Below are 57,671 nucleotides of genomic sequence, written 5' to 3'. Positions count from 1 at the left end.
GGATATTGTTCGTGATTTTGACATTAAATATGGTTTTAACATTAGGGTTTTACATTGGTGGGGACGTGGAGCTTATTTGCTAATTTATTTAGGATCAGATCACCCAAGGCTTCAGGACACAGATCAAGTGCTACAATGGATAAAAAAGAGAGCCTTTGACTTAAGCAAAACAAACCTGTGGAATTATAAGGAAATTATAGATGAACAAGAAATTGTAAATAGTAAAAATATTGAGCCAAAGCAGCTAATTGATCACTTGAAAAGCGGCATTCCTTTTCAAATAATCAAAGCAATTCCAATTAGGGACAGGTCATCTCTGGTAAACCTATTAGTGAAAGAAATTGGTGATTGCTTAACATGGATGGATTTAAAGAACAATTAGTTGTTTGGTAAATCCATTAGACAAGAACATTAATTAGAAAAACTATTAAACTTTTCCCTAACTAAATATAATTTTTTAACTATATAATGTAAATTGGAACCAAGATTGTGTGCATTCCGTATGACTTTATAAAATTGATAAAATACTCATGAAATATACATTTTCCTGGCTTTTGATGATTTTTTATGTGTCTTCTTCTTTTGGACAAGGCCAAGTGGTGAACCTCTACAACAATGATTCCACCCTGATGGGCAATGGGGTAATGCTCAAAAACAAAATGGATGGGTTATGGAAGTTTATTAACCCTAAAACCAATAGTTTGATCCAGCAGGGCAATTTTAAGAACGGATTGAAAGATGGTCAATGGGTCATTTATTTCTCTAACAAACAAAAGCATATTGTCGCTAATTATAAAGAAAACAAAAGAAATGGTTCCTTCTTGGAATACGATCTAGGTGGAGCCTTAATCAAAAATGCTGTTTACCAAGACAGTGTTCTAGTGGGGCCATATAAGGAATACTACGGAAATCAAAGTAATTCAGGATTTGCCAATCCTAAACAAGTCAAAACAGAAGGAGATTATATGAATGGTAAAAAATCCGGTAAATGGATTTTTTACTTTGAAAATGGAGAGACTGCTGTAGAAATAAATTACAAAGAGGGCCTAAAAGAAGGCTCCTATAAAGAGTATGATCCATTTGGGGAACTGATAGTAGCAGCCAATTATAAGGAAAATCAGCCTGATGGAGAATTTAATAGATTCTCTCCGTCAGGACGTATTCAGGAAACCGGAGAATATAATTCTGGTAGAAGAGTCGGTAAATGGACGAGTTATTTTCCGGATACTAATATTATGGAATCAGAAAAATTCTATGATGAATCAGGCCATAAAACTGGCACTTGGCATTATTATTATGAAAATAAAAGGATCGCAAGGATAGAACGTTACGAAAACGATATCCCCGTCGGAAAGTGGGAAGAGTTTTTTCCAGATAAATCTGTTTCCAAACAAGTAATTTATGATTTAGGTGTGCCTGTAGGAGAATACATCGAAAACCATATCAATGGAAAACCTTCTGTGAGAGGGCAATACGAAAATGGCTTTAGGTCTGGCATCTGGAAAAGTTATTACCCAGAAGGCAACCTTTATTCAATAGGTAAATATAAAAATGACCTGAAATCAGGCCTGTGGAAGTATTTCAATAAAATCGGGATATTAATAGCCGAGGGAAGTTATCAACTTGGCAATGAGCAAGGGCAATGGTTTTATTATTATGATGGGGGTCAGTTGAAATCAGTAGGGAGTTATTTGCTTGGCCAAGAAGATGGTATGTGGGGGCTTTTTTACGACAACAAACAACTTACTCAAGAAGAAACCTGGGATTTTGGTAGACTTTTGAATGTTAGTACCTACAATAATTTTGACGGTACCAAAACATTGAATCCAGGGACGCTTAAGGATGGAAATGGCACCAGAATCACCTATTATGTAAATGGAGTGAAGGAATCAGAAGGTAATTATCAGTCAGGGAAACCTGAAGGTATATGGAAATATTACCATGACAATGGAAGGCTGGCATCTGAAGGTAAGATGGAAGATGGAAAAAAAGAAGGCTCTTGGAAATATTACACCCGATCAGGGAACCTGGAGGATATCTTGAAATTTGAAGAAGATGATGTTTTGGCAGATGACCCGCCTGAAGAAAGTGATTTATTTCAAGATTTCAATTGAATAATAAAACAAATCAGCATTAAAGAGGTTAGATAAATAAAAAATTATGTTTGACCTATTTAAAAAGAAATCACCGCTCGAGAAACTCCAGCAACAATATAAATCCTGTCTGGAAAAAGCTCATAAAGCTTCCCATCACAACCGGAAACTTTCAGATAGTTTAATGGTTGAAGCTGAAGCCATAGCAAAAAAAATAGATGCGTTAAAAAACATTTAAACATGAGGTCGCAATAGATTATTCCTGATAGTTGGCAATGCCCAATATTTATTCGCCATGATATTTTTACCCCATAGTAGAATTCCCTCCTTCGACTACCTGAATTAAAAATTGGAACACTTATTGCCATTATAACAGTATCACCAATAATGATGTGCCATGAAAAATTCAAAAAGTAACCGGACACCATTTTCAGCTTCGTTGAAATTCTTAACATTAGGTTTATTATTGTTCTTTATAGGCAGTAAGCAAAAAGTTAATGCAATACCTATATCTGTTTCATTTCAGGTTTTTTATGATGAATTAAGCCCTTATGGAGATTGGATAGATGACCCCAATTATGGATTTATTTGGGCGCCCTATGTAGATCAATCTTTTCAACCTTATAGAACTAACGGACATTGGGTAATGTCAACTTATGGCAATACCTGGGTATCTCAATATGATTGGGGATGGGCCCCTTTTCATTACGGAAGATGGTTTTTCAGTGATTTTTACGGTTGGGCATGGATTCCAGGATATGATTGGGGACCTGCCTGGGTGAATTGGAGATCAGGTAGAGGTTACTATGGTTGGATGCCTCTTGGTCCTCAAACTTATTTCTATAGCTCTTCCGGCTATTATAACCACTCCCATTGGGTATTTGTACCAAGGCGTAGGTTATTGAGTAGAAGGATCAACAGATATTACATGCATGGAAGAAATGTGAACGTAATTTATAATCAGACCACAATCATTAACAATACCTATGTTCACAACAACCACCGGTACATTTCTGGTCCAAGTCGTTCAGAATTGCAACAGGTTACAAGACGCAATGTGCCAGTTTTTGAGGTGAGACAAGGCAGAAGGCCAGGAAGAACATCTGTAAGTAACAATAGCATTAATCTTTACAGGCCTCAGGTTTCTACAAGGTCTTCCTCAAGAAATGCGGTAAGTTCTAGACCTAACAAATATTTGAGTGCTAAAGAATATGGCAATGCCCGATCTACAGTGACTAGACCTGCTAATAGTAGGTCCTCCACTGGGACTAGCTCCCGAAGTTCTGATGTGCGATCTGAAACTCTCAGAAATAGCAATACACCAGCAACACGGTCAGCTAGAAGTAATGTGAACTCAAACACAGATAGGAGCAATGCGCAACAGAAAACGGTATCTCCTTCAACGAACACAAGGTCAAATAGCAACGCCGGCAATACCAATTCCAGAAGTAGAAATAGCAATACTTCTCCGAACAATAACGTTAATCAGAGAAGACCTACTACGGTACCATCAAGTAATAATTCACGTAACGTTACGCCGAATTATCAACAAAACAGAAGGTCTACTTCCACCCCATCTCAGAGAAATAGTGGGGTAAGTACGCCGCAAAGGGATACTAGACAAATTACTCCTGCCCAAAGGCAGGTTAGAAAAAGTACTCCTACGCGAAGTAATTCGAACACACGGAAAGTAGCTCCTGCAACAAGGAGTACAAATAGGGTTCAAAGTACGCCACAGAGATCCAATTCAAGGGTCAATACAAATAGTAACAGTCGTACTCAAACCAGAAGTACGCCTAAAAGTACCCAAAGAAGTTCTGGAAGTACTAGCACTACCAAATCCAGAAGATCTACTAGGGGTAATTAATATTTATAAAATGTGTTTGAATCACATTTATCAGTAAATGAAAAAAGGCAGCTTATTTCTTAAGCTGCCTTTTTGCATTATCATTCACTTCAACATTTAGGATGCTGCTTTAACGATGGCTTTCATTTTAGCCAGACCGGTTTTGGCTACATGAAGTGGATCTTCCTTCCAATATTCCCGGTTAAAAAGCTCTAGTGAGAGCACTTTATCTCCCCCCATGTCCCGAAGGTCTTTAACCACCTGAACCAATGGCCCAATACCATCACCTGGGTAAACCCTGTCTTTGTCTTCCTGTTCTTCCCTTGGAATATTTCCTTGGAAATCATTCATATGAAAAATCTCTATGGCATTTCCATTAATTAATTTTAACCCGTTAAATCCAGAACCTCCTCTGAAAAGGTGATATATATCTGGCAGCAGACGTGCGTCAGGATCATTGGCTATAGCTGCCACCATTAGTATTTGCCCTAAATGATAGAAAGGCTTAAACGCACCCCAAAATTCCAACTGAGGCATCACTCCTGTTTTACGACCCAAATCCAGCAAATCCTTAAACCGATTCCCTGCTAAAACCAAATCTACAGGAGCCTCTGCTCCAATACCTGGTGCAGCCACTCTATGGCAGCCGATGGCCGCTAGCAAATTCATTTCTTCTTCCATTTGCTGAAACCCTTGCCTACTTTTCTCTTGATCTGCTGCCATCCATGGAGCAAAACCAATGGCATTCTCCACCTTTAATCCACTATCCTTGATCATGGAGGACAAGGTGCTGGTGCTATTCCCATCGGCAAGAAACTTTTTTAAATCTTGAATCCAGATTTCAATTCCGTCATATCCAGCTTCTGCGGCTATTTCTATATATTTGGCCAATCCAGGATCCTGCCCTCTAATCGTGCTTGTATTTAAACAAAAAGTAAATTTACCTTTCTTTTTAGGTGCCGCGTAGCTTGAAACAGGATGGATTGCAGCCAAAGAACCCAATCCCAATGTTTTGAGTACATTTCTTCTATTATTCTCCATTATTTTTTCTCTTAATTGATGGGCATTTTGTGTTACAATATAGAAAAGAGTCGATGACCTGAAAAGGCCTCCTAAAACTACAAAAATATATGGCAAATAGTAGGAAAAAATAAGAACAGCCCCAATATGTAGGTAGCAATACGGCGAAAAACACATTAAAAATTGATTTGAAAATTAAAAAACAACCAATCGAAACCTCTGTTCAAATCATCAAAGCTCTCTGTTGTTGACTTCAAGTTAGGTAATGCAAAAAAATCCTTAACCGCCTATCTTGATCCTATTTTAAGATATTGCATTGTAGCAATTGAATTTAAAATCTTTATTTTTTTTATCCGCCTAATTAATATTTCTAACTTTAGGATGAAACCCTCATTGGAATTTCAATCGTGTATTTAAACAACTAAAAATCGGGCAAACATTTTGATTTTATTCCACATCATCGCAGGGACATGGCTTAAAAAAAATAGCAGTTCCTAGCATAATTCCACAAAACCTCATTTTGTCAATAAGTTAATCATGTGTGAAATCGATCCGAATACACAAACAAAACAACTATCCAAAAGCACTCTCTATCCGTTGGCTATACTTTTTTCAGCTATCCTCATCGGCGCTATTCTTGACTTTTGGAAATATGGCCCTTATATAACACCAGATACCATTGGATACTTTAATATGATCCAAGGGAAAGATTCTGGTTTGACAACCTTGTCACCGTTTTATGCTTTTATCCTTTCGGCATTTCCATTTTCACTCATGTCAATTTATGACAGAATAATGGTATCCGGAATCTTAATGTTTTTACTGGCATTTTACCTTACCATCAAAATATCTGGTAAATTCCATCAAAAAAAGGTAAGTTATTTGCTTGCTTTCGGAATCAGCATCTTTTCCTGGTGGTCATTTAGGATTTTGGGAAGAGCGCATGCTGACAGCCATTTTTATGTTTTATTTTTGCTTTGGGTATATCTTTTTATTTGGGAGAAAAAGAAGGACAAAAGGTATTTTATTTTAATGTGTTGCCTTTCCGCTTTAATGGTTTGGGTTAAACTGAACACATTATTTTTAATTCCACTGTTGATTCTATGGGTATTTTTAAGCAAAGAAAAGCAATGGATTTATGTCATTTTGGCGACAATTTTTTCCTGGCTGAGCTACAGATGGATGCTCCCGGAAAACATATTAGACCTACACTTGTCAAATCAGGTAATTCTTCGACCCAATCAAGTATCCCCAGCATTTCATTTTTATGAAAACCTATCTTCCTGGTTTCAAGTGAGCTTAGGAATGATTTTCTCAGATCTGGTAACCCAGAAAATCCCCTTGTCGGTAGCATTTTTACTTGGGAGCTTTAGCCTTGTTTTACTATTATATTACCTTATCATGTTTCATGATAGCTATGAAAAACCAATTTACAAACTCCTATTTATCAGTCTTATTTATAGTGTATTTTTCTTAAGTTTTCAGCAATGGATTGGCTACAAAGAAATTAACTTTAGGACCTTATTCCCTCAGCTTCTTGCACTTTCATTCGCACTGTGGATTTACCTGATACAAAACCACAATAGGAATGTAATTTTGATCATTGCCATTCTTATTACTGCTCAAACATTAACCGGTCATTATTTGATTTGGCAGCGAAAGGATGTTTCTTCGCTATTTAGAGCCAAAGATTTTGATAATAGTAGAGAAAAGGAATCCATTGAAGCAATTTTAGAATTACCCCAACAAAAAATTCTCACCGATGCTCCTGAAAAAATCATGCTTTCTTTTTCAACCAGGGACGTCTGGCAAATAGCACCAAAAAATCGATTTATTGAGGGGAAGAATTATCCATTAAACGAAACTGATATAGAAATAGAGCGTCAAAAAAGTATTGCTTCACTTTTAAATGGTTCAGCAATAATCGTTCTTTTTCACCCAAGTAAGCTCAGCATAGAACTTAACAACACCCCCCAAATCAGCTCAATCAAGGAAAATGACATGACAATCTATTATTTAGATAAATCAGCGGAGTAAATACATTTTACCATAGCCTTTCTTAAAAGCTTTATCTGCAGATGTATTCCTATGTTCCATAAATTGACCATTTTTCCTGACCAATACCCTATAAATATAAACGCCATTGGCCAATTGATCACCAAATTCATCTTTGCCATTCCAGGCATAATCCGTTATGTTATTACCAATAGTAATTGGGCCAAGTTCATCCTGAAAAATTTCTTTTACCACTTTGCCCGTTATGGTCATAATCTGGATTTTAATTTCATCCGGAATCTCTGCTCCAGTAAGGGTAAACACAAATCTAACGCTACTACTAAATGGATTTGGATAAGGGTAAAAATTAGTAATCTGACTCTCATTGATCACTTCAAAACTAACCTCATACGGCACTGAACCTGCACTATTACCAGCTGCATCACTGGCATTAATTTTTAAAGTATAAATACCATCCTCTAATGGTCCAGGCTGAAACTCTATGGTAAAGTCTGAGTTTTCTGTTGCTTCAAACCATTGAACCCTGGAATTGCTAAAACTTACCCTCTCAAAATCACAGCCTTCACAAGGTTTTCGAAGCATTAACTCCATCCCCAGGGTATCCTGTTTCAAGGCTATTTTGTTTTCGTCTTTTACTTTCGTTGAAATAATTACTGTAGGGGAAACAATATCACCATTCATTATATATCTCCCATCAAAATTCACGTCCAAAACAGGATTTAAATCGTCCCCTTTTACCTTAAAATATTTAGGCAAATCCATTACATTATTTGTGTAAATTTGCTCTGTTAATATTCTGGGGTTGACAAATACGTTTAAAGAATTATCACCAGACTTGCCTTTAGAATCAAAATCTATCGTGAAAACGGAAGATTCCCCAGCTTTCACTGCAGGTATTTTAATCGTCTCTCGAGTTATCTTTCGCTGATCAATATTGTGAAAGGAGTAATCTACCTGTATGGAATCAAAGAAATCATGTTTAGAAATATTGATAAACTCAAACGCTAACTGATCCTCCTCCCCTTCATTTAGAACCACCTCTTTGCGTTGGTCTTTTAGGATCAACACCCCTTCTGCTACACCTGTATAGGCTACCTGCCATTTGGACAACTGAGGTAAATCGTTCTCTGGTAGATCTTCTAAGGAATAGCGTAACCTAAGAAAAGGATAGCTAGTGGCATCAAAGCTTGAAAGATCTACTGTTTCCACCTCTATATCTTGCAGTAATGACACTTCCCCTCCATCAGGTGTCACCCCAACTACATCCATAGAACTTTGTGAAGGCTCAAACAAGTCTTTACTTTTCACCTCATTAAAGAAGCTTACCCAATCGGATGCTGGCCCCACTTTTGGTGACAAAATACTACCTGAAGGAAAATAACCTTCAATATCTGTTTCAAATGAGATGACTTGAGAATCACGTGAAACGTCTCCATCAATAGTCGGAACAACCTCAATCGCTTCTCCCGCCTTCATCCCTTTTCTACCAAAAAGTATGTACGGATCACCTGTTTCTAAATTTCTCAAGGTAGCTTCATTTGCGCCTAACTCTTTAAGCTTTAAATAAGCTTCATCTGGCCAATCTGAAAAAGTCACTTTTCCAACAGAAAAAATAACAACGTAATCGTCCTTATTCACCCCATCTACAAAATCAAGAAGCATCGTCCTTCCCTCTCCCGTAATGTTCAAATTGGAAATACTTTGAATAACTTGTGGTACTCTTCCACAAGATCGATAATCTAAAACATCTACGGTAACCAATGGAACGGGTAAGTATGGCTCCAATGTTTGGTGATCAAAAGCCATCAATCCTAGTGTACCATTTGGACAAAAACGATTAAACGTATCCAAAATATAGGCTACACCATCCAGCATTATTTGCGTGTTTTCTACCCTGTACCCCTCATTTTCTGATCCAAAAGTAAAAATATCGATATTCAAGGCTGTATCTTGAAATTTCCAATTCTGATCCGAGAGAGAAATACTTACATTTGAAAGTTGATTTTCCAAAAACTGCGGTAACTTCCTTTGTGTCCAGCCTTCCGGACCTTCTTCAATGTAGGAAAAACTACTTCCTTTCCATGAAGCATCTTCTCCTTCTCGAGGCGCTGAAAACTTGGTTCGCCAATAATAAGTAAGGGAATCTACTTTAGGTATACCTTCGAAAAGATTTACCTTCCATCTGGCCAGGTTATTTGTGGTCACTCTCACTTCTTGTCTTTTAGGGCTTGAAAAATCCGAAGCAGTATCTAGTTGAATGATTAGGTTTCTTTGTTCAGTAGCAAGCCCAGGTATTTGAGCAATTAATTCTAAATTCGTTTCATTGACAATGCCAAAATCCAAAGGAAATAAGTTTAAGGTTCCGCTTAAAGGCACAAAGAACGATACAGAAACAACGTTATTGGCGTAGGTCATCTCATCAATCTGGCGACTTTTATTTACCGTAATGGTAAACACATTATCACCAAATGAATTTATCCCAGTATTGGGAATAGCAAGGACCAAAGTATCCAGCCGAAATATCGGCTCCAAAGGACTTACAGGTAGGGTTATCACCGTTCCATCTGGCAATTGACGCCTAATATCAATATCCACTTCACCAAGATCAACCATCCCTAGGTTTTTGATAGGAATGGTTAATTCCAAAGTATCAGAGAGCGAATTCAATACTTGATCGTTGACCCCATTCAATTCTATTTCGTCAGCATAAATGGCATAGTCTGCTTTATTTGCTGGGAAAATTCTAGCCGCCGGATCTCCCAACATAATGATCTGGTTGGCATGGGATTGGTTGACTTCTGACGAGCCATACCTTGAATAAAATAATTTTTCTGCTTGAAGCTTAACCTTACCTAAATTCTGATAAATCATGCTTGAATCTGCAAATGCAGTACTATAAAATGATTCGCTATACCTTCTCAAATAAACATCTATACCGATATCTGCATGCGCCAAGAAGTTAGATGCTCCACGTTCAGGCGTAATGATCCAATCCTCACCAAAGGTATAGGCATCGCCAAAAGCATTGCCTGCATCGCAACCATTTAGAAGCAAAACCGGATATTTACCTTTATTTCTATAGCCCATCTCATTGACACTTACAAAACCAATGTCGATATCAGTGGTAGATGGAGCTGCATGACCGAAGAAAGTAACGAGACTGACCCCCTCATTGATTTGATCTGAAATATTAATCAATTCTACGGTGGCATTTGACCTTTTTCTAACGGTCTCCACATTTCCTCCTAAATAAACATCCTCCGCAGTAACTTTGAAACCATTAAGGAAATTATAAAACCTCTCCAACTCAAAAGCGGACCTTCCACCACTAAGGTGCATCAGGTTTTTTTGCCAGGGTTCAGAAACGCCCAGTGCATCTTTTTCCTTTATTTTATCCAAATAGGCAGCCACATCATTGGGCGTCCTGGCAGGTATACGGCCAACACTTATTTTTCTATCCAAAGGTTCTGAGGGATCCAAGCCTATCACAAATCGATTGTCAGAGTAAGGATATCCAAAGGTGGGAACCAGCTCTTGAAAACTAAAAACAGCTGGGTTATTTCTATAAAAATACGTGATTCCAGAGGACCTACGTGTGTTAAACATCCCATAAGCCCTCCCAATTAAAAGGACATTTTCAGGCAGGTATTGTTTTTGATAAAGCTCCAAAAAGCGCCTGATTCCGAGCGGAGATTTTTCCCCAAAGGAGAATTGGTCATACAAGTCCTGGACATTGACAGTAAGCGTATCAAAACCTCCCCCTTGGGGAGTAGCCCTATAGGAAGCATATGCGCCTACTGGATCACCATAGTTGTCCGCCGGTTCCCTTAATAATTCATGAGAAATAATAATAAAGTTCGCTTGTTGATTGAGCAGATTTCTAAACCTTACCTTCTCTAAAACATTTAACTCGATTACATTTTTCTGGTTTTGCACAAATACTTCACTTGGTCCTACAGCAGTTGGAACATGTATTTCATTGCCTGACTTTTTAATTGCTAACCTTACGGGATTATTAATGTCTGCGATATTGTATGCATTGTATTCCTCATTTACCCCTCCTATTACTAGCTCTTTATTACTTTCGTCGAATTCAAATGTTTTAGCATCAAAATCCCCAGATATACCTGTTGAACTATAATTTATTTGAGCATAATTGATGGAAAGGTTATCCAGACCATTGTCTACCCCCATAGCCGTTATTCTAAGAAAAAAATCACCCTCGGATGAAAAATCGGTTACCTGAAGTGGTTCATTCAACACCAGGTTTTCATAATCCTCGAAAGTAAATTGTCCCAGATCTCTTAAGCTATTGGCTGTAGGACCTACAGATACTGAGACCATATGAGAGCTCTCTGAGCGTCCTACCAAGCTGAGTGCTAGCTGCGGTGCCACATTTCCATTCACTACTTGTCCAAGTCCATCGAATATTAAAGTTCTACTTCGACCTCTGGAAATTATTGTTGAAGTCCAACCTTGCCCCTGATCATATTTAGACAATCGAACACCTGGGAAATATTCTCTTCCCATAGTATATTGCTCTGAAAAATGCTGTAGTGCCTCTAACTGATAATTGTTCACCTGATCCAATCCTTCTCCTATTGATGGTGAAGTCATGCGTTTCCCCAATGTTCCTGGGGAAATGGTAAGAAAATAAGCGGTGGTATCATTGTGTGTGTTATAATGAGGATTTGTCATCCACGATTCATCCTCATACAATAATTTATCTAAGGTTCCGTCATTCCTTTTGCCAAAAAATTCTAAATAGTCATTCTGATCAAATGTACCATCCTGCTGGCCACTAACGTACACCGCTACTTCCTCTCCCCTATGAAAAACCATGATTTCTCGAGGGTCCAAATCATCCATAGAAACCCCTGATGCTGAAAGAGTCGTATAACTCAACCTGTAAACGCCATCAGCGTAAGTGGGGATTTTATAATAGTCACGATCAAAATTCAACCATTGATTAGACTGCCCATTTACAAAAAAATGTACAAATATACCTGCCACCAATAAGGCAGTGCGCAACGCCTTGGTTTTGTTTTTTCTACAATCCATCATACAACCTAAAACCAGACTTTAACGGATTAAGAGAAACTTTTACACTGAAAACATGAGAATAGGGCGTTTCTGAAATACTACCAATATCGGTAAGTGCGTAGTCTACCAAAACTGCTTCGCTAACCCTGAACCCTAAACCGAATCCAGGTTGGACTGATGTATATTTAGAGCCATCAAAATCCTTTAGGGACTGTATATTCCCAACCCCCACTCTGAAAAAAGCAGATTGTCGGTAGCCCAGCTCCATGCCAAATTTAGGAGACAAATTAAACAGTTCACTACCATATAAGGTATTTCTTTGACCATCAAAAGTAAGATCCAAATCCAATACAGCCAATAAATCAACCTCGCTAGTAAGCTCAAAATTCCGAGACAGGCTTAAAGTAGCTCTTGGCAGGGTTAGCTCAATACTATTGATAGGTATTTCATTCTGAGTTTGGGCGTATATGTCTCTCACTAATTCAGCATTGTGAGACCATGCATTAAAGGTGGTGGTGATGTCTCTGGCCATCAATCCAATTCGCCAACCATTCTCCATATAAATGGCACCAAAATCTAAGCCAAATCCCCAAGCCTTGGCAAATTTCCCCACGTTACGGTGAATTACCTTGGCATTTACCCCCATCTTGAAATAATCGCTTATATCTCTGGCAAAAGAAAGCACCAAAGCATAATCAGCCGCATTAAAAAACTGTATATTATCATAATTCAATGCTCCATTGGCATCGTATAAAAATCTGGTATCTGGAATATCGTCTACACCAAACCTTATCAAGGATATTGCTATCTGATTGTCTTCCTGAATAGGTGTGGAGTAACCGGCAAAATCAAATTTTGCAATTCCTGCGAAATATTCTGCATGCATCAATGAAAATTCGTGTTCATGCTTGATACCCAACAAGCCGGCAGGATTCCAATATGCTGCAGTGACATCGTTCACTGCAGACACCTGGGCACCGGCCATTCCCAGGGCCCTAGCTCCGATTCCTATGTTCATGAATTCGTTGGAATATTTGGGAGCAATTCCCTGGGCTCCGACAGCTCCAGACAGCAAAATCCCCACCAACACACAAAAATTTGCCCTACTAAACATGAGTTTAAATAATAATTCTTTCGCAAAGTAAAAAGAAAATACCATTGTAAATATTTTGAAATTGAAAAATTATTGAAGGTTTTGTTTGGAATTGTTCAATTGTGAACAATAAACTGTACGAAGTCATCACAAACAAGATGGCATTTAAGAAGGTACTTTTGAAATTGAAAAAAATGGAAATTATTTCCCGCTTAATTAATTCTACTGTAATCTGCTTTTAAAACAAAAAATAACGCATTTTGACACATTTACAAGCAATTGAAAGACCTTTGTATACCATAGAATTCGGTATAACCTACTAGTCGGTAAAAAGTTGGTATTGTTTTTCTAACATGATTTAACAATCGCCAAAAAAAGTGACTATAATTAAAATATTTCTCTTAAAAAATAAACATGAAAGCTTCAAACACCCAAACCCAGATGCGGAAAGGGATATTGGAATTCTGCATTTTACATATCATCTCTCGTGGAGAAGTCTATGCTACTGATTTGATAGAGGAGTTGCAAGCTGCTCAAATGATAATTGTAGAAGGTACATTATACCCACTTTTAAACCGGCTTAAAAACACCAATCTGGCCTCATACAAGTGGGTAGAATCTGATTTAGGGCCACCTCGGAAATATTATTCCATTACCCCACAGGGGCTGGATTTCTTAAATGATCTCCAAAAAACTTGGGAAGATCTGGATACCTCCGTCAATCAAATTATATCGAAAGCTAAAAACGATTAGCTTCAACCAAGCTATTATAATTAATTTTCTTGACCTTAGTCATTTAAATCATGAAAAAGACAATCAGCATAAATATCAGTGGCATTCTTTTCCATATTGAAGAGGATGGATATACATCATTAAAGAATTATCTGGATGCAATCAACCAACATTTTTCTCACTATGAGGGCAATCAGGAAATAATTACTGATATTGAAAATAGGATCGCGGAAATTTTCCTCAGTAATCTAAAAAACAACAAACAGGTTATTACAGCAGATAACGTTACGAATCTTATTCAAAAAATGGGTACAATAGCAGATTTCAAAGCTATTGAACGGGACATGGATGAAGAGGAACAACCATCTGAAGAATCAGAAAATGATTTTTATAAATATGTAACCCCACCTGATCAAAATTCAGGCAAGGGCTATAAGAAACTTACCAGGCTGGTCAATGGTAAGATTCTAGGTGGGGTATGTGCTGGATTCGCTAACTACTTCTCAATAGATCCATTATGGACAAGACTCATCACCATCCTATTGTTGTTTAGCGGAGGTTTGCATTTTAATAGCATTCGACTACCATTTTTTTCGGAAGGATTTGAAATAGATACTGCTATTGGTTGGTGGACAGTAATCGCCTATATCTTATTATGGATCATACTTCCTGTCTCCTATGATAAACCAGAAGATAAAAATATAAAAAAACTGTACAGAAACCCTGATGACAGGGTACTGGGAGGCGTAGGTAGCGGCCTATCTGCCTATTTTGACATTGAGGTTATATGGGTGCGTCTTGCCTTTTTCGGTTTAATATTTGCAGGTGGATCAGGATTCGTTCTATACTTTATTCTTTGGATTATCACACCAATGGCCAAGTCCATCACTGAAAGAATTGAGATGAAAGGTGGAGCAATAACATTGAGTAATATTGAAACCACCATTCAGCAAAATTTATCCACTGAAAAAGTAAAAGAAGAATCCACTTCAAAAAAACTACTACTCGCTCCTTTTCGGTTTTTAGGTAAGATATTGAATCTCTTAGGAAAAGCCCTTGGGCCATTTGGTTCCTTTCTACTGGCCATTATAAGGGTGATTTTTGGTCTTATCATTTTCACTTTAGGAATGGTAATCCTTATTGTCCCACTTGCGTTTTTAGGTCTTTATACTGAGCTGCTTTCAAACAACGATTGGTCAAGTATGTTTGAGGGTTTCCCTATCAATACTATTGCCGAACTACTCCCCGTATGGTTGGCCATTGCTTTATCCGTAATTGTGTTTATTCCTAGTATAGTATTGGTACTTCTGGGAATAAGTGTTTTGATCAAAAGAAACCTGATTGACGGAAGATTTGGCCTGGTGATTTTTGGAATTTGGATAATGTGTATCCTTGCTGGCGCTTTTCAAGCACCAAAAATAATTGGCCAGTTTAAATCTGAAGGAAGCTTCACTGTGGATCAAACCATGGATGCGCCAGAGGGTATTCTAGTATTAACTGCGGAAAGAAATGGAATGGATGAAGGCGAACTTGGACTTGTAAAACTTCAATTGAAAGGGCATGAAAAGGATGAGATGATTGTCAGTCAGAAATTTATTTCCAAAGGTTCAAACAGAAAAGACGCCATTCAAAATGCTTCCCAAGTGACTTATGACTTACAGCTTACTGATAGTGTACTTGTATTTGATAAAACACTTACTTTTCCTGATTCTGCTATATTTAGGATGCAGCAATTGGATCAAACCTTGTTTATTCCTCAAAACAAGGTTTTTGTCATAGATCGGAATTTACTACCAATATTAAAGTATACGTTTGGTCAAGATGGTTATAAAAGCAGGGACATAAACAGCCGAAACTATTGGGTTTTTAATGAAAACGGACTACTTTGCTTGAACTGTATCAATGACCATAAGCAATCGCCGGTGGATAGTCTATCTCGGGCCATATATAAAGATAGCTTTTTCATGGAAAAATAGAATCCCACAGATCTGAAATAGTGAATTTATCCTGATAGGACGAGTATTGAAGGATAAATCCCCTGTAATACTAAACCTCTATTTAACAGGTCTATGGCTAGCGTTATAATTAATAGTGATGATTTTGGGGTAAACGAAGAAGAAAACCATTCGATACTAACTTCATTTCATCAAAAAATAATATCTTCTTCTACAGCACTTGTCAATTACCCTGAAGGACTGAAAGATGCTGTTGAATTGGTTAAGTCTAATCAGATCCCTAAAAATGGAATAGGTATACATTTGAGTCTAACATCTGGAGCTCCCTTACTTGAAGAAACCAAGGCATGTCGTTTACTATGTGAAAACGGATTATTTCATGAAAGAATTAGAGACAAACCTCAATTTTACTTCAATTCGGAAGACAAGAATCTTATTCACAATGAATTAGAAGCTCAGGTAAATAAATTCATTGCTGAATTTGGGTTTTTACCAAGTCATATTGATGGCCATCATCATATCCATACAGAGTGGGCAATTATGCGTTGTATTGCTAAAATCGCAAAAAAGAACGGCATTTTCAAAATTAGAATATCAAGAAATTTAGGGGACAATATTAGTCCCCTTAAAAGATTGTATAAAGCATATTTCAATTGGAATTTAAAACAATTGGGGTTTATTACGACCGATTTTTTTGGGGATTTTTCTGATATTCACAATAGTCAAATCAACTTGAAAAACAGAACGATTGAGATCATGGTGCATACAAAACCATCAGAATCAGAAGATATCATAAATGACTATGACAATACATCATTAAATGAAAAAGTTGAAAAGTACAGAAGCAACAATAGTAATGAAATGATTAATTATACTCAGTTATAATTTCAATCCTACATTGGGGAAATGAAACTTGTAATTATTTTACCCCTATTTTCATTTAACCTGCTTAAAACGTACTTATCACCCTATTTTTAGAAAACTTCGTATATGCTCCAATTACACAGAGCCTCTGGTAACTTTCCTCTTAAAATATAGGTTTGAAAGTAATAAAGCCATATTTTACAATATAAATACCGCCTAGTATAAGTCGGACACAGGTTCAAAACATTAAAGCAATGGATGTAAAAGTAAAATTTCTTGGAGCTGCCGGGACAGTAACAGGCTCCAGATTTTTCCTGGAAATAGGTACACTAAGGGTTCTCGTGGATTGTGGTTTGTTTCAAGGCATAAAAGAGAACAGACTCAGAAATAGGGAAACTTTCCCCATAGCTCCTGATTCCATAGACGTTGTGCTTTTGACCCATGCCCATATTGATCATTCCGGATATTTACCCAAACTTATAAAGGAAGGCTTTAATGGTCCAATTTACCTCACTGAGGCCTCCCTTGAATTGGTGAAAATCTTGTTATTGGATGCTGGAAAATTACAGGAGGAAGAAGCCAGGTTTGCCAGAAAAAAGGGTTATTCCAAGCATGAAAATCCCCAGCCTTTATTCACTCGAGAAGATGCAGAAAAAGTTTTCCCAAATTTGCGCCCTATTTCATTCAACCAAGAAGTTAAAATAGATGAGCGGTTGAGCCTGATCGCCTATAACGCGGGACATATTCTAGGTGCAGCCATATTAAAATTGCAAATCAAAGGAGACAATCAGGATAAGAGCATTGTATTTTCAGGTGATTTAGGAAGGACCAAAGATCCGATTTTAAATCCTCCTGCAGAAATTCCTTTTGCCGATGTGCTTTTTATGGAGTCCACTTATGGTGATAGAAACAACGATTCAATTGAAATAGACAGGAAGTTAGGTAAGGTTATTCGCGATACTTGTAATAATGGCGGCGTTTCTCTTATTCCTTCGTTTGCAGTAGGCAGAACTCAAATGGTTCTATTTTACCTCCACCGTCTGCAACAAAAAGGCCTCATACCTCAGATCCCTATTTATGTAGACAGCCCAATGGCCATAGACGTTACAGGGCTTTACAAGAAATTCCCTGAATACCATCATTTGGCCCCGTCTTTGGAAAATTTTGACGCCAATCCTTTTCATCACAAAAATCTACATTATTATAGAGATCAGGAATCTTCCATAAGTTTAAACAATATCAAAAGCCACGCTATAATCATTTCTGCTAGTGGAATGGCCACTGGAGGCAGGATTTTACACCACCTCTATCACAGGCTGCCCAACAAACAGGACAGCGTTGTTTTTGTAGGCTTTCAGGCAGAAGGAACCAGAGGTAGAAAAATCCTGGATGGAGATGATACATGCTGGATTTATGGAATAGCCGTTCCTGTCAAAGCGAAAACTTATTTTATAGATGGATTATCTGCGCATGCAGACCAAAGTGAGCTGGTAGATTGGTGTGACAATTTCATTTCAAAACCGAAATTCACCTTTTTAATACATGGAGAACCTAAAGCACGTGAAGAATTGGCCAGGATTTTGAAAGAGAAGTTTGATTGGGACCCCATATGTCCAGAATACCTGGAATCTTTTGTTTTGTTTTCAGGAATTTAGCGATAGGGTTTCCATTTGTTTAATGGTAAACTAATCTTAATTAATTCCTGATGAGAAATATTTCTAATTTAATATTCGGCTGTGTACTGGTATTTTTTTTATTCAGCTCTTGCAAAACAAATAAAATAAATACCCAAGGAATAAAAGGGCAAATATTTTGGATAGAGGGAAATCAAATGCCTCAGGCTGCAGGTGATAAAGCTACATCGGTTTCTCTTGCTTCTAAAAAGCCCGCCAAACGAACGGTACAAATCCATCAACTCACGCACATTAATGAGGCCAGTTTAGGGGATTACCTTTTCGGAAATATTGAGACGCCACTCGTAGCCTCAGTGGAAACGAATGATGAGGGTGAATTCTCAGTGAAGCTTCCGCCTGGTAAATACTCTATTTTTACCGTAGAGGAAAATGGCTATTTCGCAAGCATTTTTGACCTTGACAGTTACATTCACCCAGTAGTTGTGGTAGAAAATGAATGGAGCCAGGTTGAAATAACAATAGATTACAAAGCTTCCTTTTAAGAGGCAATTAATTGATTATCAATTTTTTAAACGATTTATATTTAAATCTATTAATTTTTGTTAATTTTTTTACCTTTGGCATGCAACCTTTTTTGACTTAGGGGCATCTACCTTATTGAAAGCTAAAAAAATGTCAACCAAAGAAAACTTCACAGAAAAAGAGATCGATCTGATCAAAGGTTGCCTTGAAGGAGACAGAAAAAGCCAGAGAGGTTTGTATGATCAGTTTTCTGGAAAATTTCTAAGCATTTGTTTGCGCTATATTAAGGACCACGACCTGGCTCAGGATGTTTTAGTAGAGGGGTTTATGAAAATCTTTCAAGGTTTAAATACTTATAGGAATGAGGGCAGTTTTGAAGGATGGATGAAAAGAATCATGGTGACACAAGCACTGCTTACGCTTAGAAAAAACAAGAAGTTACTAATGGAGGTAGATTGGAACGATCAAGACCATATTACGTCCCCAAATCTGGTTTTTGGCAATATTGAAGCTGAAGAGTTGTTAAAACTAGTCGCTTCCCTTCCTGTTGGTTATAGAACGGTTTTCAACCTGTACGCCATAGAAGGCTATTCACATAAAGAAATTAGCGAATTATTAGGCATTGCAGAAAATACCTCTAAATCTCAACTAAGCAGAGCCAGATCACTTCTACAAAAGCAAATAGCCCCCAGTTCATTTAAATTAAAAAGCAATGGCAGATAATATAAATAATTTGGACAAATTGTTTAAAAGCAACTTAGCCAATCATGCCGTCACTCCTGAACCTATGGTTTGGGATAAATTATCCAATAAATTGGATAGAAAAGAAAAGGTGGTGGTGCTCATTTGGTGGAAATGGATGGCTGCTGCCGCTGTGGTGTTAATCTCGTTTTGGTTAATGTACCAACATGAAGACCCAACTTCTAAAAATATCGCGTCTGTATCGGTTAGTGACACTAAAATTATTGAAAAAAATCCTTTTAGCATCTCCCCAATGCCGATAATCATTGAGTCAGAGATATCAGCCGATAAAATAGCCAACGAAGAAACAAATACGAACACCCGCGAAATAAAAGCACCCAATAGAAATCTGGTTGGCAAAGAAGAAAAAGTAGGAACTCTTCCTGTATCGGAGGCAAAACCTACTATAAAACGAACCCGTGAGCAGTTAGCTCCAATTTTTGAGGATGACAAGGTCCAAAAAACTAATGGGTTTACTGCTCCTCTACTCAGGCAGCAGGACGTTTACACAACAATTGCTTTAGAAGAAGGAAAAAAGAATGCCAATAATGATTATAAAGTCAAGATAATATCCAATGGGTATGCTATTCAACCAGAAAAAGAAAAACTAGTTGAAGAACTTGAAAGTAAAATAGGAGGCTTTTTTACCAAAATGGACGAAGGCTTCGGAGGCTTACAAGATGCCAAGAACAATCTCTTTGCTTCTCTTACTACAAAACGTGATAAAAAGAAAAACTAACCAACTAGATATTTAAAAATATGAAAAAGTATTTATTTTCCCTAATACTTATAGCACTTGCACAGGTGGCTTTCGCTGATCCGATAATGCCAGATGACAGACCACTAAATGATAGCATCATTGTTGAATTTGGCCAATCTGGTAAAATGGTTTTTGTAATTGATAACCCTGACGATTTTGAAAGGTTAAAAAACATGGACATCAACCAGATAATCAAAGAGCTTGATTTGCCTACTTCGACAAAGAATGGTGAGCTCACCGTAGTGGAAATCAAACAAAAAGACGGCAATAAAGAGATCGTAACCATATATGAAGATATGGGAGAGACAGAGGTTACTGTGGGCAGGTATAAGGTAATTGTGGACGACACAGGGGGAAAAACGAAAGTAAAACTGGTTACTGGACCTAAGAAGGATAAAGACCCTGATTTCCGCACTTATATTAATACTGATATTGGTATCAATACATTTTTTGAGAATGGAAATATCCCAGGAGGAGGAACCCCTTATAGCCCTAAAGGCTGGGGCAGTTGGAACATTGGCTGGAATTGGATGGCAAGTCAAAAGCTTTCAAAAGGTAAATACTGGGATTTTGGACTAGGATTGAGCTGGTACAATTTCAAGCTTGACAATGCCAACTACCAGATACTTGGTACCGAAGATGGAGTAGCTTTTGTCAACCGAACAGATGTCAATGGCTTTAAGAGTAAGGTTGCGGCCTCCTATTTAAATGTGCTTACCATGTACAGGCTTGACTTTGGTAAATTAAATGATAGTGGCCGAAATGGTCTAAGAGTAGCCATCGGACCTTATGCCGGATACAGACTAGGAGGAAGAAGCAAATTTGTATATAGAGAATTGGGCGGTTCAGGTAGAAAAAAAGACAAAACATCGGCAGGAGGTTATCTAAATAATTTCAGGGTCGGAATCAGAGGTGAAATTGGATTTAGAAGTGTAACTTTCTTTAGCACCTATGACTTTAACCCTTTGTTTCAACAACCTTTAAACCCAAATCTTCACCCATTTAGTTTTGGTCTAGTATTTTAATAACCAACAACCCAAATCATTATGAAGTTATCTACGAAAAATTATTACCTACTAATTATTTTAATGTTTATAGGTATTGGATCTTCCAAAGCTCAGGAAATCATTCATAAATCCTTCTCGGGCATTCAAAAACTTGAAATAAAATCCGGAGCCATAGAAATCCAGTATAAAGGCAAAGAAGAGCTTGAGCAACTTGATCTTGAGGCCTTTCTGGGACAAGAGGAAAACGCCGATAAAAACCTGGTGATGATCACTGTTGGCAACACTTTAAAAATCGCATACAATGGTTCCAATCCACATCGGGGTAGTAAACGATACATTAAAATAAACGGCCCCTCAAGGATGCAACTGTCCATTAAATCAAGTTCAGGGTCGGTAATAATCTCTGGCGTAAATGCGCCTTCCCATCAATTGGAAGCCAGCTCAGGACAGGTAAAGGTTTTTGATGTTAAAGGCGATTTACTCTTAAAAGCTTCCTCTGGCAATATTCAATTGGCCAATTTAATGGGAAATCTGGATTGCAAGGTATCCTCAGGCAATGCAACGGTAGAAGATGTAAAGGGAGACATGAATTTCAAAGCAACTAGTGGACAATTAAAGGCAAATTCAATTAGCGGATTGCTAAACGCCAAACTTACATCAGGAAATATGAAACTGAACCAAATCGGCGAATTGGGAAGTTTGGAAATTACATCAGGCAATATTAGGGCAGATCATGCAGGACTAGGTGCCTATACAAGTATGAATGGTTCTTCTGGCAATATTCAAATCACCACCACAAGTGATCTTAATGATTATAACTTTGACATGAGGGCTGGAAGTGGGAACATAAGGGTAGGCAATCGCTCTGGAAATAAGTCAATTCACATTAATAATGGGAAAAGCACTACAATCAACGGAAGGGTGGGATCAGGCAATATTTCTATTCAATAATTATAAAATAGGCAACAGGCAATCGCCAATCTCAGATAATTTCAAAAAGTCTTGATTGGCGATTGTATTTTTTTTTAGTCTAGTTCATCTCTTTTTCGAATTTCCATTACCATTTCTTTATCTGCCCCTTTTAAATGCAAAGCATTTACAATCCTTCCAGGCATAGGTTTAGCCAAAGAAATGTATATTAGGGTGATAACATAAGCAATTGTAAACCCTTGATTCTCATAAAAAAACAAACCAAAAGCACACAGTAGGCCCACCCAAAACAGATGCCAATACCTCAAAAAAATCGCTCTGGCATAGCCCTTTACTTTCTGACCGAGGTCATCCGTAGTCTTTCTAATTATCCTAATCCGATTGGTATAGGCTATTTGTTGCATCACAAGTATCGCACTAACCAGTCCTAAAGTTACAAAATTAAATACCTGAGGAAGCTCCGGTAAATTAAATTCGAGGTTACCACTTGTGACATACATATACGCAAATGCAAATATGGGCAAAGGAATGGCTATCAATAGCAAGACATTCCGCTCTAAAATACGGAAGTCTTTTTTCATTAATTTAACTTGATTTTCTGAATCCATTAGTCGATCTGAATCTTTACCTCAGAATTGGTTGGTTTGGCAGAGCAGCATAGGACATAACCTTCCTTAATTTCATTTTCACTTAACCCTGCATCCTCATCCATTTTCACTTCACCGGAAAGCAACTTCCCACGGCAGGCAGTACAAAGTCCACTCTGACAAGAGTACGGCATATTTAGCCCTTCATCTAATCCTGCTTCCAAAATGGTTTTCCCAGGGGCTACATCAAAAGCATATTCTTCACCTTCCAATAATATTTTTATCGGCCTGTCAACGACAGCCTGGAGGGATTCCTCCTCTGGGTGCGCCACTTTTTCGAGGTGAAAATTTTCGCTATGAATAAATTCTTTTTTTACCTCAAGATTACTCAGACTTTCCTGAGCAGTTTTCATCATCCCTTCTGGTCCACAGATAAAAAAGCGTTGATTTTCAGAAAAGGAATTAAAATGGGCGGTAAAGAATTCCTTGACTTTATCTTCATTCAATCTTCCTTTGGCACCATCCCATTCGGGTTGAGGTTTCGTTAGATTGTGAGTCACATGAAGTTTCCCAGGATATTTTTCCTCAAGTGCCTTTAATTCTTTATCAAAAATAATCATGTCCTGTGATCTACTACAATACATTAAATGCACAGTGGATTTAGGTTCATTGACAAGAATCGACTTGATTATGCCCATAATGGGCGTAATACCACTTCCTCCAGCGAACATACCATATTTCCTCTGGTTTTGAGAATGGTAATCTGACACAAAATGACCTAAAGGCTTCATTACCGTAACCCTTTTGCCTGGGACAAAGGTGTCATTGACAAAATTGGAGACCAATCCTCCCTCAAGTCTTTTAACAGTAATCCCAGGAAACGGATCAATAAAAGGTGAAGTCGATAGACTATATGATCTCCTCTCCTGTTTCCCATTAATCTCAACGATAAGGGTTAGAAATTGACCTGGGAGGTACTCCATGATAGGGTCCGGCTGGTCAAAATAGATGGTTACTGTATCAGATGTTTCTTGAACAGTTTCTCTAATTCTTAGGGTGAGGTAATGATCATCTTTTTCGAGATCATCTTTTTTCTTTTTAAAGAGTTTAAACAGCATTATAATAATAGGAATAGTTTGTAAAGCAATTCATGCAAAATTAACATACTCTTTTCCAATTACCTATTACGAGAAAAAATAGTTAGCAAACTTTAACTTGAATTAGGCAATAGCTGATCTTTATCCTATTAAAAACACTCCCTAATCAGGCAAATGTCTCTATTTTCAAACTCACCAAAAGGGCGCAAGTGTCAGTCCAAGTTTAACAGCCCAATCATTCCAGGTTGCTTATTGATCCCTTTACCTGAACATTTTTACAAGGCTGATGTAGCATTTGAATGCTTCTTCTCGTACTGGCATTATAAGACTAAACAACTATAACAGTATGAATGCACAAGTTAATAATTTAAAGAAAAGAGCAAGATTAAGGGGAATTCATTTTTTAATGTTGTTGATGATTCCATTTACTTTTTCTTGCCTGGACAACGATGATGATATCAATCAATCACCGAATACTCCAACCGCATATGTTTCTTTCTACAATGGAACCAATGCTACAGCAGACATCAAAATCAAAGTAGACAGTACGGTTTATGACAGAAAACCATTTGATTTCGGAAACTATATAGACTATTGGTATTTTTATACTGGTGACCGAAACTTTTCATTTATTGACACTGAATCAGGACAGTCAATTTTGGATACTGCTGTTAGCCTTGAAGTAGAAAAGGCATACTCCTTTTTTATGGCTGAAAAAGAAGATGACTTTGCTACGCTTTTTGTAGAGGACAGTTTGGAACTGCCCGTCAGTGGAAAAGCACTTATTAGACTTGTCCATTTGGCATCAGATGGGCCAGAAGTCACGCTATTCCAAAGAGACAAGGATGAGGCTATCATAGAAAGTCTTCCATACATGGAGATCACTGATTTTATTAACGTAGACTCTGGGGAGACGGACTTAATCCTAAAATCACAGGGCAATGATCAAGATGAACTCGTCCGATTAAATGATGTACACTTAAGGGAGGGAAGAATTTACACCTTAGTAGTCAGAGGTAAGGTTCAGGCAGCCAGCAATTCAGCTGAGGCACTTCGAATCCAATTGATAAGAAACTATCCCAACTATTAATTAGCTTCAACAATGTTTATTTTAAGGGGCTTCTGGAAACAGGAGCCCCTTTTATTTTATATTATTTTAGTGTTGGCCTCGTCTTTTGAATAATAACAATTATTTTTGTGCCTCAATTGAATTACAGACGAATTATGAAACTCAATCCACTTACCGCAATCTCTTCTATAGATGGCAGATATGCCGCTAAAACCAGCCCTTTAATGGCCTATTTTTCCGAATATGCATTGATACGGTACAGGGTAAAAGTAGAGATCGAATATTTTATAGCACTTTGTGAATTGCCCCTTCCCCAGTTAAGTAGTGTAAAACCTGAGCAATTTGAGCTAATCAGATCTATTGAAAAGGATTTTAATGAAGCTGATGCGCAGGCAATCAAGGACATTGAAAAAACCACCAATCATGATGTAAAGGCGGTAGAGTATTTTTTGAAAGATAAATTTACCGCTTTGGGGCTGGAAGGTGTAGTCGAATTTATCCATTTTGGTTTGACTTCACAGGACATCAACAATACCGCGGTACCTATGATGTACAGAGATGGTATCAAGGAAGTGATAATTCCTGCATTGTTACAAGTCCAAGAAAAGATTAAAGCGCGATCTGAAGAATGGAAAGCGGTACCAATGTTGGCCAAAACACATGGTCAGCCTGCCTCTCCTACCCGACTGGGTAAAGAATTCGAAGTATTTGTTAGTCGTATTTCGGCACAGATGGAATTGCTAAAAGCCATCCCTTTTGCTGCGAAATTTGGCGGTGCAACAGGCAATATGAATGCGCACCACGTGGCTTTTCCTGAAATTGACTGGAATAACTTTGCAAACGACCTGGTTTCAAAAAACCTGGGACTGAGCAGAAGTTATCCCACCACTCAGATCGAACATTATGACCATTTTGCGGCACACTTTGATGGCCTAAAAAGGATCAACACCATCCTTCTTGATTTCAGTAAAGACATTTGGCAATATGTTGCCATGAATTATTTCAAACAAAAGATAAAAGCCGGAGAGGTAGGCTCTTCTGCAATGCCCCATAAAGTAAATCCAATAGACTTTGAAAATGCCGAAGGCAACTTAGGCATTGCCAATGCTTTGTTGGAGCACCTTTCTGCTAAACTTCCTATCAGTCGTCTGCAAAGAGACTTAACAGACAGTACTGTTTTACGGGTAATAGGTGTACCATTGGCACATATGCAAATTGCTTTCCTATCCCTTGACAAAGGAATAGACAAACTGGAATTGAACCAGGCAGCAATTGAAAAAGACCTGGATGAAAATTGGGCGGTAGTGGCTGAAGCCATTCAAACAGTTCTTAGGAGAGAAGGCTTCCCTAAACCTTACGAGGCATTGAAAGCACTTACCAGAACACACGAAAAAATCACTCAAAACTCAATTAGCGAATTCATTGGTGGTCTGAATGTTTCGCCAGAAATAAAAGCAGAGTTAAAGAACATAACTCCATTTAATTACACCGGACTTTAATCCAGCGTTTACTGGATTAAATTTTCAACTGACTTTGATTTCTAGCGACCAATTTTATACTCAAAAAAGCCTGAATCGTTTAAAAATAAAGCAAAGTCTATAAAAAGCAAAAAGGCTTGTTTCTTTTAGGGAAACAAGCCTTTTATTTTTTCGAATTATTTGTCCCCTTTAATGAGGTTAAAGCAATTCTTCCAGCAAGTCAATGCTATCGTTTTTTAAATTTAATGTTTTCGCTATTCTCAAAAGGAACAGTAAGGTCCCAGGTATCTCCTTTAAGATTCACTTCTATTTTCACCCCAGTCTTGCTCTCCCCTACAATTTTTGCGCGTGTTACAAGGCTATCTCCATTTCCAGGTGAAGGGATTAATAACCACACAAAGGTTGAATTGTCTGCTATATCACTTGTGTAGATACTCGCTATATTTGGTTCGTAAAGGTTGTATTCGGGACTGTACCAACCCTGGATTTCAGGTTCTTCCTGCCCCTTGATCATTTGAATATCAAATGTAGCGTTACCAACAGGCATCACTTCAAGGCTTCCTTCGGGATAACTCCCTACTGTGGATTGCCCGACACGCTTGACATCTGCAGCTGGATGCCAATGCCATAAGGTACTAATCGATCTTGGTTGGTCTGTACTTATCCTATCCACAACCACCCAGAATTCACCTCGAACATAAAAAAGGCTCCGATTATGGTTTGCGCTACCTTCCAGGTCAATAAATTCACCGAAGGAAGAAGAGGCGAAATCATAATCATTGGTAATCTTTACCGTATTACTTTCAAGTGGCTTCTCTGCCAATCGTGGTCCATCCTCCTGAACTTTTCCATCAATTAAAACCAAATTATGTCCTTTACTACTTAGTGCATAGGGTCGGAATTTTCTTGCCACCTCACCTGTATAGGCATACCTTCCTGCATCTACAAGAAAATCCTTTCCAAAAGCTGATACAGATAAATGCAATTTGTCATTGTGTTGGTGACCGCTGCCCCAGGGACCTATATCAAAAAAGGACCAATGTGCCATCGAATCATAGCCACTTCTAGAAATGAGTTGACCTGCCCAAGGTATTAAATAAGAGGGACCTTCATCAGGCTTAACACCCTCACTTCCATTGCTTGCCAGATAGGCCCATTCTGGGTGGTTGTATTTTTTAGCAGCTCTCAAGATAGTGGCCCGATCACTGCCTCTATCTCCATCGTTATTTAGAATTCTGTGTCCATCTGGCCTAATTGCTCTTGCAATGTACCAGTACATGCCTTCAATGGTTTGATTAAAATATTCCGGAAGTTCTCTCCCTGCCTCATCACAAAGGTTCTTGAACAATTCGAAACTAACCATTGATACATTGTGATAATGGGAAGAGAGTTCAGTTTGAACACCATCGGGATAAACCTGTCCTCTCATGCTTTCAGTCATTGTTTCTACCGCATAATCCATCCACTCAGAGGAAGCTTTGTATTCGGGAAAGTAGGCAACGACTGTTGCAAGTGAGGATATTTCCATGGTTAGCCAATTGTTTCCACCATGAAAATTCCTATTGTAATGTGCATGGTCCGGCAGGCTACTCAGGATCAACAAGCGAGTGGCCGGGGAAATGTACTCACTTTCCATCATACCGTAAAAAACCCTGGACCAGGTTTTTACCCGGGCGGCTACTTCAAGCCCTCTCCAAATGGATTCTGATTTTTTTTCGGCTGGATAGGGCATGCTGGCTAAAATAAAATCTCTTAAAAACAGGTCCATGTATTCAGCATACTTTGGGTTTCCAGTTTCAAAGTAGGCACCCATCACATTGGAAAGTTGGCTGTGGCGATTTGAAAGCCAGGCCCATTCCCTGTCATTGTTTGGCCCTTTATAATACCAGTCCCTATGTCCATTCTCTAGTACGGGGACTTTGCCTTTGACATTTTGAATGGTAAATACATCCTTTAATATCGTATCTGCACCTGCTATTGTTTGTGAAGAAATTTCAGGCAAAGTTCTTCTTAAGCCCATTGCATTCCCTGATGCTTTGTAGTAAGCCAATAGTTCATTCGCAGCTTGCTCCCAATCCCCTTTTGAGCTGGCGGCTTTTACTTTTTCTAAACCCTTAAGGTCTAAGTCTAAATGGTCAAATATCCCTTTTACTGTCTCTGGATAAGATTGGTATAAATCTTTCACCGTAGTGATTTCCTTCCAATTTTGCTGGGCAAAGGATAATTGAAACATTAGTAAAAACAAAATCAGCAAAAGGTAATTCTTGGTTTTCTTTGGGTTCATTAGTTTTCAAATTATGTCAAAATATACAATAGATCTTTAAATTTTACCTTGACAGGTAAATCAAGTAATTATTCAGAAGGCCTGTTGAGATCACTACTCTTCTTCTTCCAAAATTTCTTTTAGTTCTGCCAAAATAGTTCCTGCTTCAGCTTTTATCAATTCAAAATCATCACTTTTTGAGGCGTTGTTAAGAAAATGATTCCAATGCTTCTCTGCTTTTTTCAAAGTTCTTGGAGTAATGTCAAATTCCGCATAGTCCAAATGGACCTTTGCAAGTGTAGCCGATTTAAAATTACCAAAAAGGTAAATGCGAAATAGGTCTACGAACTTATCAATAATGTCAAATTCTTCTACCAGAGACACCAAACCGCCATTGTTTTGCTGATTTGTAGGATGGTGAATCACTTCAAATAGCACATCCAGGGTAGCTGATTTATTGTCCATCAATGCAAGCACCCTTGTGGCCAGAAAAGCATCTTCCAAATCATTGGTTTTGAGTACATGAATCAATTTCTCATGTACTTCACTCCCACCTATTCTAACCAACTGCTCACCATATTTCATGGGCTCATCTTTGGTTTTGTCCAGCAGGTTGTCTATTAATTTATCAATATTATTTTTTTCAACACTTTCCATATAAGGGAAATAATTAGTTCATGATTTAACCATCCTGAATATGCTATCTTTCTTTACCACCGCGAGTTGTAATACTATTATGTAATGGATCACATAATAGTATTACAACTCGCGGATTACAAATCAGGCTAATTTCAAGTTCTATTCTAAGTAAAACCTTTTGAGTTTACTTGTCTTCATCTTTTGATTTTGGTAACCTGCCTGCTTTTTTTAAAGCATCATGAATCAACCATTCCAATTGTCCATTAGTGCTTCTGAATTCGTCTGCAGCCCATTTTTCCATGGCTTTCATCAGCCGTTCATCAATACGCAGGGCAAAAGGTTTTTTCTGTGCCATAAATATTACCTTTCACTTCTCCATTCTCCCCATGCTTCCAGAATTTTATCCGGATTGCGGGTACTCCATACAAAACTACTATCTTTCAATGAAACCCTCACTACATGAGCTGTGCTGAATAAGTATTTCCACTCACCTTTTAAATCATAATGAAAGCCTAACCCTCCCCCAGACCAAATCGAGGCTTTCTTTATTTGTTGAATATTCTTTACTTCTTCCCACTTGTATCTTCTCCATATATTGATGAACGGAGGACTTTTGTATGAAAGTCCTGTAGCATCCATCCTAATCATCAGTTTCATACTAACAATCAACAAACCAATAAGCATTGAAACAGCCAAAACAATCGCTAAGCCCATATAGCTTGAGGATTCTTCAATCTCTAATAAGCCATTGAACAATGCAACGATGGTTACCAATAGCTGTAAACCAAAGAAAACAGGGATAAACCAAGTGTCCTTAAGAGACTGGAACTCATTATAAACCATGTTTATTGATTTAAGGTGCCCACATTTACAACCGGACTCGCATTTTTATCAGAACACAATACAACCATCAGGTTACTTACCATAGCAGCCTTTTTTTCATCCTCAAAATCGATAATCCCTTTTATTTTCAGATCTTCCAGGGCCATCTCTACCATCCCCACTGCTCCATCAACAATCATCCTTCTAGCAGCCACAATCGCCGTAGCCTGCTGTCTTTGCAACATGGCAGAAGCGATTTCGGAAGAGTAGGCCAGATGAGAAATTCTTGCTTCAATAACCTTTATACCGGCATGTTGCAAGCGTGCGCTTATTTCATCTTCAAGAGATTTGTTTACGTCCTCTACCCCTGAACGCAAGGTCACCTCAGCATGCTCATCTTCAAAATTATCATAGGGATAGGTCCCCGCCATTTTGCGAACAGCTGCATCCGCTTGCAAATGAACGAAATTTTCATAATCATCAACATCGAATGATGCTTTAAAGGTATCAGCTACTTGCCACACGACTATGGTGCCAACCATTACTGGGTTACCTATTTTATCATTCACTTTTAAAGGTTTGTTTTCAAAATTTCGAACCCTTAATGAAATTTTCTTTTTGGTCATGAATGGAATTACCCAAAAGAAGCCGTCGCTTTTTACCGTTCCCTTATAGGATCCAAAAAGAAGTAGCACCATTGCCTTATTTGGCTCCACGATAAAAAAGCCAGGTATAATAAAAACTAGCACGATTACGGCCGGCACAAAAAGAAAGGGAATTTTACCAATAAAAGCAAACACTAGGAATGCCAACAAGAATAGGGTCACGAATACCATTGAGTATCCGGATTGGGGTTTAATTGTCTTTTCCATATTATTTTAATATTATAATGATATCATTCCAAATTTAAAAAAATAAATCAATATTCCATAAACTATTCGAAAAAGGTTTTGGGTTAAATGCTGATTTACAGGAGGAAAAGGAATAAAAAACGGATTAGTGGTGATGGTGGTGAAAAATGAAGTATATACAATAGGTCAAAAAAATGCATTACCTCTACTATTTTAAGGTGACACATTTCCGAAAAAAGGCAGGAAAATCTACTAGATAATAGATTTTAAAAAAGAAAAAAAGATTGTGAAATATGTAAAACACATACATTCAAGTGATTAAACACTCATTAATCAAAATTTTAATGATAATTTATATAAAAGGACAGAAGGTAGAATCATTTTTTTTTATATTGTCCAATTAATTTGATCAACCATCTGAAAAAAAAGTATACAAACTTCTAAACCCAAATTCAATGAACGAAAATATTAACAAAAGTGCACTCTTTAACGGGAGCTGTTTTGCACTGATCACTACCGCTTTCACCTTCAGTATCCGAGCTGGTATCCTACCTGAACTTGGAGAAGAATTCGGATTAACCGCAACTCAATTAGGATTTATTAATTCAATGTGGTTTTTGGGTTTTCCCATTTCCATGATTATTGGAGGTATAGTATACCACTCTTTTGGTCCTAAAAACATCATGAGAGTTGCTTTTATAGCCCATACTCTTGGTATTTTATTAACCATTTATGCTGGCGGTTATACCACCTTATTGATTTCCACTCTATTTATAGGTTTTGGAAATGGTTGTACTGAGGCTGCGTGTAATCCTATGATTGCTGACATGTATTCAGGGGTGAAAATGAATAAAATGTTGAACAGGTTCCATATGTGGTTCCCTGGAGGTATTATGGTAGGTGCGCTAATCTCTACCTTTATGACTGGATTGAACTTAGGATGGGAAGCACAAATGTGGGTAACCATGATTCCTACCGTTATTTACGCCTATTTATTCTTTGGTAAAACTTTCCCAAAAGCAAAAGTGGAAGGTTCAACCTCTCTACTCAATAACTTCAAAGCTTTATTTAGTCCTGTATTTATATTCCTTTTTGTATGTATGGCATTTACTGCCATATCCGAATTTGGACCACAACAGTGGGTGAATATCATTTTGGCTAACAGTGGTGCCAATGCCATGATAATATTGGCCTTGACTACTGGAGTAATGGCCGTAGCAAGGTTCTTTGCAGGACCTGTTGTAGCCAAACTTGGTCAAACTGGTGTTTTATTATTAGGAGCTATTTTAGCCACAATAGGTATATACCTTTTCAGTATAGTAACTGGACCTGCTGCTTATTTCGTAGCTGTAATATTTGCCTTGGGAGTGGCTTATTTCTGGCCTGTTATGGTAGGTGCGGTAGCCCAAAGAGTTCCACTAAGTGGTGCATTGGGATTGTCCATCATTGGTGGTATCGGAATGTTTTCTTCTGCGATTTTCCAAGGAGTAATCGGTGGCTGGATTGATTCAGCCAGAGCTGAATCAAGTGCTAAAGGATTAACAGGAGACGCATTAGAATTGGCAGCTGGGCAGGCCACGCTCCAAAACATAGCTTTCTTCCCTATAATATTAATTGTACTCTTTACAATTTTCTTCTTCTGGCAGAAAAACTCTAAAAAAACTGAAGCAGTAAGCCCTGTATGATTTCAGTAAATGCTTAATAAAATTGCAAAAGGAGTCACAATAATTGTGACTCCTTTTATTTTGATGGGACTGAAAAAAAATAATTCAAGTATTACTTGACCCAATTTAATGTGCTTTTTTTGAACCATTCTTACTAAAAATACGGTTATTATGCTTTAAAATTCCTTTAACCAACCAAATCAATCCCATTATGTTTGACGAATACCTGGCTCAAGAACTCTGGAACAACACCACAAAAGATTATTTAATGGCAATGGTTTTTATCGTTGTGGGTATTCTGATTGTCAGAATATTTAAGAAAACATTATTAACAAAAATCAAAAAACTGACTAAAAAAACAGATACTCATTTCGATGATTATTTGGTTGAAGCTATAGAGAAATTTGTTATCCCCGCGCTTTATATTTCTATTGTATTTTTCGGTATAAAAACCCTTACGATTTCTGATAGTTTCAGGAATATTATTTCCAATACCCATAAAGTTGTTCTTGCCTATTACATTATAAGACTTGTTTCTCGGGTATTAATATTGTTATTAAAAACCTGGGTAAAAGAACAAGAAAACGGTGAAGAAAAGGTAAAGCAAATTGGGGGTATAATACTCATTATCAATATACTGATATGGGGGACTGGTTTTTTATTCCTATTTGACAATCTCGGATACGACGTCACGGCCATTGTAACGGGTATGGGTATCGGTGGTATCGCTGTTGCTTTGGCTGCACAGAATATTCTAGGTGATTTATTCAACTATTTTGTCATCTTTTTTGACAGACCAATTGAGATTGGTGATTTCATTGTAATAGACGATAAAAACGGTATCGTGGAGAAAATTGGTATAAAAACCACCAGAATTAAAACACTATCGGGTGAACAACTTGTATTGGCCAATAGTGATTTAACAAGCTCTAGAATACACAATTACAAAAAAATGCAAAGGAGAAGAATTCTCTTTGGGGTGGGCGTTAGTTATGAAACTAATACGGTTGATTTAAAGAAAATTCCTGAAATTCTTAAGGAAATCGTTAACCAACAAAAGCCAATAACCTTTGATCGGGCTCATTTTAAAGAGTTTGGGGATTCCAGTCTAAATTTTGAGGTGGTTTACTATGTAGAGGTTGCGGCATACAACACCTATATGGACATTCAACAACAAATAAACTTTGACATTTTTGACAAGTTCCAATCTATGGGAATTTCTATCGCCTTCCCTACCCGTACATTGTATCTTCGAAATGAAAATGAACAAAAACTTAAGATAGAAAATGTTTCCAATACAGAAACTTCTATAAAAAACTCAGCTTCATAGCGATAGATTTGTAGCTACTTTGAACATTAGCGATCATAAAATTGGCATTCGATTCGAGTTGCTAAGAAGGCATTTTGAAAATAGGACCAAACATAAAATTCAGTCATTAGAACCAAAAATAAAAAAGCCAAAGGTTCAATAATACAATTATTTAACCTTTGCTTTTTTATAGCAAATTTTTATTTCCAGGATTTAATAGGAAATAATAATTCGGTAAATCAGGAAACTATAAAAATTATGACTTTAAGCCATAGTTTTAACAAAACCATAATAACACCTTGATTATGTTTGTCTTACCTCGTAAAATAAAATTATTATCTAATTATTCATCAAATATCAAGCTTGTTAATTTTCAGTGCTTTACGGAAAATCACAATAAAAAAAGGAGGATTTCCGGATAAGTCAAATGCATCAAGATCACCCAAACGGATTGCTATCGAATATTTTAATTTAATTCTACTTGTTAATAATTTTAAATCCATCATTTCAAGAGCTTCTTCAAGCTTTATTACCTAATTATATTTGTTTTACAATAAACCTAACCAACTCACCTCTTATTACAACAGTATCTGGATTTTAGGTGATTTTTTTGCCAATAGTTTATTCTTTTACCAATAATTTCATAAACTTGTTGAAGAAATAAACACTTTGTGGGATCAACCCCCACAAACTTTTAAAATTGATTGCCCAACTTACCAATTATAAAAAAATATTTACCAATTCTAAAAAATATTTAAAATAATCAAACAGTATTAATTGGATACTAAATGCATTTTAATTAGTATTACATACTAAAATATAGGTACGAAATAAATTTCAGGTAAAATTCTATTACCAATCACCGGATTTATGACTACATAATTTAAGTAAAAAGCCAAAAGTGAATTTTTGGTACGAAATTTCATTGCACATTCATGCTAACGCAAACTATTAATTACCCAAGCGAAGGCAATTCAAGTGCGAGGATAATCAGGTTAGAAGTGTAAGGTCGATAAGTGGAGAAAGCCAACTAAAAGCTCTACTTGAACACCCTATCCAGGTCTTTAGATTTTGGAGTAGGAATAATTATGTTCTTTCAAACCTAAGTTGATTATATAAAGTCAAACCACCAACTAAATGCGAATTCTAATGATTAAATCTTTACCGAAGCTAATACTGTGTTTCAGTCTCTTCTTCCTGAGCACCATGGCAAATGCAACAAATTATTATTTCTCAAATGGAACAGGGAATGATTCCAGAAGTTCAACACAAGCACAGAACCCTGACACACCATGGAAGTCTATAAACAAATTAAATGCCATTTTCTCAAGTTTAAAGCCAGGTGATGCAATTTTTTTAAAAAGGGGAGATGTTTTTTATGGTACAATAAAAGTAAATAAGGGAGGTTCCTCAGGAAACCCTATTAAAATAGACTCCTATGGCTCAGGGGCTAAACCCGTAATCACCTCATTTGAAAAAGTACTTGGTTGGAAATCTATAGGAAACGGTAGATATGAGAGTACAAATACTTTTTCGAGTTATCAAACAAAAATCGTTTCAATAGGGGGACAAATTTACGAGATAGGAAGGTACCCAAATAGCGATGGTCCAAACTCCGGTTATTTAACTATTTCCTCTGCTTCAGGCAAATCCTCTGTAAGCAGTAATGAATTATCTGGGGCACCGAATTTCAGCAACGGTGACATTGTAATCAGAAAAAACCAGTGGATATTGGACCGACACGTTATCAATTACAACTCTGGTAATTCTATAAATTACGCGGGTTCTGGTTCTTACCTCCCTAGTAGTGGATTTGGTTTTTTCATACAAAATCACCTGTCAACCCTGGATAAATATGGTGAATGGTTTTACAACAATAGCAGAAAATTAAATGTGTATTTTGGTGGGACAAACCCAAACAACCAAGAAGTATTGGTAAGCACTTTGGAAAATCTCCTCGTAAAATCTTATAATGTAGACCATGTTTTGGTACAAAACCTACATTTTAAAGGAGCCAATAAAGACGCAATTTTCATTGAGGGTGGAAGTGATTTTGTCCTCAATAACTCAGAAATCGAATTTTCAGGAGAAAATGGGATCACATCTTTAGCTATCAAAGATTTAAAAATCACAAATAGCCGGGTTAACTTCTCCCTGAATACAGGAATGAACTTGCATTTTCAAAATGACAATGCAATTATAAAAGACAACCTTATTGAGAATAGCTTTCCTTTTTCAGGAGGAGGACAAAATCTCGACAATAATGGAAATGGAATATTGGTATCTGGAAACAATATACTAGTAGAAAACAATGTCATAAAGCAAACAGGATTTAACGGAATACATTTTAAAGGAAATAACATTACGATCAAAAATAACCTGATCCAAAAATATTGTCTCTTAAAAAATGATTGCGGTGGAATTTACACCTATGGAGGGGAGAAAACCATAACTTTTAGTAATCGAATAGTTGAAGGAAATATCATACTTGACGGAGATGCTACAAATGATGGTACTCCCTATAATGAATCCATGATTGTAATACCACAGGGTAGTGGCATATTTTTAGATGATAATACAAATGGTTTAAAGATCATTAGAAATACTGTTGCAAATTCTAAATACGCAGGTGTAAAGATTCAGAATGTCTTTAACATATCCATTGAAGAAAATACGTTTTATGATTCTCATGCCACAGCTCGTATTTTAAATAGCAACAGAGGGGCAGACACCAGAAATGTTACTTTTTCAAACAACGTGTTTTTCTCAAAATATTCGGACCAATATTCATATAAAATTAATTCCTTTAAGGACGATATAGGAAGCTTTGGATCATTCAACAACAATTATTTCGCTAGACCTCTGGGAGACGATCATAGTATTTACCTTAAATACTATAGGAACAACGAAATGAAAATAGACACAAAGAATTTAGATTCATGGAATAGCAGCTTCAACAAAGATTTGTCCTCTAACAATTTCCAGCAAGACGAAATCAAACAATTTACACTACTAAGTTTTATTGGTAGCTTTTTATTCGATAATTTGGCATTCAACAAATCTGTTAATGAATTTTATTGTAATGATTGCACTCATTCCTGGGATTCCAAAGGCATATCAGGGGGTTCGTTAAAAATAAAGAGTCCAGGCACCTCCTCAGCTCTCGCAAAGATAGGAAGTGTAAAAAAAGCAAAGAATTATGTAGTAAAGTTCAAAGCTAAAAGTAATAAAAAAGGTTCTTTAAGAGTAGTTTTGAGGTATTCTGGATCTCCGTGGGAGGTTGTTTCGCCAAGTACAGCAGTAGAACTGGGAACTGAAGTAAAGGAATATTCAGTACTGATTAATCCTTATGATGATGTAGACCAAGCGTCGATCATGCTCGTTTCGGACATAGGTAACTGGGAATATTGGATTGACGATTTAGAAATAAAGGAGGCGAATGTAGAAATAACAGATCCTGACGATGTATTCCTCTTTGAATACAATGCTTCCAAAACAAAGAAATCTATTGCTTTGGACGGCACGTTTAAGGATGTTAAAGGAAATTCATTTAGCGGAAATATAGAAGTTTCACCCTATTCCTCTATTCTTTTGGTGAGAACATCCAAGGCAAGCAAACCTGATCAAAACCCAAGTCAGGAAATTACTATTACCTCCCCAAGCCTTAACAGCAGCCATCAAGTCGGTGAAGAAATAATAATAAAGGCCGAAATAACACCTGACAATAGCAATATTAGTAAAGTAGAATACTATAATGGTGATCAACTTATTGGTGATGTCGCCAATGCACCTTATACCTTTACCTGGAAGAACGGAGAAGAAGGAGAACATTCAATAGAAGCTGTGATCATCAATAACAGTGACGATGAAGTAGCCTCATCATCACCTATCGCTGTTAAAATAAATGATGCAACTCCTCCAGACAATAATGATGGATCTGAAAATCCTTCCGGTTTGTATATTAATGTAGGTTCTGACGAGGATAAAACTTACAAGTCTAATAAGTTCATCTCTGATTTGTCTAGCAAATATTTCTCCTCATCCAATACTTTTGAAAACAATGATGCATCCACGGAACCCATTTTCCAATCTACAAGATATGGGCGAAATTTAACCTATCAGATCCCAGTTAAAAATGGTTTATACAGGGTGATAACCTACCACATAGAAAATTATTTTGGTGCTATCACTTCTAATGGAAAAGCTGGATTACGTGTATTCGACATTAGCATTCAAAACGAATTGGTTAAAAACAATTTGGACCTCTATGCTACCTATGGTAACAGAGAGGCTACCTTGATATTCGATGATATCGAAGTGAAAAATGGTGAAATGAAGATCGAGCTAAATGCTTCTGAAAACAATGGTTTATTATCAGGAATAGCCATTATTCCAATGGAGGATCTTGATCAATCTGAAGGCATTTCGTACTTCATCAATACAGGAAGTGAATCTGACACCCAATTCAACGGAATGGATTTCGTCTCGGAGAAAAGCTTGATTCAGGTACCTTCTAATTCTAGTCCGTATAATGTACCCTCATCAAATTCAAACCAAATATATCAAACGCATCGTTTTGGGAAATCTATGAATTATAAATTTCCTGTAACCAATGGAAACTATACTGTCATCACTTACCATGACGAAAATTATTTTGGGGAAATCACCAAGGTTACTGGCCCCAATAATAGGGTGTTTGACATTAATATAGAAGGTGAGAGGGTTAAAGACGATGTGGATCTTTACAAAGAGAACGCAAATCAGCCAGTCGCTTTCCGCTTTGAAAATATTGTAGTTTCAGATGGTAATCTAGATCTAAATTTTAATGCAACAATTAATAATGCATTGATATCGGGAATTGCAGTTTTCCCAAGTGGGAAAGAATATATTGCCAACGCCAACCTAAGACAGATAATAGATGATGTAGAAGAATTGTCTACACTAAGTGAATTGCGTGAAAATAGTATCGAGGAAAGCTACGAAAACATACTTTATCCAAATCCAGCGTCCACCTCTACTACTTTACAAATAGGCCAGGAACTCGGAAGGTTTTACATTAGCATTCACAACTTTAATGGTCAATTGATCGGTTATTTTAATTCTGAAAACCTAGTAGGAGATGATGGTAAGTATAATATACCACTTCACAACTTGAAACAAGGTCTTTATATCATAACCCTTACATCAGAGACAGGAGTGATTGACAGATTGAAACTCATGGTCACGCCTTAATGATCCAAAAATAGGAATCTAAGATAAAAGCCCTGATTTAGTTCAGGGCTTTTTTTTTGTCCCTTCAATATAAGGTTTGACATAGGGCTTGTATTTAATTTACCATAATCTACTGACACATCCTATTTTATGAGTTTTTAAATCTTATTTAGAAGGACCAGCAATCCTATTGTAAGGTTTCTGTTGAAGGTTGAAAAAAAACTGGTGGGGATTTCTTATCGTAGGCAAGGTTAAAGAAGAAAAATGCCTTCCCCTGTTGATCCTTAGCCTTTAAATCAATCTAAAGGAAAAACCGTTTATCTTCCCTTATAATCAAGTAATGTTATTTTTCAATCGTGGTTTTATTTGGTAAAGGCTATAAATCTACTCCATTTGCGCTTAGATTGGGCATAGCAATAATTAGGTAGAGCTTCCATTTTCATAGATTAACGATCCTCTATTGTATTTTTCTCAAACCCAGAAATCAGGTTAATCAAAGGTTCCAGCGCCCAATTCCCTAACCAACAATAAGTGTTTAGTGCTCCAATACAGATTTGGGAGACAATTATTCTTGATATTTTCTTTCAATTCTATCCTACCGTCGCCATCCCGCATTCAAATCTCAGTGGGTAAACCCTTCAAGTGCAGCGTTTTCTTGAAAATATTTTAAAGAACTTGAAAATAATTTAAAAAATTTTTCTCTTCCATTTTTTAGATCACCAACAAATTTCAGAATTCCAAAAGCACTATTCTCTTCACCTATTGAAATTATTCAATATTCTCCTCCCGTCTCCAACTTCCTATACAAATGAAAAGTTTGTTTTTAAGAACTTTATACTGTTTATTATTGAAATGAGATTCATATTTAGAATTTCATTTTGATATATATGAAAATCAAAAAACAAGATTCTTTTAATTGAAATACCGTTTTAAGACTTCATAAATCAAAAATAGTAGGACAAAATTAACAAACACCTGAAGTATAAGGTGGATATAAAAAACCGAATTAATATAAACTTTAATTTTTAGTGTCATGAAAGCGTTACTTTTCTCAATTTCCTTTCTTATTGTATTAACCTTCTCAGTTATTCAGGGACATGCTGCTAGTTATCATTTTTCCAAAGAAAAGGGAGATGATTCAAGAAGCTTTTCGCAGGCACAAAATGCTGAGACTCCTTGGAAATCAATCGAAAAACTGAATGCCATTTTTGCTTCCTTAAATCCGGGAGACAAAATATTGTTGAGAAGGGGAGAAACCTTTTACGGCACTATAGTAATGAATAATTCAGGCACCACCAATAACCCAATCACAATAGGGGCTTATGGCAGTGGAGAGAAGCCAGTTGTCAGCGGTTTTGTAGACCTTACCAGTTGGAAGTCTATAGGCAATGGGATATATGAAGCGGGTCACTCTCAATTAAAGGCCAAAGCCATTAACATGGTTAGCTTTAATGAGAAGAACGCCGAAATGGGCAGATACCCCAATTCAGACAGCAGTGACAAAGGGTACCTTACTTATGAGTCCAGTTCATGGAATGCTATTACTGACAAGGAGCTAAGCTCATGGCCAAACTGGACCGGTGCTGAAGTGGTTGCTAGAAAAGTCTATTGGATTCTTGATCGTCACAAAATAACCGCTCACTCTGGCAATACCATCAAGTATGCCACTAACAGCGAGACAAGCTACCAACCTAAAAATGAGTTCGGTTATTTTATCCAAAACCATATCGGAACCCTGGACCAACTAGGAGAGTGGTATTATGACACCAACAATTCTAAACTTAATATCTTCTTTGGAAATGAGTCTCCTAAAAACCATTCCATACAAGTAGCTGCCCTAGACATCTTACTTACCCAAGTGAAAAGGGTGGACAATGTAGTAATCGAAAACCTTCACTTTAAAGGAGCCAATATCAATGCCATTCAACTTTCCACAGGAAAGAATGTAACCATCAAAAACACTAAAATAGAATTGGTTGGTGAAAATGGCATCTTCGGAGAAGGAAATCAACAGTTGCGTTTGGAAGGAAACGAATTGGTCGATATTCACAATTCAGGTATTGAATTGAAGTCTTGTGACGATGCCATTATTCGCAACAACGAGATCAACAATATTCTTTTGTTCCCAGGAATGGGGAAATCAGGTGATGGAAATGGATTTGGCATCACTTCTCCTAATGACAACAATACCATTGAAGGCAATAAAATCATCAACGTTGGTTATGTAGGAATTCGCTTTGGCGGAAACAATAGCCTGGTGAAAAATAATTTTATCAACCACTTTAACAAAACAAAAAATGACGGTGGTGGAATCTACGTTTATACTGGCAACAGCAACGAGACTTATTACAACAGAAAAGTAATAGGAAACATTATCCTGAATGGTCATGGAGTAGTAGAAGGAACAAATATCCGGTCTTCTTTAGCTAAACCACAGTCTGAGGGAATCTACCTGGATGACAACACTTCAGGTGTTGAAATTGCCTACAATACCATTGCCAATATCTCGAGCAAAGGAATCTACCTGCACAATGCACGTCAAAACCACATTCACCACAACACTGTTTATAATAGTGCTTACCAATTGTTTTTCAGAAATGACGATATGGGTGCTGATATTCGCAGCAATGTCATCGAAAACAACCTGTTTTTCTCCCAAAATAGAGAGCAGAATAACTTAAACCTAAGCTCTATCAAAAATGACCTGAGCCAGATGGCTTCCTTTAAAGACAACGTGTATGCCAGTCCATTGACTGACAATTACAGGATTATCAGTAAATACAACATGGGAACCAGTTCTGAAGTTACACAGGTATTGGATCTTGATGGCTGGAAAAAACTTTATGGCAAGGATTCAGGGTCAAAAATCCACCCTATTGACGTTGCTGCTTACGAGGTGAATGGAGTAATAGGCGATAACAAATACAACAACGAAGGATTTGATAAAAATGCCGATTACGTTACGGTAAAAAATGGAAAGACCAGCTGGTCGAGCAAGTCTAAACTAGATGGTGGCGCTTTACGCGTAACCGGATCCGGTACCTTTGAAATGAATGTAAGCATAGGCAAAGTAGTTAAGGGTACTGATTACCTGATTCGATTTAGTGGTATTGGCAACAAGGCCTTTGCCGGAAAAGCTTATTTGAGAGAAACCTATTCTCCATGGAGAACGGTAAGTGCTGTCAACACCATAGAGTATTCCACTGAGCGAAATGAGTACGAAATCTTATTAAGCCCAGCAGAAACTTCTGAAAAAACCGTGCTAATGTTCAAGTTTGAAAATGTAAGCGCTGCTGATTTCCAAATGGACAACCTTAACGTACACGAGGCGGATCTAAAATTAGCTGATCCTGACGAAAAAATACTTTTTGCCTACAACGAGGGAAGTGATGAAAAAACAATCAGCTTGTCTGGTGAGTTTGTCGATATGGACAATAAAAGTTATTCTGGAAGTATAAAAATTGCCCCTTTCCGCTCTGTGATTTTAATCAAAACCTCAAAAGTAGCTGTACAACCAGCTGAAATAGAAGAAGTGAGAGTGATTATCCCAGAGTACGGATCTGGAATGATCGAGGGGGATGACCTTCCTATTACCTTGAATGTATCTGCAGGCAGAGAATTAGAAGTAGCAAAGGTCAATTACTATTTTTGTGAAACACTGATCACTACAGAAGAAGAGAGTCCACTGTCTTCTACCTGGGAGAATATTCCTTACGGATCCCACTATATTTATGCTGAAGCGGTAGACATTTACGGCAGAACGGTTTTCTCCGATAGTGTTGCCATTGAGGTCAAAAAACAAAATATATTGCCAGTCATTACGCTTACTCAGCCTCTTGAGAACACGGATATCAACACTTCGGAAAGTGTAAAGGTAAAAGGTTCTGCAATTGATCTGGATGGGGACATTGCCAAGGTTAACCTTTTAGTAAATGGAAGTACTGCAGCTTCTAGCACTAAATCTCCTTACGAATTTTCCTGGACGTCTACTCAAGAAGGAGTTTTCACCCTTGCCTTGCAGGTGGTTGACAATGATGGCGGTAAAGGATTGTCTGATGAAGTGGTAGTTACTGTGGCTACAAAAGAGGAAGTACCTGAAATCACTTATGATCAATCAGGAGAAACATTCAGCCTATTTGTAAACCTGGGTACTCAAAAAGAAATCACCTATGGTGGAATTGAATTTGAAGGAGAGCAGGCAGTAACCGCTAATGTTTCAGGAAAGACTTACACCTATTCCAATACAAAATCTCAGGAGCCTTTGTTCCAGACCGAAAGAAGCGGTGATGCATTTGTGTTTGAAATTCCTGTTCCCAACGGAACCTATACTGTTAAAACTTTCCATAAAGAATTGTACTTCGGACAGGATGGTCCTTCTGCCAGAAAAGGAAGAAGAGTTTTTGACATCCTTCTTGAAGGCCAACTAGTCAAAGAAAACCTGGACATGTTTGTTGAAAATGACAACCAACCCCTTACACTGACTTTCAGTGAAGTTGAGGTGATAGATGGAAAGCTTGATCTGGGAATGAATGCTTCTATAAACCGTGCCAGCATCAGTGGATTGGCTATTATTTCCGAAAGCAATGCATCCAACACAGATCCTGTCATGTACCTCAATACCAGTTACGAGGACGAGGTTACTTTTGAGGACAATGTCTTCGTTTCAGGAACTGAGTACATCAATTCTCCAAACGCCAAGACTTCTGTCAATACCAAAGCCAGTGACGATAAAATCTTCCAGTCAGAAAGGTACTCTTCTTTATTGAGTTTCATGGTGCCTGTGGAAAACGGAACGTATACCGTAAAAACCTACCACAATGAGTTGTACTTTGGTAAAGGCGGTTCATCTGCCAGAAAAGGCAGAAGGGTATTCGACATCTTATTGGAAGACAATGTGGTAATGGACAATTTTGACATCTACACCCACAGCAACAACCAACAGACCATCCTTACTTTCGAAGACATTCAAGTAGTAGATGGGGTTTTAAACCTTCAATTGATCGCAAGTGTAAACAATGCTTCTATTTCGGGTATTACTATCATTCAGGAAAGAAAAGACACTCCTCAAAAACCTGGTTCGGAACACCTTTACTTTTTAAATGCTGGTGGAAAATCAGATGCTACACTAAACGGCATCACTTACCTGGACGAGTCTACTTCTGAAGCCTATTACAACGACGGAACCAAAAGATATGAAAACAGTAAAACAGCTGAAGATGCACTTTTCCAAACAGAAAGAGGAGGAGAAAATCTAACATACACTATCCCGGTACCCAATGGAACGTACACAGTATATACCATGCACAATGAGCTTTGGTTTGGATATGCAGGAGGTACTGCCAAAGCAGGAAAAAGAGTTTATGACATCGCGCTACAGGGTGAAGTGTTAAAAAGTAACTTTGACCTTTTTGTAGAAAACAACAATGCACCTGCAATATTGTCTTTCGAAAACATCGAGGTAACGGATGGGGTATTAAGCCTTGAATTGTCAGCCTCAGTTAACAACGCAAGTATTTCAGGTATTGCCATTGTAGGAAGTGATGCAAAAGGTGGAACCATTGCAGCGAATTTAGGAACATTTCAAAATTCTTTGAAAAGAGGATACAAAGAAATGTACGTAAGGGGATACAAAGAAATGGATGTATACACTGAAACAGTGGATGCTGAAGACAAGATCCGTATCTTCCCTAACCCTGCTAAGGAAAGGGCTACTTTGGAGCTTAATGCTGAAATTGGTCAGGGAAGAGTCCTTATTCACAACATGAACGGTCAGTTGGTAAGCCATTTCGATCTGAGTGGTATTCAAACGACTAACAACCAGTTCAACATTCCACTTGACAACCTTTCTCAAGGAGTTTACCTGGTAAGTGTAAGCAACGAACAAACCATCATCAACAAGCAAAGACTAATCGTTAATCCTTAACATAACAATTCAATAAAAAAGGCTCCTTGAATAATTTCAAGGAGCCTTTTTTATGTGCCATCAACACTGACTGTACATTAAGATTCTGGGAGGGTGAATCCATCGCCAAAAAGAAAATTAATTCCGGTTCAATACTGTTTTAAAAACTTTCGCCATTTGATTGGCGAAAGTTTGGATATTGTACTTTTCCAAATGAAGTTTTTTTGCATTCTTTCCCATAGCGTCCAAATCAATCTCTTCTCCTATCATCTGATTCAGTTTTTTGTTCCATCCATTTGGGGTATTGTCGTTTACCCACAGCCCAATTTTCTCTTCTTCTATATCAATATCTAAAAAGGAATGTTGCGTCATCAATATCGGCTTACCTACAGCCATGGCATCTAATAAAACTGTCAGCCCATAAGTATTTCCTTTTTCTCTAATTTCCTCCTTTAAAGGAATGATTATAAATGATGCATTAACATAGGCATTCAAAAGTTGATCATAGGGCACCCATGTAGTATCCACAGATACATTTACAGGAAGCTTTACGGAAGAAGGAATTGTTTTTGGAGTACAGTAAATTTTCAAATTATAAGGCAATCCTTCGAAGGCTTTGATAAGTATGTCATAATCCCGGTCGGCAGTACCTGCGCAAACGGCATAGGGTGGTTCTTCCTTGAGTACATCCGATTGTATGTCATTATAAAAATCAACATCTGCACCCCAGCTTACAGAAAAGCATTTGTTTTCTTTTTCCGTCTCGCTATAATTCAAATCCTTTTGGGTCTTTTTCATTAAATTTTTAGAGAAAAAAGCAAAAGCATCAAACTGCCGGAGCCGTTTAACTCCCAGCTTATTTAGAATAGAATCTCTATTTTTATAATAAATGAAATTTTGATGTGCCAACCCCACCATAGGGATCTTTACTACACCAAAAATTTTCAGCATAGTCAATAATCTATTGGTAGCAACTGGATAAGGCATGTATACCAAATCATAATTCTTCAAAATCGCCAAAGCCCTCACCTGTTGGTCCAGAAATGGAATTTTAAGGTATTTCCCTATAGTATCAAGCCATTTGTACTTTTGGTGTACATGGATATCGACTACAAAATCACCCGACTTTTCCAATTCGATTTTACCCATTAAGTAATGGCTGGGATTAACACCTTTTTTCCAGTTTTCATGGATTTTCTCGAAGGAATAGGAGTTGATTAAAAGTACTTTGATCTTATTCTCCATAATTATAAGCCTATTTAATTAAGCTCTAATGCTGTAATCTTATTAATGATATATTGGGCTGTAGCCCTTTCTGAGCATTTTTCTTTCCACCAGGAAAGCGTCTGTTGGTGAATTTCTTCGAGTTTTTCTTCATCATTAAGTAACTCTCGTACAATTTCACAGCCTTCCTTCCAGTCGTTTACCTGAATTAATGGGGAATTGGCATAAAAAGAGGTATCAGGTAATGGTTCGGAGATTATGACACAGCCAGCTCTCATCGCTTCAAAATGCCTAAAACATTCTGTCATAAAAAAACCTTTTGGGCACAGCACAATTTTTGAATCTGCAAGCACTTCACCATACTTTTCAGGAGAAAACCCTGCTTTAAATCCATTATTAAAGATAACAATGGACTTGGAAAAAAATGAACTAAAGTCACTCCCCAATTTCAACAAAAACCTTCGGTAATAATCATGTGTCAAAAAATTCTCGGATGGCAATATAAACTTCCATTTAGAAAAAACACGGTAGAAATTGATTCTATTCATATTCAGGTTTCCTCTAAAGAAAACATTGTACTTCCGGTCCTTGATTGGTTTATTAGGGAATTCCGGTACTGAATTGACATAGCCCAAAGCCAAGGGAAAAACATTTTTCGCCAAAGCTTTCATTCCAATATAGGATTTAAAAACCGCATAATATTTGTCAGAAAAGTTGCTCGGATCCAGACCTCTTTCATCTGAAAAATAAAGTAATATCTTCTTTTTATTTGATTTATAATCCCCACTTGGAGGCATAATATCTGTGCCCGAATCAGGGTTCTTTTTGTTTACCCGATGATTGGAATAAATAAAGAACTCAAATTCATCAAATCTGTCCTTTAAAATATCCCTTAATTCTTGAATAACATTTTCAATAAACTTTGATTCATTCAACTCCTCAAATCGATAATCCGATTTGTCCTCAATTGAAACATTGGAAAGACCAAACAATTTCATCTCTTAAATATGTTTATTTAGTTAAAAATGGAAAGCAAATTTCCTAAAATCAAAATTAATTCTCAACAAAGCTATCTCAAACGAATTTTCAGAGCAGCCATCTCCAATTTTTCTGCAAATAATTCCGAATTGAATTTTTCTTTATAAACACGCTTTGCCTGTTTACTCATTTGATGAAACTTAGCTTTATCCTTAACAATTAATTCAACTGCATCAACCCACCCTTGAACGTTTCCTTTCTCAACCGTAATTCCAAAACCCTCAATTTCAGCATCGATATTTATCATAGGATTTTTTGTTATCACCGTAGGTTTCCCTAAAGCTACCACATCTTGCAAGCTGGTCATGCCCTGGCATCCTTCTTGGCTTTCAGGGTATTTTAAAGGAATTAATATAGCGATAGATTCTTTGTAAAACTTAAGCAATTCCTCATAAGGTATTACCGTTGCGTTAATAGTAACGTTAGCCGGCAATTCTTTAATTGATGGTTTCGAACTAGGTGTACAAAATATTTTGAGTTGATAATCCGTTTTTTTAAATGCTTCAATTAGCGTGTCATAATCTCTAGATGTATGGCCTGCACTTATAAAATAGGACAATGAATTATCTTCATGACATTCCACTTTATCATAAAACTTGGTATCAGGGCCCCATTGCGCAGTATCAATTTTAGCCAACTCACGCTTATCTTTAACATTCAACACCTCGATGGTCCTTTCTTTTAGTTTTTCACTAAGAAAAACAATTCCATCATATTGAAATAAAAATTTCTTGCTCAACCACCTTAGAAACGAATTTTTGGAGTTCATTTTCATAAAAGGTTGGTGAATGGTCACCAAAATCGGTTTTTTATATAAACCCAACCACTTTAGCACAATTAAAAGCCTTGTATTTGACCATGAATAGGGCGCATACAATATGTCAAAATGTTTGCCATAAGTCAATACTCTCAATTGTTGATCAAGGTGTTTTATTTGAAAATATCTACCAATTTTGTTGATAATAGGATATTTTTCATGGGTAAATATTTCAACTTCTACCTTCCCTCTTTCTTCCAACTCTACCTTACCCCAAACATGGTGACTACCGCTTTTTCCCTTTTGCCAAAGCGCATAAGCATTCTCCATGCTATAATTATTTACCAACAATAACCTTGGCTTCCCTATTTCTGTCAATATTTCAACTATTTAATTAAGCTTTTTTTTTAGTTAGTAGAAGCCTTTCAGTAACCAGCAGTTTTACAAATGCAATGTTTGTTGTAAGGTATCGCTTCCACATACGACCAGGTTCCTGCATCGTGCGGTAAAACCACTCCAAACAAATATTTTGCATCCACACAGGTGCCCTTTTAACCTTTCCAGAAACGACATCGAAGCTTCCACCTACCCCCATAATATAGGGGACATTCATTATGTCCTTGTACTTATTTAAGAAAATCTCCTTTTTGGGTGAGCTCATGGCTACAAATAAAATATCTGCTTTTGATTCACTTATCTGATTGGCAATATCCAATTCATCCTCTTGCCCAAAATACCCATTTCTATATCCTGCAATTATATCTCCAGAATACTTTTCTGAGTATATTTTCACCACCTTGTTTACCACATCTTCTTTAGCCCCGAGAAAAAATATTTTATAATTCTCTCTGGCTGCCAATGCTACCAAGTTGTCCATAAGATCAATGCCTGCAACTCTTTCTGGTAAATACTCCTTAAGAAAACGTGCTGCCCAGACTATAGATTGCCCATCTGCATTAATTATATCACATTCAACTATGGAAGCTTTTAACTCAGGATCTTTTTGCGCATTTACCAGCTTGGCGGCATTCACTACCACATGGTGCAAGTTATCTTTTCTCTTTATGCTCTCACCTATTAAGGCAACAGTTTCATCCATTGTCAGGGAATCCACTGGGACATTACAAATAAAAACTCTCTTTACTCCTTTCATCAAATTTATCTTTCAGTAAACTTATTATTGCTTTTTAATCTTTAATTACGGTATTTAATTCCACAAAACCCCTCTTAATCAAGGTCTCACAAAATATTTATTGCGTAACCTCTTTATATAATGATTTGTCTTTTTTAAATAAAACCGTAAAGGATAAAAACATCCATGCTTGAGCCCAGCGCATATAAGGGATCTTAGATGTAAAATGCTTATTGATCTGATAATAAAAATATCCTTTGGGGGATTGCATGTTTTCTATGGTCCACTGCATTACTTTAACAGCCATTTCTTTGTGAGTCTCAAATTGGTCCAATTTATCCAGGGTAATTAAAAACTGGGTAGGGGCATGAATATCCACTGGAAAAGTACTGTTGTTATAATATTTTGAAATGCCCTCTGATGTGAAAAAGGTCTTGATATAATAATCAAACCCTTTATTCATATATTCATCAAAGGAATGGTCACCAGTAAAACGAGCATAGTCCGACAAACACTCGAGGTTGTAGCCTGTATGAAAATTATCAATCCATTGGTGAAATGGTAAGGTTCCATAACTCCAGGCACCATTCTCCTTCTGGTACCCACAAGCAAAATTGACCGCTTTCTTGGCCTCCTCAAATAATTCTTTCTCTTTTGAGATAGAATAAACCCTGCTCAATAAGCGCGCTCCCAAAAGAGAGGCATTGAACACAACACTTTTATCTAAGGGAGAATAAGAAAATGAAAAGTCTCCCTTATCATCATAAGTACGGTAAAGGTCCTTCAATACAAAATCACAAGCACTCCTTGCAGCTATGTAAAATTCTTCCCGCTTGGTAATCGCAAAAGCATCAAGTAAAGCACAAGCTATAAAAGTGGTAGCGACAACAGTAGGTGTATACTTCGGTTGAAAAAATGCCCTGGCTTGCCAATCAAAATTATATCCCCAACAGCTACCACTCCATCCTTTGGTTTGGAGATCCAAAATTTTATCTCCAAAGAAATTGATCATCTTCATATGATTGGGATGAGGATCTACTTCATATAAATTACAATAACTTGATAAGAACAAACCCATTGCTTTGGGGTTAAATTCTTTGGGAACACCAAATAGTGGCCGCAAATTGATGGGTGCTCTTTTGAAAAATTGAGTCCAAGCTAATTTTGCAATCCTAGATTTGGATAATAAGGGTATTTTTTGAAAGACTTTGCTATTCAGACTATCGTACGGATCATAGCCTTTGAATCCTTCTGCTACACAGAAAGCTTCTAATTTAGAATAAGATTCATAAAAGGTATTCGATTCAGTAGACATAACTTTAGCTGATGGTAATTTTAGAAAAGTTTATTTTAGCGTGTGCTCAGTTTTTATTTTATGAACTGCTTCTTTAAGCGTAATGAATTCCAATGATTCTCCATTGGACTGGACAAAATTTTCGAAGGCTTCGGGACGAATGAATTCTTTGGAATGTCCAATTAACACAAAAGGATGAAAAGGATGGTTCCCTTTTATGGCTATTTCTCTGGCGTATTTTAAAAACTTTTCAAGTTTGCCTTTAGAAAACAGGCAAAAATCCCAGGTAAGGTGCTCTTTTTCAAGGAAAAATTTGATTTTACCCAAGGCAGAACTTCGGCCTTCTACCTTATCTTTTATTTTAACTATATTGGATCGCTTATTTTTTAAAGCTACTCTGATTCGTTGCCGATCATATTTCTGAAACCTAACCATTGATTTTGAAAAAATGGGTAACTCAATGAGTCCCTCATCCCCCTTCTCCGGTTGTTCAACTGCATTCTTAACCATCCAATACGGCTTGTCCAAGCTTAAGTGGCTAAAATCGTATTTGTAATACTCGTTATCAATAAATGCGCCGGGAATCACGGAAGAATCCGCCTCAAATCCCAATTTAAGCAGAATCTTTACAATGTCTTCTGAGGGTGTAATGCTAAATCCCCCAGCCCTAAAAATGTTGCATTCATAGCTCGGGTCTATTTCTTGAATCATCGCCTCTATACCTTTTTTACCTCTACGTATCAATTCCTCCAAACTTATTGGAAAATTCTCATCCGGACTTAACGGGACCCTTGTGAGTTTCCAATACCTACTATCCGGATTCCACCTTCCATTTTCATAGGTAGCATTTACCCAATGAGGATGGATGTGCAGTTGAATATCATGACCTTCGAGGTAAGCTTTTTTCAGTTGTTCTTCTATGGCTTTTACTGGGCTTTTATCATACCCCATGGTATTACCAGCATCCCATATTTCCTTCATGCGGAGGTATTCCATCACTTCAAAAAATATGGTGGTCTTGATTCCATGTTTTTTACAAACCCTCAAATAATTATCTGTAGGATCAATCATGGTATCAAAGACACTTCCTGAGCCATCACCGTATAATTCATAATCTAATGTTAGAATTAAATGGGTTAAGGGGTGACTGTTTCTTTTCATCTTAAAAATTTTTAGAAATGTATTTCAGGAGCTGGTTTGCCCTTGCCCCCCATGAATTTCTGGCCGCAATCGCTATTCGTTCTTTGACAATCGGATTGCTGTTTTCTTCAAATGCCTGAATGACTTGATTGACAAACTCTTCATTCGTATTGGCTTTGTAGACCGTTCCATATGGGAATTCCCAATCCTTCACATTCGGAAGGTTGGTAATCACGGCAGGCAAGCCACTAGCCAAATATTGCCACAATTTATTTGGCGTCCTTCCTGTGTTGGGATCATCCATATAATAGGGGGCAATGGCCACGTCCATTTGCTCCAATTGTTTCCCTAACGCATCGCCAGTCATGATCCCATAAGTAAAGACCTTTTCCTGAGGACTAAGGTGATCGACAAAATCATCCGCTATAGGGCCTATTAGGTGCAGTTCTGCGTTATTAATTTTCAGGATTCGATTCATCAACACCAGTGGCGTCTTCTTTTTATCAATAAAACCTAATAAAACTACCTTTAACTTCCCATCAGGTTCTCTTTTAGAAATGGCATCCGCATCCGGTTTTGAAAACTCCGGTGCTCCCAATGGAAGTTCAAAAGACCTGGGATTAACTTTTTGAAAATCTTCTACCAACTTCTTTGCCGTGGCAATAGAGAAAGTGGAAGTTTTTATCAGCCTATTTTGAGTAAATGAAGTGTACGCTTTTACCGGAAAAGGCATCTTCACATTATTAATATAATCGTCGCTGGCGAAATAAATGAATTTCTTAAAGTAAGAGCCGATCAGGTGTCCACCGAAATCTGTGCAAATAAGGACTACGTCTTTGCCCTCGAAATGCTTTTTCAATTTAGGGAACAACCAAAGCTGATACCCCTCATTGACCAAAGGAAGACGGTACCTTATCCTGCGACTTACCGGGAAGGAAGGAATAATCACGTCAAAATTTTCATTCACTTTTTTGGTTTGCAAACCCGGTCTTCCTTCCAAATTGGATGACACAAAAGTAACCTTATGGCTTTCCGACAAGGCATGAGCCAACTGATGCCTGGACCTTGGTGGGCTGTCCCAAACCGTGTTTGTGTAAATTACAAATTCCATTTTCTTCAGCTATTTTTTTTCTGTGAATAAACCGATCGCGACATCCCTTCTTCGAACAACTTCTTTACATGCCCAAACACCGATTCATGATCTACAGAATAAAACACGCCCCCTTTATGATATACGGAAAGATATCCCGGGCAATCAGTTTCCTTCAGAAAGCCACAGGGAGAAATAATGGCATTCACCTTGTCTGGTTGATGTAAAAATGTTTCTACCTCCATCATTTTCCCGTAATAATTCATTTTTCCTAGGAATCGTTTGTCGGAATAAATTTCCAATTTATCGGGCAAAAATAAATCTTCGCAAGAATGTAAAAAGGAATTAATTTCCACTCCCAACCCAATCGTCTTACTCCCAGGCAAACGCATGGATTTGTAGTAAGGACTTTTTTCGTCGTACGGGTAGAGGGATTGATGGTGCTCCTCAATCAACCAATCTCTATCTTTTCCCCAAACAGATAAGGCCTTTACGGGATGAGGACTGACTAGGACTCCCTCAGATTCCTTGAAAACCTGCGTCAGCACACCCATAACTGAACGAGAAGTATGCACATCAAATACATTGGCCTCCTGTATCCAAAAATAAGCATGACCCGTAGGATAATAAGGCATCAAAAGATTGCCTGATTTCCCTACAAGTTCTTTCAAAACTTCAATGGCATCCTGAGGAGAAAATCCTGCATGCATGTTTCCAAAACTAGAATGAACGATAAGGGTGTCTCCCTCCTTTACTCCTAATTCCTCCGTTAAAATTTGCTTAAAATCTGAGATCCCCAATGGAATCCGATCCGATTTGGAAAGAGTAAGGTTCCTTTTGTACCTTCTCTTCAACTTACGGATCAGATTCTTGACACTTGTAGGAGTCAAATACTTGATGTATTTAAGTGCTTTATTTACTACATTCCCCATCTAAAAATAGTTTAGTTCAAAGTGAAACTACTCTTTCAATTCATGATTTCCTCAAGTGCCACACTTTGAGGCAGACCTGTAGAAAGGCTATCAAGTATTTTGAAAGTTGTGAGCGTTGTTAAACAAATCGATTCAAAGGAAATTGGACTTTGTTTGCCCTCCTTCACATTGTCCAGAAAACTATGCACTTCCTCCAAGTGACCTTTACCCGTCGATTTTAGTTTAATAAGCTTATTATCCTTGTGTAAACTTCCTGATCTGAAATCATGAATAATTCCTACTTTTCCTCCAGAATAAACTTCGATATTCTCTTTTGGAAGGGATTTATCACCATTGGCTACATAAGTTAGATTACCTACCGAACCATCACTGAATTTCACCGTTACTGCCATATTATCTGCTGAAGTTAGTTGATCATTGGAAGTATTGATGGATTCTGCATATACCTTTACTGGATCAGAATCAGTGAAATACTGCATTAAATCAATAAAATGGCAAACTTCACCTACAATACGTCCACCACCAACTTCTGGAATCTGGGACCAATGATCCTTAGGAATAAATCCAGCGTTGACCCTGATATTTATTACTAGAGGTTCTCCAGTATTATTGAATTCTTTTTTCAACTCTTCCGAAACCGGTGCAAATCTTCTGTTGAATCCAACCATTAAAGATTGAGTTGATTCTTTCTTCGCATGGACCACTTCCTTCAGTTGTTCCATGTTCATTGCCAAAGGTTTTTCGACAAAAACATTTTTACCAGCTTTAAGGCTATCAATCACATAAGGTGCATGGGAAACATGAGGGGTAGCGATAAATACCGTATTAATGTCTTTTTTACTAAAAATATCCTTTGCGTCAGAAGAGCAAAAATTGAATTTGAATTTATCAGAAACACTTTTAGCCGTAATTCCTTTAGAGGTAATTACGCCATCTAAAGAGCCTCCCCATGACTTCACATTTGGTATTAAATAACTTTGAGCAAAACTTCCTGCGCCAATAAAACCTGCATTTATTTCCTTTATAGGTTCATTATTTACCTTTGTTATGGATTGGAATTTGTTTGCTGATTCCTGGTATTTTAGCAGAATCCCTATATGTGGTTCCTGAACTTTTCCCATGACTATATCATAGGCTTTTTCTGCTTCATCGATATCAAACAAATGGGTGATCAACGGTTTAATATTAATGGATTTGGCTGCTATCAAGTCCAAAAATGCTTCCATATTCCTTTGCTCCGTCCAACGGACATAAGCGAAAGGATAGTCTTTTCCTAACTCCTCATAATCAACATCATACCTACCTGGTCCATAAGAACATGATATTTTAAGTTCCAATTCATTCTTATAAAAATAAGGCTCTCGAGGAATATCCATTTTCACTGCACCAACCACGATGATTTTGCCTTTTTTACGGGCGATTTCAGTTGAGAGCACTATAGGATCATTTGTAGGAGTTGCCGCAGTGATGATAATCGAATCAAATCCTCTCCCATTTGTAAAATTCTGACAAGCAGCAATTAAATTCGAATCATTTCTATGCATGGATTGTCCAGCTCCTGACTCTTTTGCGAGTTCAATCAGCTTCTCAGACATGTCAATTCCGAAAACGGCACAGCCATTGGCTTTCAATAGTTGAACGGTAATTTGCCCCAACAATCCCAAACCAATTACACAAACTTTCTCTCCCAACTTGGGGTCTGCTTGTCTTACTCCTTGAAGTGCGATTGCACCCAAAGTGGTAAATGCCGCTTCATCTGAACTGACATTATCAGGTATTTTGGTTACAAGATTTTGAGGCACAGAAATCACCTCTGAATGGGAAGCATAATCAGCTCCGGCACAGGCCACCCTATCACCAGGCTTAAATGTGCCATTGCTGTCCATAGAAGCGATCACCTTCCCTGAAGTACTGTACCCTAAAGCCTTTAATGAATCAAGCTTTGTTTTTACTTTATCCATGGTGGCTTTAAAGCCTTCTTTCCTGATATTTTGAATCACTTGGGCCACCAGGTCAGGTCTTTGTTTGGCTTTCCCAATTAGACTGGCTTGTGCCACCTTCACTGTACTTCTTTCTGTACCAGCACTTATTAGTGAATATTCGTTTTCTACCAACACCATACCCGAAGAAATTGCGGGTACAGGAACCTCGTCTACATAAAGCTCTCCGGTCTTAAAATTTTGAATTACTTGTTTCATTGCTTTAAAGAATAAATTAAATAATGTTTAGATACCTGTTATTTTTTCAATTTTTTCCACAAAATTTTGCCAGGTGTTTTGCCTCATAAAAGTTTTTCTATCCGCTTCTATTCGTGCATCATCCGGATCAAATTCTGAGACTATCTTGGGTATTTCATTAAAATCTTTGAACGTATGCATAAAAGCCAGTTCCTTCATGTCTTTAAATGCGCCGTGATCTGGTCCCAATACAACCGCACCCATTCTTACACTATCCACCAATGAACCCGAACTAATAACGGTTTGGGAATTGTAAGTAAATATGGTAAAACGCGATTGATCTGAATACTTAGTTATTTCCTCAAGACTAAGTAGTTCATCCTTATAATCAGCACCTTCCGGCAATATAGAAAGAATTTTACTTTTATATTCCTGATTCTTACATCTTCCAATGATAAGCACTTTTGCTTTTTTTAGCTCCGGAGTATTTTGTAAATAATTCAAAAAGCTATCAATTCCTTTATAGGGAAAAATACTTCCCCATATAAGAAAATCATACTTTTTTTCGCCCTTCCGATAATCACCCAACTTTTGAGTAAATGGATGAGGAATTACATGTACTTTTTCTATAAACTGAGGGTATACGGAAGCCACAAAGTCTTTACCTGCATTGGAATGTGTAATGATATAATCTGATACCTGTATTAGTCTATTGAACATATCCCGGGTTACGGCATTTTCTCCTTTATGGTGAGACCCTTTGTTGTGTAGTACCCATACAATCTTTTTTGAGAACAATTTAGTCATCCTTAAAAAAACCTTAAAAAGCCTTTTTTGCAGGCCTCCAAACTTTTTTTCTGGAATCGTTTCAGGCCAATTAAGAATAAATATATCAGCTTTAAAAAAGTAAATAAAGAAACTCAGGATTCCACGATTAGGTGCCTTAGCATTAACTACCAAGTGATTTTTAGACAATGCTTCCTGAAAATTGAAAACATAAGGATTCGGTGATCCTATTACCTTGTCAATTTTGGGATATAAAAATATGGCTGCCATCCTCAAGAAAGGTTTAAGGTTGTGTTCGTATTATCCGCCAATGCTGAAATTTCACTCCTGAAATCTTCTCTAACCTTTAGAGCGTCGTGTCTTTGTTCAGCAATCTCAATTGCTTTTCGGGCAAATTTCTTTCTCAATTGCGCTGAACCGATCAATTCCATCAATGAGGCTTTCAATTCTTTTACTTCATTTTTCGTAACCACCTGAGCCCATTGATAATCTTGCGCATAGGTTACCAGTGCTGTATCTTCTGGTGCAAATACCAAAATTGGTGTTCCGGAAATCATGTACTCAGAGGCCTTGGTAGGCATAGAATATTTTATGAAAGCAGTAGCTGCTGGTGTAAAATCATAGGGCAAAAACAATATATCTGCGCCAGAAAACCTGTCAGGAAGCTCTTCATAAGGCACAAATCCCCTGTGCCGGATGCAAGAATAGCTGTCCGCCCAAGATGGTTTTTCTCCAACCTGCAAAATAAGTTCTATTGGCTTTTCCTGGGATTTATTCAATTCTTCCAAACATTTCGCCATGGTTTCCAATGAGCTCTGAATACCCAACCCCATACGGCCGGCATATAAAATTTGAATCTTGGATCCAAATTCATAAGATTTTCGCTGGCTTTTATTCCAAAAAGAAAGTTCAATGGGATTGTGATAGGTAGAAAATTGAAACCCATATCTTTC

General features: G+C 37.3%; 41 protein-coding genes (2 of these 41 only partly in view). 20 read left to right on the top strand and 21 right to left on the bottom strand.

The features are described from left to right. From AC0L7T_RS06710 to AC0L7T_RS06695, 4 genes are all read left to right on the top strand, one after another. Positions 1-382: the 3' portion of a hypothetical protein gene (locus AC0L7T_RS06710; RefSeq protein ID WP_473341729.1), read on the top strand. 248 nt of this gene lie to the left of the window's left edge; the window shows 382 of its 630 coding nt (coding positions 249-630); its start codon lies beyond the left edge, outside the window; the stop codon is at positions 380-382. A gap of 148 nt (positions 383-530) precedes the next feature. Further along, on the top strand, positions 531-2,114 hold the full coding sequence (locus AC0L7T_RS06705) for a toxin-antitoxin system YwqK family antitoxin (protein WP_473341728.1): 1,584 nt from the start codon (positions 531-533) through the stop codon (positions 2,112-2,114). Positions 2,115-2,160: 46 nt separating this feature from the next. Continuing rightward, a complete protein-coding gene (locus AC0L7T_RS06700) occupies positions 2,161-2,331 on the top strand; it encodes a Lacal_2735 family protein (protein WP_473341727.1) in 171 nt (56 codons plus the stop codon). Between the two features lie 159 nt (positions 2,332-2,490). Beyond that, positions 2,491-3,960 carry a DUF6600 domain-containing protein gene (locus tag AC0L7T_RS06695; RefSeq protein WP_473341726.1) on the top strand — a complete coding sequence of 490 codons (1,470 nt, stop codon included), beginning with the start codon at positions 2,491-2,493 and terminating at the stop codon, positions 3,958-3,960. Positions 3,961-4,056: 96 nt separating this feature from the next. Here AC0L7T_RS06695 and AC0L7T_RS06690 read toward each other — a convergent pair whose 3' ends face one another. After that, complete coding sequence (locus AC0L7T_RS06690; RefSeq protein WP_473341725.1) at positions 4,057-4,980, bottom strand: sugar phosphate isomerase/epimerase family protein; 924 nt, start codon at positions 4,978-4,980, stop codon at positions 4,057-4,059. 516 nt (positions 4,981-5,496) lie between these two features. On the opposite strand from AC0L7T_RS06690, the gene AC0L7T_RS06685 reads away from it, so the two are divergent. Next, entirely contained in the window at positions 5,497-6,996 is a 1,500-nt protein-coding gene (locus AC0L7T_RS06685; protein ID WP_473341723.1) for a hypothetical protein, read from the top strand. Here the strand turns inward: AC0L7T_RS06685 and porU2 are convergent. Beyond that, positions 6,985-12,039, bottom strand: a complete 5,055-nt coding sequence (gene porU2, locus AC0L7T_RS06680; RefSeq protein WP_473341722.1) for a putative type IX secretion system sortase PorU2 — start codon at positions 12,037-12,039, stop codon at positions 6,985-6,987. The genes AC0L7T_RS06685 and porU2 overlap by 12 nt on opposite strands. Continuing rightward, complete coding sequence (locus AC0L7T_RS06675; RefSeq protein WP_473341721.1) at positions 12,026-13,132, bottom strand: putative type IX sorting system protein PorV2; 1,107 nt, start codon at positions 13,130-13,132, stop codon at positions 12,026-12,028. Before AC0L7T_RS06675 ends, porU2 begins: the two co-directional genes overlap by 14 nt. A gap of 393 nt (positions 13,133-13,525) precedes the next feature. Here AC0L7T_RS06675 and AC0L7T_RS06670 point away from each other — a divergent pair, with 393 nt between their 5' ends. The 9 genes from AC0L7T_RS06670 to AC0L7T_RS06630 all read left to right on the top strand — a co-directional run bounded on the left by AC0L7T_RS06670 (position 13,526) and on the right by AC0L7T_RS06630 (position 22,277). Continuing rightward, positions 13,526-13,864, top strand: coding sequence for a PadR family transcriptional regulator (locus AC0L7T_RS06670; protein ID WP_473341720.1), 339 nt, complete (start codon positions 13,526-13,528; stop codon positions 13,862-13,864). A gap of 50 nt (positions 13,865-13,914) precedes the next feature. Further along, complete coding sequence (locus AC0L7T_RS06665; RefSeq protein WP_473341719.1) at positions 13,915-15,819, top strand: PspC domain-containing protein; 1,905 nt, start codon at positions 13,915-13,917, stop codon at positions 15,817-15,819. Positions 15,820-15,912: 93 nt separating this feature from the next. Continuing rightward, positions 15,913-16,683, top strand: coding sequence for a carbohydrate deacetylase (locus tag AC0L7T_RS06660; protein ID WP_473341718.1), 771 nt, complete (start codon positions 15,913-15,915; stop codon positions 16,681-16,683). A gap of 233 nt (positions 16,684-16,916) precedes the next feature. Then, positions 16,917-18,317 carry an MBL fold metallo-hydrolase RNA specificity domain-containing protein gene (locus AC0L7T_RS06655; protein WP_473341717.1) on the top strand — a complete coding sequence of 467 codons (1,401 nt, stop codon included), beginning with the start codon at positions 16,917-16,919 and terminating at the stop codon, positions 18,315-18,317. Between the two features lie 50 nt (positions 18,318-18,367). Then, a complete protein-coding gene (locus AC0L7T_RS06650) occupies positions 18,368-18,838 on the top strand; it encodes a carboxypeptidase-like regulatory domain-containing protein (protein ID WP_473341716.1) in 471 nt (156 codons plus the stop codon). Between the two features lie 130 nt (positions 18,839-18,968). Then, the gene (locus tag AC0L7T_RS06645) at positions 18,969-19,541 is read left to right on the top strand and encodes an RNA polymerase sigma factor (RefSeq protein WP_473341715.1); all 573 of its coding nucleotides are present in this window, start codon (positions 18,969-18,971) and stop codon (positions 19,539-19,541) included. Then, positions 19,531-20,298 carry a hypothetical protein gene (locus AC0L7T_RS06640; protein WP_473341714.1) on the top strand — a complete coding sequence of 256 codons (768 nt, stop codon included), beginning with the start codon at positions 19,531-19,533 and terminating at the stop codon, positions 20,296-20,298. Before AC0L7T_RS06645 ends, AC0L7T_RS06640 begins: the two co-directional genes overlap by 11 nt. Positions 20,299-20,318: 20 nt before the next feature. Then, positions 20,319-21,344 carry a hypothetical protein gene (locus AC0L7T_RS06635; RefSeq protein WP_473341713.1) on the top strand — a complete coding sequence of 342 codons (1,026 nt, stop codon included), beginning with the start codon at positions 20,319-20,321 and terminating at the stop codon, positions 21,342-21,344. A gap of 21 nt (positions 21,345-21,365) precedes the next feature. After that, positions 21,366-22,277, top strand: a complete 912-nt coding sequence (locus tag AC0L7T_RS06630; protein WP_473341712.1) for a DUF4097 family beta strand repeat-containing protein — start codon at positions 21,366-21,368, stop codon at positions 22,275-22,277. Between the two features lie 74 nt (positions 22,278-22,351). On the opposite strand, the gene AC0L7T_RS06625 is transcribed toward AC0L7T_RS06630, so the two are convergent. After that, positions 22,352-22,837: a hypothetical protein gene (locus tag AC0L7T_RS06625; RefSeq protein ID WP_473341711.1), complete on the bottom strand. Its 486-nt coding sequence runs from the start codon at positions 22,835-22,837 to the stop codon at positions 22,352-22,354. 26 nt (positions 22,838-22,863) lie between these two features. Beyond that, positions 22,864-23,961, bottom strand: a complete 1,098-nt coding sequence (locus AC0L7T_RS06620) for a 2Fe-2S iron-sulfur cluster-binding protein (protein ID WP_473341710.1) — start codon at positions 23,959-23,961, stop codon at positions 22,864-22,866. A gap of 325 nt (positions 23,962-24,286) precedes the next feature. On the opposite strand from AC0L7T_RS06620, the gene AC0L7T_RS06615 reads away from it, so the two are divergent. Both AC0L7T_RS06615 and purB read left to right on the top strand, forming a co-directional pair. Next, on the top strand, positions 24,287-25,030 hold the full coding sequence (locus AC0L7T_RS06615; RefSeq protein ID WP_473341709.1) for a DUF4397 domain-containing protein: 744 nt from the start codon (positions 24,287-24,289) through the stop codon (positions 25,028-25,030). A gap of 134 nt (positions 25,031-25,164) precedes the next feature. Beyond that, positions 25,165-26,508, top strand: a complete 1,344-nt coding sequence (purB, locus tag AC0L7T_RS06610; protein ID WP_473341708.1) for an adenylosuccinate lyase — start codon at positions 25,165-25,167, stop codon at positions 26,506-26,508. 205 nt (positions 26,509-26,713) lie between these two features. Here purB and AC0L7T_RS06605 read toward each other — a convergent pair whose 3' ends face one another. The 5 genes from AC0L7T_RS06605 to AC0L7T_RS06585 form a co-directional block, all read right to left on the bottom strand. Continuing rightward, the gene (locus tag AC0L7T_RS06605) at positions 26,714-28,771 is read right to left on the bottom strand and encodes an alginate lyase family protein (protein ID WP_473341707.1); all 2,058 of its coding nucleotides are present in this window, start codon (positions 28,769-28,771) and stop codon (positions 26,714-26,716) included. Between the two features lie 93 nt (positions 28,772-28,864). Then, positions 28,865-29,407 (bottom strand): HEAT repeat domain-containing protein, encoded by a 543-nt coding sequence (locus AC0L7T_RS06600; protein WP_473341706.1) that lies wholly within the window; start codon positions 29,405-29,407, stop codon positions 28,865-28,867. 166 nt (positions 29,408-29,573) lie between these two features. Then, complete coding sequence (locus AC0L7T_RS06595) at positions 29,574-29,744, bottom strand: type II toxin-antitoxin system antitoxin (RefSeq protein WP_473341705.1); 171 nt, start codon at positions 29,742-29,744, stop codon at positions 29,574-29,576. A 5-nt stretch (positions 29,745-29,749) separates the two neighbouring features. After that, on the bottom strand, positions 29,750-30,232 hold the full coding sequence (locus AC0L7T_RS06590; RefSeq protein WP_473341704.1) for a hypothetical protein: 483 nt from the start codon (positions 30,230-30,232) through the stop codon (positions 29,750-29,752). Between the two features lie 2 nt (positions 30,233-30,234). Then, the gene (locus AC0L7T_RS06585) at positions 30,235-31,083 is read right to left on the bottom strand and encodes an SPFH domain-containing protein (protein ID WP_473341703.1); all 849 of its coding nucleotides are present in this window, start codon (positions 31,081-31,083) and stop codon (positions 30,235-30,237) included. 434 nt (positions 31,084-31,517) lie between these two features. Here AC0L7T_RS06585 and AC0L7T_RS06580 point away from each other — a divergent pair, with 434 nt between their 5' ends. From AC0L7T_RS06580 to AC0L7T_RS06565, 4 genes are all read left to right on the top strand, one after another. Further along, positions 31,518-32,747, top strand: coding sequence for an MFS transporter (locus AC0L7T_RS06580; protein WP_473341702.1), 1,230 nt, complete (start codon positions 31,518-31,520; stop codon positions 32,745-32,747). Between the two features lie 190 nt (positions 32,748-32,937). Next, positions 32,938-34,056, top strand: a complete 1,119-nt coding sequence (locus tag AC0L7T_RS06575) for a mechanosensitive ion channel family protein (RefSeq protein ID WP_473341701.1) — start codon at positions 32,938-32,940, stop codon at positions 34,054-34,056. Between the two features lie 1,128 nt (positions 34,057-35,184). Continuing rightward, positions 35,185-39,267, top strand: a complete 4,083-nt coding sequence (locus AC0L7T_RS06570; RefSeq protein WP_473341700.1) for a malectin domain-containing carbohydrate-binding protein — start codon at positions 35,185-35,187, stop codon at positions 39,265-39,267. A 1,012-nt stretch (positions 39,268-40,279) separates the two neighbouring features. Continuing rightward, positions 40,280-45,169 carry a malectin domain-containing carbohydrate-binding protein gene (locus AC0L7T_RS06565; RefSeq protein WP_473341699.1) on the top strand — a complete coding sequence of 1,630 codons (4,890 nt, stop codon included), beginning with the start codon at positions 40,280-40,282 and terminating at the stop codon, positions 45,167-45,169. Between the two features lie 117 nt (positions 45,170-45,286). Here AC0L7T_RS06565 and AC0L7T_RS06560 read toward each other — a convergent pair whose 3' ends face one another. The 11 genes from AC0L7T_RS06560 to AC0L7T_RS06510 form a co-directional block, all read right to left on the bottom strand. Beyond that, positions 45,287-46,393, bottom strand: a complete 1,107-nt coding sequence (locus AC0L7T_RS06560; RefSeq protein ID WP_473341698.1) for a glycosyltransferase — start codon at positions 46,391-46,393, stop codon at positions 45,287-45,289. Positions 46,394-46,407: 14 nt separating this feature from the next. After that, positions 46,408-47,370 carry a hypothetical protein gene (locus AC0L7T_RS06555; RefSeq protein ID WP_473341697.1) on the bottom strand — a complete coding sequence of 321 codons (963 nt, stop codon included), beginning with the start codon at positions 47,368-47,370 and terminating at the stop codon, positions 46,408-46,410. 71 nt (positions 47,371-47,441) lie between these two features. Then, entirely contained in the window at positions 47,442-48,545 is a 1,104-nt protein-coding gene (locus tag AC0L7T_RS06550) for a glycosyltransferase (RefSeq protein WP_473341696.1), read from the bottom strand. A gap of 16 nt (positions 48,546-48,561) precedes the next feature. Next, positions 48,562-49,320 (bottom strand): WecB/TagA/CpsF family glycosyltransferase, encoded by a 759-nt coding sequence (locus tag AC0L7T_RS06545; RefSeq protein ID WP_473341695.1) that lies wholly within the window; start codon positions 49,318-49,320, stop codon positions 48,562-48,564. Positions 49,321-49,417: 97 nt separating this feature from the next. Continuing rightward, entirely contained in the window at positions 49,418-50,614 is a 1,197-nt protein-coding gene (locus AC0L7T_RS06540; RefSeq protein ID WP_473341694.1) for a prenyltransferase/squalene oxidase repeat-containing protein, read from the bottom strand. A gap of 30 nt (positions 50,615-50,644) precedes the next feature. Then, positions 50,645-51,754 carry a polysaccharide deacetylase family protein gene (locus AC0L7T_RS06535; protein ID WP_473341693.1) on the bottom strand — a complete coding sequence of 370 codons (1,110 nt, stop codon included), beginning with the start codon at positions 51,752-51,754 and terminating at the stop codon, positions 50,645-50,647. 1 nt (position 51,755) lies between these two features. Continuing rightward, positions 51,756-52,844: a glycosyltransferase gene (locus AC0L7T_RS06530; RefSeq protein ID WP_473341692.1), complete on the bottom strand. Its 1,089-nt coding sequence runs from the start codon at positions 52,842-52,844 to the stop codon at positions 51,756-51,758. A gap of 5 nt (positions 52,845-52,849) precedes the next feature. Then, positions 52,850-53,755, bottom strand: a complete 906-nt coding sequence (locus AC0L7T_RS06525) for an AAC(3) family N-acetyltransferase (protein ID WP_473341691.1) — start codon at positions 53,753-53,755, stop codon at positions 52,850-52,852. Between the two features lie 35 nt (positions 53,756-53,790). Beyond that, complete coding sequence (locus AC0L7T_RS06520) at positions 53,791-55,953, bottom strand: bi-domain-containing oxidoreductase (protein WP_473341690.1); 2,163 nt, start codon at positions 55,951-55,953, stop codon at positions 53,791-53,793. A 27-nt stretch (positions 55,954-55,980) separates the two neighbouring features. After that, a complete protein-coding gene (locus AC0L7T_RS06515; RefSeq protein ID WP_473341689.1) occupies positions 55,981-56,988 on the bottom strand; it encodes a glycosyltransferase family protein in 1,008 nt (335 codons plus the stop codon). 2 nt (positions 56,989-56,990) lie between these two features. Further along, positions 56,991-57,671, bottom strand: the 3' portion of a protein-coding gene (locus tag AC0L7T_RS06510; RefSeq protein WP_473341688.1) for a glycosyltransferase family protein. 657 nt of this gene lie beyond the right edge of the window; only the last 681 of its 1,338 coding nucleotides appear in the window; its start codon lies beyond the right edge, outside the window — the gene reads right to left on this strand; it ends in the stop codon at positions 56,991-56,993.

The organism is Cyclobacterium sp. 10D3-21, assembly GCF_055809755.1.
This window is presented reverse-complemented; position numbering and strand designations above follow the sequence as displayed.

Excerpts from the sequence above, each read along its gene's own strand:
- AC0L7T_RS06585 (WP_473341703.1), bottom strand. The coding sequence starts at position 31,083 with ATGGAAAAGACAATTAAACCCCAATCCGGATACTCAATGGTATTCGTG.
- AC0L7T_RS06600 (WP_473341706.1), bottom strand. The coding sequence starts at position 29,407 with ATGGAAAGTGTTGAAAAAAATAATATTGATAAATTAATAGACAACCTG.
- AC0L7T_RS06660 (WP_473341718.1), top strand. The coding sequence starts at position 15,913 with ATGGCTAGCGTTATAATTAATAGTGATGATTTTGGGGTAAACGAAGAA.
- AC0L7T_RS06520 (WP_473341690.1), bottom strand. The coding sequence starts at position 55,953 with ATGAAACAAGTAATTCAAAATTTTAAGACCGGAGAGCTTTATGTAGAC.
- porU2 (WP_473341722.1), bottom strand. The coding sequence starts at position 12,039 with ATGATGGATTGTAGAAAAAACAAAACCAAGGCGTTGCGCACTGCCTTA.
- AC0L7T_RS06530 (WP_473341692.1), bottom strand. The coding sequence starts at position 52,844 with ATGGAATTTGTAATTTACACAAACACGGTTTGGGACAGCCCACCAAGG.
- AC0L7T_RS06675 (WP_473341721.1), bottom strand. The coding sequence starts at position 13,132 with ATGTTTAGTAGGGCAAATTTTTGTGTGTTGGTGGGGATTTTGCTGTCT.
- AC0L7T_RS06650 (WP_473341716.1), top strand. The coding sequence starts at position 18,368 with ATGAGAAATATTTCTAATTTAATATTCGGCTGTGTACTGGTATTTTTT.
- AC0L7T_RS06695 (WP_473341726.1), top strand. The coding sequence starts at position 2,491 with ATGAAAAATTCAAAAAGTAACCGGACACCATTTTCAGCTTCGTTGAAA.
- AC0L7T_RS06575 (WP_473341701.1), top strand. The coding sequence starts at position 32,938 with ATGTTTGACGAATACCTGGCTCAAGAACTCTGGAACAACACCACAAAA.
- AC0L7T_RS06635 (WP_473341713.1), top strand. The coding sequence starts at position 20,319 with ATGAAAAAGTATTTATTTTCCCTAATACTTATAGCACTTGCACAGGTG.
- AC0L7T_RS06595 (WP_473341705.1), bottom strand. The coding sequence starts at position 29,744 with ATGGCACAGAAAAAACCTTTTGCCCTGCGTATTGATGAACGGCTGATG.
- AC0L7T_RS06570 (WP_473341700.1), top strand. The coding sequence starts at position 35,185 with ATGATTAAATCTTTACCGAAGCTAATACTGTGTTTCAGTCTCTTCTTC.
- AC0L7T_RS06535 (WP_473341693.1), bottom strand. The coding sequence starts at position 51,754 with ATGAAAAGAAACAGTCACCCCTTAACCCATTTAATTCTAACATTAGAT.
- AC0L7T_RS06685 (WP_473341723.1), top strand. The coding sequence starts at position 5,497 with ATGTGTGAAATCGATCCGAATACACAAACAAAACAACTATCCAAAAGC.
- AC0L7T_RS06615 (WP_473341709.1), top strand. The coding sequence starts at position 24,287 with ATGAATGCACAAGTTAATAATTTAAAGAAAAGAGCAAGATTAAGGGGA.
- AC0L7T_RS06560 (WP_473341698.1), bottom strand. The coding sequence starts at position 46,393 with ATGGAGAATAAGATCAAAGTACTTTTAATCAACTCCTATTCCTTCGAG.
- purB (WP_473341708.1), top strand. The coding sequence starts at position 25,165 with ATGAAACTCAATCCACTTACCGCAATCTCTTCTATAGATGGCAGATAT.
- AC0L7T_RS06625 (WP_473341711.1), bottom strand. The coding sequence starts at position 22,837 with ATGAAAAAAGACTTCCGTATTTTAGAGCGGAATGTCTTGCTATTGATA.
- AC0L7T_RS06700 (WP_473341727.1), top strand. The coding sequence starts at position 2,161 with ATGTTTGACCTATTTAAAAAGAAATCACCGCTCGAGAAACTCCAGCAA.
- AC0L7T_RS06640 (WP_473341714.1), top strand. The coding sequence starts at position 19,531 with ATGGCAGATAATATAAATAATTTGGACAAATTGTTTAAAAGCAACTTA.
- AC0L7T_RS06565 (WP_473341699.1), top strand. The coding sequence starts at position 40,280 with ATGAAAGCGTTACTTTTCTCAATTTCCTTTCTTATTGTATTAACCTTC.
- AC0L7T_RS06705 (WP_473341728.1), top strand. The coding sequence starts at position 531 with ATGAAATATACATTTTCCTGGCTTTTGATGATTTTTTATGTGTCTTCT.
- AC0L7T_RS06630 (WP_473341712.1), top strand. The coding sequence starts at position 21,366 with ATGAAGTTATCTACGAAAAATTATTACCTACTAATTATTTTAATGTTT.
- AC0L7T_RS06555 (WP_473341697.1), bottom strand. The coding sequence starts at position 47,370 with ATGAAATTGTTTGGTCTTTCCAATGTTTCAATTGAGGACAAATCGGAT.
- AC0L7T_RS06590 (WP_473341704.1), bottom strand. The coding sequence starts at position 30,232 with ATGGTTTATAATGAGTTCCAGTCTCTTAAGGACACTTGGTTTATCCCT.
- AC0L7T_RS06690 (WP_473341725.1), bottom strand. The coding sequence starts at position 4,980 with ATGGAGAATAATAGAAGAAATGTACTCAAAACATTGGGATTGGGTTCT.
- AC0L7T_RS06670 (WP_473341720.1), top strand. The coding sequence starts at position 13,526 with ATGAAAGCTTCAAACACCCAAACCCAGATGCGGAAAGGGATATTGGAA.
- AC0L7T_RS06545 (WP_473341695.1), bottom strand. The coding sequence starts at position 49,320 with ATGAAAGGAGTAAAGAGAGTTTTTATTTGTAATGTCCCAGTGGATTCC.
- AC0L7T_RS06605 (WP_473341707.1), bottom strand. The coding sequence starts at position 28,771 with ATGAACCCAAAGAAAACCAAGAATTACCTTTTGCTGATTTTGTTTTTA.
- AC0L7T_RS06525 (WP_473341691.1), bottom strand. The coding sequence starts at position 53,755 with ATGGGGAATGTAGTAAATAAAGCACTTAAATACATCAAGTATTTGACT.
- AC0L7T_RS06580 (WP_473341702.1), top strand. The coding sequence starts at position 31,518 with ATGAACGAAAATATTAACAAAAGTGCACTCTTTAACGGGAGCTGTTTT.
- AC0L7T_RS06645 (WP_473341715.1), top strand. The coding sequence starts at position 18,969 with ATGTCAACCAAAGAAAACTTCACAGAAAAAGAGATCGATCTGATCAAA.
- AC0L7T_RS06540 (WP_473341694.1), bottom strand. The coding sequence starts at position 50,614 with ATGTCTACTGAATCGAATACCTTTTATGAATCTTATTCTAAATTAGAA.
- AC0L7T_RS06515 (WP_473341689.1), bottom strand. The coding sequence starts at position 56,988 with ATGGCAGCCATATTTTTATATCCCAAAATTGACAAGGTAATAGGATCA.
- AC0L7T_RS06620 (WP_473341710.1), bottom strand. The coding sequence starts at position 23,961 with ATGCTGTTTAAACTCTTTAAAAAGAAAAAAGATGATCTCGAAAAAGAT.
- AC0L7T_RS06665 (WP_473341719.1), top strand. The coding sequence starts at position 13,915 with ATGAAAAAGACAATCAGCATAAATATCAGTGGCATTCTTTTCCATATT.
- AC0L7T_RS06655 (WP_473341717.1), top strand. The coding sequence starts at position 16,917 with ATGGATGTAAAAGTAAAATTTCTTGGAGCTGCCGGGACAGTAACAGGC.